Annotated in this window: 40 protein-coding genes (2 of these 40 cut by a window edge); 25 read left to right on the top strand and 15 right to left on the bottom strand. The window is 41.5% G+C overall.

Annotation, left to right across the window (positions count from 1 at the left end):
• The 4 genes from ACR5KR_RS00910 to ACR5KR_RS00895 all read left to right on the top strand — a co-directional run.
• Nucleotides 1-762, top strand: partial view of an NAD(P)H-quinone oxidoreductase subunit 4 gene (locus tag ACR5KR_RS00910; RefSeq protein ID WP_448265109.1) — the 3' end only. 852 nt of this gene lie to the left of the window's left edge; 762 of the gene's 1614 nt are visible here — the last part of the coding sequence; its start codon lies off the left edge, out of view; the stop codon is at nt 760-762.
• A 307-nt stretch (nt 763-1069) separates the two neighbouring features.
• The gene (locus ACR5KR_RS00905) at nt 1070-1675 is read left to right on the top strand and encodes a Uma2 family endonuclease (RefSeq protein WP_448265108.1); all 606 of its coding nucleotides are present in this window, start codon (nt 1070-1072) and stop codon (nt 1673-1675) included.
• 791 nt (nt 1676-2466) lie between these two features.
• Nucleotides 2467-3060, top strand: coding sequence for a DUF4360 domain-containing protein (locus ACR5KR_RS00900; RefSeq protein ID WP_448265107.1), 594 nt, complete (start codon nt 2467-2469; stop codon nt 3058-3060).
• Between the two features lie 159 nt (nt 3061-3219).
• Entirely contained in the window at nt 3220-3735 is a 516-nt protein-coding gene (locus ACR5KR_RS00895; RefSeq protein WP_448265106.1) for a hypothetical protein, read from the top strand.
• Nucleotides 3736-3780: 45 nt separating this feature from the next.
• On the opposite strand, the gene ACR5KR_RS00890 is transcribed toward ACR5KR_RS00895, so the two are convergent.
• From ACR5KR_RS00890 to ACR5KR_RS00875, 4 genes are all read right to left on the bottom strand, one after another.
• On the bottom strand, nt 3781-6651 hold the full coding sequence (locus ACR5KR_RS00890; protein ID WP_448265105.1) for a COR domain-containing protein: 2871 nt from the start codon (nt 6649-6651) through the stop codon (nt 3781-3783).
• A 585-nt stretch (nt 6652-7236) separates the two neighbouring features.
• Entirely contained in the window at nt 7237-7857 is a 621-nt protein-coding gene (locus ACR5KR_RS00885) for a Uma2 family endonuclease (protein ID WP_448265104.1), read from the bottom strand.
• Between the two features lie 81 nt (nt 7858-7938).
• Nucleotides 7939-8754 (bottom strand): type 1 glutamine amidotransferase, encoded by an 816-nt coding sequence (locus ACR5KR_RS00880; protein ID WP_448265103.1) that lies wholly within the window; start codon nt 8752-8754, stop codon nt 7939-7941.
• A gap of 91 nt (nt 8755-8845) precedes the next feature.
• On the bottom strand, nt 8846-10183 hold the full coding sequence (locus tag ACR5KR_RS00875) for a MurT ligase domain-containing protein (protein ID WP_448265102.1): 1338 nt from the start codon (nt 10181-10183) through the stop codon (nt 8846-8848).
• A gap of 355 nt (nt 10184-10538) precedes the next feature.
• On the opposite strand from ACR5KR_RS00875, the gene ACR5KR_RS00870 reads away from it, so the two are divergent.
• The 4 genes from ACR5KR_RS00870 (at nt 10539) to ACR5KR_RS00855 (ending at nt 12463) form a co-directional block, all read left to right on the top strand.
• Nucleotides 10539-11126 (top strand): thylakoid membrane photosystem I accumulation factor, encoded by a 588-nt coding sequence (locus ACR5KR_RS00870; RefSeq protein WP_448265101.1) that lies wholly within the window; start codon nt 10539-10541, stop codon nt 11124-11126.
• A gap of 176 nt (nt 11127-11302) precedes the next feature.
• Nucleotides 11303-11911, top strand: a complete 609-nt coding sequence (locus ACR5KR_RS00865; RefSeq protein WP_448265100.1) for a hypothetical protein — start codon at nt 11303-11305, stop codon at nt 11909-11911.
• Between the two features lie 136 nt (nt 11912-12047).
• A complete protein-coding gene (locus tag ACR5KR_RS00860; RefSeq protein ID WP_448265099.1) occupies nt 12048-12239 on the top strand; it encodes a type II toxin-antitoxin system HicA family toxin in 192 nt (63 codons plus the stop codon).
• Nucleotides 12239-12463 carry a type II toxin-antitoxin system HicB family antitoxin gene (locus ACR5KR_RS00855; RefSeq protein WP_292719064.1) on the top strand — a complete coding sequence of 75 codons (225 nt, stop codon included), beginning with the start codon at nt 12239-12241 and terminating at the stop codon, nt 12461-12463. The genes ACR5KR_RS00860 and ACR5KR_RS00855 overlap by 1 nt, the downstream gene beginning before the upstream one ends.
• A 139-nt stretch (nt 12464-12602) precedes the next feature.
• Here the strand turns inward: ACR5KR_RS00855 and murD are convergent, their stop codons facing one another.
• Nucleotides 12603-14132, bottom strand: a complete 1530-nt coding sequence (murD, locus tag ACR5KR_RS00850) for a UDP-N-acetylmuramoyl-L-alanine--D-glutamate ligase (protein WP_448265098.1) — start codon at nt 14130-14132, stop codon at nt 12603-12605.
• A gap of 84 nt (nt 14133-14216) precedes the next feature.
• Nucleotides 14217-16367, bottom strand: coding sequence for a glycine--tRNA ligase subunit beta (gene glyS / locus ACR5KR_RS00845; RefSeq protein ID WP_448265097.1), 2151 nt, complete (start codon nt 16365-16367; stop codon nt 14217-14219).
• Nucleotides 16368-17104: 737 nt separating this feature from the next.
• On the opposite strand from glyS, the gene ACR5KR_RS00840 reads away from it, so the two are divergent.
• The 5 genes from ACR5KR_RS00840 (at nt 17105) to ACR5KR_RS00820 (ending at nt 27510) form a co-directional block, all read left to right on the top strand.
• On the top strand, nt 17105-17689 hold the full coding sequence (locus tag ACR5KR_RS00840) for a PEP-CTERM sorting domain-containing protein (protein WP_448265096.1): 585 nt from the start codon (nt 17105-17107) through the stop codon (nt 17687-17689).
• 743 nt (nt 17690-18432) lie between these two features.
• Nucleotides 18433-19722, top strand: coding sequence for a glycosyltransferase family 4 protein (locus ACR5KR_RS00835; RefSeq protein WP_445628183.1), 1290 nt, complete (start codon nt 18433-18435; stop codon nt 19720-19722).
• A gap of 991 nt (nt 19723-20713) precedes the next feature.
• Nucleotides 20714-22360, top strand: a complete 1647-nt coding sequence (locus ACR5KR_RS00830; protein WP_448265095.1) for an efflux RND transporter periplasmic adaptor subunit — start codon at nt 20714-20716, stop codon at nt 22358-22360.
• 200 nt (nt 22361-22560) lie between these two features.
• Nucleotides 22561-25752 carry an efflux RND transporter permease subunit gene (locus ACR5KR_RS00825; RefSeq protein WP_448265094.1) on the top strand — a complete coding sequence of 1064 codons (3192 nt, stop codon included), beginning with the start codon at nt 22561-22563 and terminating at the stop codon, nt 25750-25752.
• Nucleotides 25753-26127: 375 nt separating this feature from the next.
• Nucleotides 26128-27510, top strand: coding sequence for a carotenoid oxygenase family protein (locus ACR5KR_RS00820; protein ID WP_448265093.1), 1383 nt, complete (start codon nt 26128-26130; stop codon nt 27508-27510).
• Between the two features lie 347 nt (nt 27511-27857).
• On the opposite strand, the gene ACR5KR_RS00815 is transcribed toward ACR5KR_RS00820, so the two are convergent.
• Together ACR5KR_RS00815 and ACR5KR_RS00810 are read right to left on the bottom strand one after the other, a co-directional pair.
• Nucleotides 27858-28562 (bottom strand): CAP domain-containing protein, encoded by a 705-nt coding sequence (locus tag ACR5KR_RS00815; RefSeq protein ID WP_448265092.1) that lies wholly within the window; start codon nt 28560-28562, stop codon nt 27858-27860.
• A gap of 264 nt (nt 28563-28826) precedes the next feature.
• Nucleotides 28827-29954: an acyltransferase family protein gene (locus ACR5KR_RS00810; protein WP_448265091.1), complete on the bottom strand. Its 1128-nt coding sequence runs from the start codon at nt 29952-29954 to the stop codon at nt 28827-28829.
• Between the two features lie 120 nt (nt 29955-30074).
• Between ACR5KR_RS00810 and ACR5KR_RS00805 the strand changes: the two genes are divergently transcribed.
• The 3 genes from ACR5KR_RS00805 (at nt 30075) to ACR5KR_RS00795 (ending at nt 36688) form a co-directional block, all read left to right on the top strand.
• On the top strand, nt 30075-30245 hold the full coding sequence (locus tag ACR5KR_RS00805; protein WP_448265090.1) for a hypothetical protein: 171 nt from the start codon (nt 30075-30077) through the stop codon (nt 30243-30245).
• A gap of 218 nt (nt 30246-30463) precedes the next feature.
• A complete protein-coding gene (locus tag ACR5KR_RS00800; RefSeq protein WP_448265089.1) occupies nt 30464-35932 on the top strand; it encodes a Calx-beta domain-containing protein in 5469 nt (1822 codons plus the stop codon).
• 294 nt (nt 35933-36226) lie between these two features.
• On the top strand, nt 36227-36688 hold the full coding sequence (locus tag ACR5KR_RS00795) for a helix-turn-helix domain-containing protein (protein ID WP_448265088.1): 462 nt from the start codon (nt 36227-36229) through the stop codon (nt 36686-36688).
• 172 nt (nt 36689-36860) lie between these two features.
• Here the strand turns inward: ACR5KR_RS00795 and gatA are convergent, their stop codons facing one another.
• Nucleotides 36861-38321, bottom strand: coding sequence for an Asp-tRNA(Asn)/Glu-tRNA(Gln) amidotransferase subunit GatA (gatA, locus tag ACR5KR_RS00790; RefSeq protein WP_448265087.1), 1461 nt, complete (start codon nt 38319-38321; stop codon nt 36861-36863).
• A gap of 478 nt (nt 38322-38799) precedes the next feature.
• Here gatA and ACR5KR_RS00785 point away from each other — a divergent pair, with 478 nt between their 5' ends.
• Together ACR5KR_RS00785 and ACR5KR_RS00780 are read left to right on the top strand one after the other, a co-directional pair.
• On the top strand, nt 38800-40152 hold the full coding sequence (locus ACR5KR_RS00785; RefSeq protein ID WP_448265086.1) for a helix-hairpin-helix domain-containing protein: 1353 nt from the start codon (nt 38800-38802) through the stop codon (nt 40150-40152).
• A gap of 202 nt (nt 40153-40354) precedes the next feature.
• Nucleotides 40355-40951 (top strand): hypothetical protein, encoded by a 597-nt coding sequence (locus ACR5KR_RS00780; protein ID WP_445628193.1) that lies wholly within the window; start codon nt 40355-40357, stop codon nt 40949-40951.
• A gap of 115 nt (nt 40952-41066) precedes the next feature.
• Here the strand turns inward: ACR5KR_RS00780 and ACR5KR_RS00775 are convergent, their stop codons facing one another.
• From ACR5KR_RS00775 to ACR5KR_RS00755, 5 genes are all read right to left on the bottom strand, one after another.
• A complete protein-coding gene (locus tag ACR5KR_RS00775) occupies nt 41067-41669 on the bottom strand; it encodes a cytochrome c oxidase subunit 3 (RefSeq protein WP_448265085.1) in 603 nt (200 codons plus the stop codon).
• A 96-nt stretch (nt 41670-41765) separates the two neighbouring features.
• Complete coding sequence (gene ctaD, locus ACR5KR_RS00770; protein WP_448265084.1) at nt 41766-43427, bottom strand: cytochrome c oxidase subunit I; 1662 nt, start codon at nt 43425-43427, stop codon at nt 41766-41768.
• A 13-nt stretch (nt 43428-43440) separates the two neighbouring features.
• Nucleotides 43441-44355: a cytochrome c oxidase subunit II gene (locus tag ACR5KR_RS00765; protein ID WP_448270038.1), complete on the bottom strand. Its 915-nt coding sequence runs from the start codon at nt 44353-44355 to the stop codon at nt 43441-43443.
• A gap of 132 nt (nt 44356-44487) precedes the next feature.
• A complete protein-coding gene (locus ACR5KR_RS00760; RefSeq protein ID WP_445628196.1) occupies nt 44488-45105 on the bottom strand; it encodes a DUF2231 domain-containing protein in 618 nt (205 codons plus the stop codon).
• On the bottom strand, nt 45102-45602 hold the full coding sequence (locus tag ACR5KR_RS00755) for a DUF2231 domain-containing protein (protein ID WP_322681949.1): 501 nt from the start codon (nt 45600-45602) through the stop codon (nt 45102-45104). The genes ACR5KR_RS00760 and ACR5KR_RS00755 overlap by 4 nt, the downstream gene beginning before the upstream one ends.
• An 807-nt stretch (nt 45603-46409) precedes the next feature.
• Here ACR5KR_RS00755 and ACR5KR_RS00750 point away from each other — a divergent pair.
• From ACR5KR_RS00750 to ACR5KR_RS00730, 5 genes are all read left to right on the top strand, one after another.
• Nucleotides 46410-47405: a metal ABC transporter substrate-binding protein gene (locus ACR5KR_RS00750; protein WP_445628197.1), complete on the top strand. Its 996-nt coding sequence runs from the start codon at nt 46410-46412 to the stop codon at nt 47403-47405.
• A gap of 150 nt (nt 47406-47555) precedes the next feature.
• A complete protein-coding gene (locus tag ACR5KR_RS00745; protein ID WP_445628198.1) occupies nt 47556-48335 on the top strand; it encodes a metal ABC transporter ATP-binding protein in 780 nt (259 codons plus the stop codon).
• A gap of 45 nt (nt 48336-48380) precedes the next feature.
• Nucleotides 48381-49244, top strand: coding sequence for a metal ABC transporter permease (locus ACR5KR_RS00740; protein ID WP_448265083.1), 864 nt, complete (start codon nt 48381-48383; stop codon nt 49242-49244).
• Nucleotides 49245-49308: 64 nt separating this feature from the next.
• The gene (locus tag ACR5KR_RS00735) at nt 49309-49881 is read left to right on the top strand and encodes a chemotaxis protein CheB (protein ID WP_445628200.1); all 573 of its coding nucleotides are present in this window, start codon (nt 49309-49311) and stop codon (nt 49879-49881) included.
• A 4-nt stretch (nt 49882-49885) separates the two neighbouring features.
• Entirely contained in the window at nt 49886-52039 is a 2154-nt protein-coding gene (locus tag ACR5KR_RS00730; RefSeq protein WP_445628201.1) for a hybrid sensor histidine kinase/response regulator, read from the top strand.
• A gap of 124 nt (nt 52040-52163) precedes the next feature.
• Here ACR5KR_RS00730 and ACR5KR_RS00725 read toward each other — a convergent pair whose 3' ends face one another.
• Nucleotides 52164-52535 (bottom strand): DUF2237 family protein, encoded by a 372-nt coding sequence (locus ACR5KR_RS00725; RefSeq protein WP_322666773.1) that lies wholly within the window; start codon nt 52533-52535, stop codon nt 52164-52166.
• A 1179-nt stretch (nt 52536-53714) separates the two neighbouring features.
• Here ACR5KR_RS00725 and psbA point away from each other — a divergent pair.
• Nucleotides 53715-54797 carry a photosystem II q(b) protein gene (psbA, locus tag ACR5KR_RS00720; protein ID WP_448265082.1) on the top strand — a complete coding sequence of 361 codons (1083 nt, stop codon included), beginning with the start codon at nt 53715-53717 and terminating at the stop codon, nt 54795-54797.
• Between the two features lie 676 nt (nt 54798-55473).
• A protein-coding gene (locus ACR5KR_RS00715; protein ID WP_448265081.1) for a PAS domain S-box protein crosses the window boundary here: on the top strand, nt 55474-57671 show its 5' portion. 130 nt of this gene lie beyond the right edge of the window; the window shows 2198 of its 2328 coding nt (coding positions 1-2198); its start codon is at nt 55474-55476; the stop codon falls past the right edge of the window.

Below are 57671 nucleotides of genomic sequence, written 5' to 3'. Positions count from 1 at the left end.
GGTGTGGTTAACATTGTCTACGGTGCTTGCTGTGCCTTTGCTCAAACCAATCTCAAACGCCGCTTGGCTTACTCTTCAATTGCCCACATGGGGTTTGTGCTGATTGGGATTGCCTCTTATACAGAACTTGGTATCAGTGGTGCAGTATTACAGATGCTTTCCCACGGCTTGATTGCTGCTAGCTTGTTCTTCCTGTCTGGCGTGACTTACGATCGCACCCACACCTTGATGATGGATAAAATGGGCGGTATCGCTAAGGTAATGCCCAAAACCTTTGCTCTGTTTACCATTGGTTCAATGGCTTCTCTTGCTTTACCCGGAATGAGTGGTTTTGCAGGTGAGTTGATGGTGTTTCTGGGTATTGCCAGCAGTGATGTTTACAGTTCCAGCTTTAAAGTTGTAGTTGTGCTGCTGTCAGCAGTTGGCGTGATTTTGACACCGATTTATTTACTGTCAATGCTGCGTCAAGTGTTCTACGGCGAGCAAAATAAAGAGTTGCACTTGGATGCTGTAATCTCTGATGTTAAACCCCGCGAAATATTTATTACCGCTTGTTTGCTACTGCCAATCATCGGAATCGGGTTTTATCCCAAATTAGCAACGCAGACTTATGATGTCAAAGCAGTAGAATTAGTCGCCCATGCTCGTCAAGTTCTACCAGTTGTTGCTCATCAACAACCATCAAGCCTGTACTCGCGGATTTTCTCTGCACCAACATTGGCTACTTCTCAAGTTGAAAGTTCGATTAACATTTCTGAGTAAATTAACTTCCCATTCAGGGGTCTGCAAGTAAATTCTAAATATTAGGAGAATAAAGGGGTGGTTATGAAACCACCCCTAAAATTTTGGCATTATTGAGTTGAAAAAAATTTTTATACCAATTTGAAAAAAGAATACGACAAATAGATCATTTGTAGAGACGCGATGAATCGCGTCTTTACCCAAGTATGTGTTGCAATCATTAATTAAATTGGTATTAGGTAAGGGCAATTCATGTAGACGTATTAGCAAAGCGCCTAGAGCGTGAAGAGATTATAGTGAAAACAAGTGAAGTAGCCAAACAGCAATTATGACCACCAACTTACCTGTAGTCACAGAAATTATACCAATGGTCTTGCAATTGCAACCTGCGATCGCATTAACCGAAGAGCAATTTTACGAGTTTTGTCAGTTAAACCCCGACTTTCGTATCGAACGTAATCCTGCTGGAGAATTAGTCATTATGCCCCCAACTGGTTCGGAAACTGATGAACGCAATTTTAACTTAGTTGGGCAGTTGTGGGTATGGACAAAGCAAGATGCTACAGGTGTAGGCTTTGGTTCCAGTGGTGGGTTTACTTTGCCTAATGGTGCAGTGCGCTCGCCCGATGCAGCCTGGATAAAACGCGATCGCTGGGAAGCCATACCATTGGAACTGCGAAAAAAATTTGCACCAATTTGTCCTGAGTTTGTGATTGAATTGCGTTCTGAGAGCGACAACTTGCGAATTTTGCAAGACAAGATGCAAGAGTATATTGATAATGGCACACAACTTGGTTGGTTAATTGATAGAAAACAACGCCAAGTTTTTATTTATCGTCCTAATATTGCAGTTGAGAAATTAAATAACCCTAAGACACTTTATGGTGAATCGTTATTACCTGGGTTTGTTTTGGATTTAAATCAGATTTGGTAGGAAGTACAGCTAGTTTTACAGTACTGACAAAAACTGGCACAAGTACAATAACAGTCTTTAGCCGAAGGTTTTGTTAGTCCTTCAAGACGCGATTTATCGCGTCTCTGGATCTCATTGGCAAACTGTGATAGTTAACAACTGATATGGTCAGGATATCCCAGCAGACTCCAGTCTGAATCCTGACAAAATTTAAGTTTTAATAAGCACCATATTTCCTCACAAGTTCCTCACATTCTCTTTCATCAGATATCTAATATAAGGACAAACGATATATACATCTTTGTAGCTTTAATATTATTTTTATTGATATTCCAGTAAATTCCAATCTGAATACTGGCAAAATTTAAGTTTTAATAAGCACCGTATTCCCTCACAAGTTCCTTATATTCTTTTTGTAACTTCAGGATAGAGACACTTAACTATTGCATGAATTAGCTTGAGATACACCTTCTTGTGTTGGGGTATTTCGGCAAAAGCTAGACTGCCTCTTTTCTTAGCGAGGGTATTGAAGCTTAATTCTACTTTTGCATCTATAGGAGAGTTCTCTCATGGATTTTACAGAGAAAGTGCCATTTTTTAATCTCAAGATTTTAGGCTATTACAGGTGAGTCCTACGTAGGTGATCCTATACCTACACTAAGTTAATTCCTGCCACAGTTAAAAACGATTTAGTTTCTAAATAAAGTAAACCTTCTAGAGATTTATCCTGTACTAGTTAAATAGTTGGGGGAGATGCATTTTGACTGCATTTTCCATGAAAAAACAACTTTAACAACATAGGTACAATCAATATGAACTTTAAACAATTTGGTGTATTACTATCTCTATCTACAATTCTTGGAATCAACGCGATCGCGCCCAAGGTTTTGGCTGACGAGCCTAGTATTACTTTTGGAGATGCACTCGGTTCTGGCGGATGTAGTGTTGCCGATCAGCTTCCTGGAGATGATGGTAGAAGCTTATCGATTGTCTTGGATAACTTTAGTGCATTCAATGGTCAGCGTCAAAAGTGTATTTTACGCGTTCAAACTTTTATTCCAAGTGGTTTCATCGTCCAAGATGTACAAGTACTGTACCAAGGAACTACTGATATTAATACCAAGAGTAAAGGTACCAGCTTAAGCAGAACTTATAGCTTTAGTGGTGGTGCTCTGGGTCAAGCTGTAGCTTCCCCTAAAACTAGCAAGTTTACATCTAGTAAAGCATTTGCGGAACAAGATGAGATTACTGTTTTAGCTGCTACAGGTTTATGTAGTGGTGGTGGGCAAGGATTATTAGGTATTAATATGATTGCACAATCCTCAGCAGGAAGTTCTATTTTCGTTGATACAGCCGATCTCAATGCTGGGGATGTAAGGCTTTATTTTGACCTAAAGCGTTGTTAGTCCTCGCTTTTAGCGATTCTGCGCATAGATAGCGATCGCCGCACCAAATTCCAAATTTAGTGGTCTTCAATGAGTGGTGAGTCTAAATCCCCCACTCATTGAATCTACCGAATGTATTCTTCTTTAAGATTACAAATTTCTGTTGATTGAGAGGAAGTTATGTTGAAACTAAGTGATACACGTAATTTTTTCATATTAATGTGCTTGTTTTTTTTCTGTTATAATGCCAATTCATCTAGCACTGCTGTTGCAATAGATAACCAGCCAAACTTTTTGGTTAATCGGAGATGTAATATAACTTTCAATCCGCAAATAAATCAGTTTACACTTGGCTCTCCTATAACTGTAAATGCACAATCGCCAAGGGCTAGATGTATCGTTAGAATTAATACTTCTAATACTCAAAAGCAATTTAGGCTCGTGCCTTTAGCTGTAAAAGGTGTAGTCAAAAACGCACCAGCACAAATATCTATCTCATCATTTTTACTTGGCGATAGACCAACTCCATATCAAATGATGTATGGAAGTGCGATGAATTTTGATTTGACTAATCAAATACCTCCAACTAACTATACAACTACAGGAAAAAGTGTTTTAGGCATTAATTTAGTAGTAATGACGAACGGAGGAGAATTAGAGTTGACAGAGCTAAAGTTTGCACTTCAACAACAATAAAATGTGGTTTTAGCGCTCGCTTATTCAGGAAAAAGGTGAAGAACATTAAGATGTTGGGGTGGCGCGATCGCTATGTTGATTTATGCTGGCGATCGCCGTGATGGTTGTCTTCGCATCTGAAATAGGCTTGGGTTTATCTGAATTTTCGGATGCTGGGACTCCATAAAAGAATAGAAGTAATACAAGGACAAACGCCGCAAATGCCCCTGTAGCTTTAATATTAGTTTTACTCAAAGGTACGTGTGCTTCTAAACCAAGACTACCCGTCAATAAATAACCTGATATTCCAGCAAATGCAGCTGCTAAAAATCTAATTATTGCTAAAGTGCCACCTTCCATTGCTCGTGGGTTGAGTACAAGAACAATAAAGACCACTAAGACCGCCAGAGCCATAGCAAGGGCTATTCCACGTTCAGCAGGTGAAATTTGCGACGATGGTTTATGCACTTCTGGTTGAGAATTATCTTCCTGTTGAGATGGTTTTGTCATAAAATTATTCTCTTGCTTTGATGGCTGAATTACATTATTAATTGTTACAACGACATTTTCCCTTCCTGTCTCTGAAGAATTAAGTAGAAAATCACCACTCTTCTGCTGTTCTGCTTGAAGTAACTCCCTTCTGTTCATCACATCATTAATTAAGCCCAAGACATCAATCATTCGATAACTTTTTTGACATTGAATGCCTTCTTGCTGATCGGCTACAAACTGTCGCAATATCTCAAAGGAGTAAAAGTGTGGCTCTTGGTTATCTTTGCAGATGTGGCAATTACAGGGGATTAACTTGTTGTACTTCAGTCGCTTATACGACTCATGAATTTTATCGAGTTCATGTGTAACTATGGTCATCAAATCTCTTTTGTGACGACCTGAGACTCGAATCTTAATCTCCCGCTTGCCGTAATATTCAATCACCTCTGCTTTCGTCTGGTCTTTGCTGAGAACAACCCCGCTTTTCCAGACACATTTTTGTTCATTTATCAACTCATGGATGGCGACGATGAATTGGCTGATGATCCCCTTGGGCATGAACTCATAAGTGTAACGCAGAATCAGGTTGTTAGTTCCATCCCAGTTATAGGGGGGTTGATTAGCAGATAGCAGTTGTGGGGCAATATATTTTCCTTGGCTTCTAGGAATTTCGTAGCACAGTTTGAAGTTGATCATCAAGCGCAATAGTTCATCATGCATCGTGGCGTATTCGTCTTCACACCAGATGTTTGCCAAGTCAGACCGGGTGAAACTGCCCAGGTTGCGAATCACCTTTTCATTATCCAGCACTTTGTAGACTGCATCAGTTCCCCACTTTGGCTTGAGGATGACGGTCTTGTTCAAAAGTGGGTCTTCTTGGAAGTGCAAGCATACTCCCAAATCGTGCAGATAACCACTCAACTGCAACTTGTCATTTCTTTGGGTGAACCCATTTTGTTGGCAGATGTTCAGGTATTCATCCAAGCTGATGTGATTGTGTGCGTCAGTCTCCAAAGCTTCCCGGACTGTAACCCATGTTTTTGGGAGCGGACTGCCAATATGGGGTAGGTTTTTAACGTAATGCTTGATTTGTTCTAAAACTTGTTCTAAACCTCTGTTGGTGGCAAGGTTTGTTGGTAAAGTTTCCTTCAAATTAGTAAACTGCCCCCGTAACTGAAGTTCATTTATCTCCCGGTGACGGTTTTGCTTCTCATTTTTGATGATTAGCAGCGGACTGTTATTGCTCAACAGTTCTACTACATTCAGCCAGTAATAAAAATCCGTGTCTTCCTTGCGAGTATCTGCTACTAAAACGTAGAGTGAACGCTTGGTGAGGAAAAACTGGTGAGTAGCATGGTAAATCTCTTGCCCCCCAAAGTCCCAAATGTTGACTTGAAATTCTCGCCCATTATCCATTGGGAAACCCCACTGGATAACCTCAATTCCCTTTGTAGAGTCCTCCTCTTGGAGTTGATAATTTTGGTCTTGAATTTTCTTCGCCAGTGTTGTCTTCCCTGCTCCTCCTTCGCCCACAATTAGTAACTTTGCTTCATACAAATAATCTGTGCCTTCTGCTTCCAGTTGCCGGAAATAATTCTTAATCGCCTGAAGACCTTTTGCAACAATTTCTGGCGGTGGCTTTTCAATGGGGTTGCTGCTTAAATTCAGCTTGGTGAGGTTTTGCAGGTTGGTAATCGCTTCTGGCAGCGTCGTTAATTGGTTGTAGCCTAAATTCAGGATGGTGAGATGTTGCAGGCGGGCGATCGCTTCTGGCAGCGTCGTTAATTGGTTGTAGCTTAAATTCAGGGTGGTGAGATGTTGCAGGCGGGCGATCGCTTCTGGCAGCATCGTTAATTGGTTGTCCCTTAAATCCAGGGAGGTGAGTTGTTGCAGGCAAGCGATTGCTTGTGGCAGCGTCGTTAATTGGTTATTCCTTAAACTAAGGGAGGCGAGTTTTTGCAGGCGGGCAATCACTTCTGGCAGCGTCGTTAATTGGTTGCGACTTAAATTCAGGGAGGTAAGTTGTTGTAGGTGAATGACGGCTTCTGGCAGTGTCGTTAATTGGTTGCGGCTTAAATTCAGGGAGGTGAGATGTTGCAAGCGAGTAACGGCTTCTGGCAGTGTCGTTAATTGGTTGTCCCTTAAATCGACGGAAGTGAGATATTGCAAGTGGGTGACAGCTTCTGGCAGCGTTGTTAATTGGTTGCCATTTAAATGCAGGGAGGTAAGTTTTTGCAGGCGGGCGATCGCTTCTGGCAGTGTCGTTAATTGGTTGTAGCTTAAATTCAAAACCTCCAACCATTCCAGTTCAAACACCTGAGCAAAAATTTTTGTTAATTTTTTCTTGTCATTCGTAGCCAAACTATTGCTTAAATCTAATCGTTTAAGCTTTTCCTTTTTCGCTTCTCGGATTTTTTCAAGGAAATGTTGAGGCGTATTTGCCATACTGAGGTTCACCTGTCAACGAAAGTTATATATAATGCCCCTGATTCGCTGGACGATCTCGTAACTACTAATATTTTGTGCTAATCCTAACAACCGCCACAGGTTAGAAACATAGCGCTCATAACAAAAGTCCTCTTAACAGGGCTAAATTCTTTCTATACTTGGGTTTTAGTCCACATTAAGTGGACTTTAGCTATGAGCCTGGAACTTCCAGTTTCAGGCGATCGCAGCTACTAATTGAGAATGCTGCAAGATATCAAAGCAACCTACTATCCTGTGTAACACTACATGAGCGCTAATGATTTTTACGGAATCTAAAAAGAATTTATGATTACCAATGGCTCAGATTTGCTTGTAAACGAGTCTTTAATACTCATTAATGGGGCTATGAACTCCGTTAATGAGTCTTTGATACTCGCGGATGAGTCTTTGATACTCGCGGATGAGTCTTTGATACTCGTGGACGAGTCTTTGATACTCGTGAATGAGTCTTTGATACTCGTGGACGAGTCTTTGATACTCGTGGACGAGTCTTTAATACTCGCGGACGAGTCTTTGATACTCTTTTACTTTTTTAGCCCTTGTTTACGCAACTTCTCCAGCTTGAAAAATCTGTTCAGCAGTTAAATTCAACTCTGGGAACGCTGGCGACTGAATGCGCTCATTTCCTCTAAATTGCCTAACCTGATACTCACCTTCAATCAATTGGTAAATCGAGATAGTTGGTTGTTTAGGATTGCCAATAAACCGCCTACCACCTAAACCTAGATAGTCTACAATCCAATATTCAGGAATACCCAAAGATTCGTAATCTTCTAACTTCAAAGCATAATCATCACTCCAGTTGGTTGAAACAACTTCTACAACCAACTTGACGGAACTACCTCGCGTAATGATAGATTCTTTTTTCCAGCGTGGTTCATCTATAACAGCTTGTCTATCAAGAACGATGACATCTGGTTCATAACCTGAATCAGTGTTAATTGACTTGATGACACATTCTTTAGGGATAAACCAAGGGATGGACAAACGAGTGATTTCAATAAACAAAGAACCATTGATAAACCCGGCTATCTCTGAGTGCTTCCCTCTTGGCTTAGGCATTTCAACAATTACCCCATCATGTAGTTCATAATGCCTGTCTGAATCGGGATACCAGGCGATAAATTCATCAAATGTTACTTGTCTGGCTAAGGCTTGAGTCATGCTTTGCCCTCTTTATGTCAAATTTGACTTCTCTCCAAACCTCTCCCCGACACGGAGAGAGGCTTAATCAGCGAACTGAGGTTATTTCGCCGCAGCAGCACTTGGTAAACTCACTTTCAATCGCTTAAACATCGCTTCTCGTGCTTGTGTAGCGAGGTTATCGTCAAAAGGTTTTAAGGTTATTTCCTGCTGATATTTTAGCCGCAGCGCTGTTTGAATTAACCAATCTGCAACAAAAGGATTTTTTGGTAACAAAGGGCCGTGAGAATAAGTAGCGATCGCATTCTGATAAAATGCTCCTTCTGTCCCATCTTCACCATTATTTCCCAAACCGTACACCACTCGCCCCAAAGCTTCCACTTTTCCCAGTTTGGTGCGTCCGCCGTGATTTTCAAAGCCTACCAAATATGGTGTGCTACCTGTCATCTCTTTTAAATCTCGCGCTAGACGTGAGGCTGTCACTTCAATTACCAAGTTACCAATACAGCGTTTAGTATTTTCACCAGGATGCACAGAAACTAAATCGAGTATTCCCAAACCATCAATTCGTTGTCCCAAGCCTGGTTCATAATAATGTCCCAGTAATTGAGGTGAACCACAAGTAAATACTCCTGGTGTGCCATTTTCGATTTTGTCGCGCATTGCATCAGCTTTTGCACCTTGCAAATCACGCATGACAATTTCTTGCTGACGATCTTGTGCGCCACCACCAACGATGACATCTACTGTTTTAATATCTGCGGCTGTGGAATCTCGATCTAAAGGTAATACTTTCACATCGTATCCCCGCCACTGGGCGCGACGTTCTATAGTAATTACATTACCGCGATCGCCATAAGTACTCATCAGCGTCGGATAAAGCCAACCAATTGTTAATTCTATATTTTGAGAACTCATAAATTTGGGGAATGGGGAATAGGGAATCGGACGATCGCAAATGACAAATGACCAATGACAAATGACAAATGACAAATGACAAATGACAAATTTAAAGAATTTTCCGACCAGTGAGTACTTCTCGCACTTCTAACATGGCTGAGTAGGTGGGCAGAATATGCAGAGTTTCATTCTCTGGTGTATGTTCTAATGCAGTAGCGATCGCTTGTCGCAAATCTTCTTCGACTATTAAATTTAAGTTACTCTCAGGGGACTTTTGGCTGTAACGTAGACGTAGTGCCATATCGTAGACGCGATCGCCACTCACAACTAAAGTTCCGCCGCGTTCGACTAGTTTCTCGGTATCTACGTCCCAAATCCAGGATACATCAGTGCCATCGGGCGTGCGATCGTTCAATACCAGCAGTGTGGTTTTATCTGTGCTTTCAGTAACTACGCGAATGGTTTCATTGGTTCCCACAGGATTTTTTGATAACAATATTCGCACTTGTTTACCGTTAATTACTAAATCTTCAGCCCGACCAAAAGCAGCTTGAAAGTTGTTAATAGTATCTCTGATTGTTGCTTCATCAATTCCTAACTCTATAGCCGCAGTTACAGCCGCCAAAGTATTATATTTGTTGTATAAACCAACCAGGATTTGCGACCATTCACTACTTTCTAAAGTCGGTTTACTTTTACTAAAACCACACTTAGGACAAGTAAAATCTCCTAAATGAGACAAATAAACACCCTTATAATCTAGGGAATGCCCACATTTGGGACAATAAATAGAATCAACAGCGTGAGGAATTGCTTCTAGATAATGTTCTGGTTCATTCAAGCCAAAGAATAACACCCGTTGAGGTAACTGCTGACCGAGGTTAGATAAAGTTGGGTCATCAGCATTGGGAATTACCACCGTTTCTGGTGGTAGGGTAGAAATAACTTTTGTCCAACGCTTACTAATTGTGTCTACTTCGCCGTATCTATCAAGTTGGTCGCGGAACAAGTTTAAACAGAGAATGATTCGTGGCTGGAGTGGCGCTAATACCTTCGGTACAATATTTTCGTCAACTTCTAAAATGGCGTAATCAGAATTTAGCGTACCTAGTAAGTTGGTGCTTTCTAACAGCGCCGTCATCAAGCCATTTTCTAGATTTGCACCTGTAGAATTATGAGTGACACGAAAACCTTTGCGTTCTAGTATTGTGCATAAAAGCAGCGCTGTAGTAGTTTTGCCGTTAGTACCAGCAATTAAAATCACCCCGTTTTTAACTTGCTGACTCAATAATTGTAAAAGTCTGGGTTCAATGCGACGAGCGATCGAGCCTGGTAATACACTAGCAGCACCCAGACGGAGCGATCGCACTATAAAGGTCACACTCTTTGCCACTGACACCGCGAAACCCAATCGCAGTCTATCTATGAATTGTATTTTGTTTCCCACATCTATACCCTAGTTTTCTGGCGGTTGTTAATTAAAGTGCAAATTTAATCTTGTGAGTTTAGCGAATCTTGGCTGAAAAAGCCAGTATTCGCAATTTTGAATTTTAGACTTTTCTGCCGAATGCTACGCGTTGCTTCCCCGGAAGGGTACAGCTACCCTCAGTCGAATGATTTTGGATTGTTGCGCTACTTTACCTCTGTTTTGAATTCTGCGTAGCAATACCAGCCACTTGCGAGAGATAATCTCAGTAGGCGTTATCTTAAAAAATAGTGCGTGGGCGTAATTACATATCCAGCCCAGTTGGCCGAATTCAGCACAAACTCACAACAAGTAGTAGCTTGCAAGGTTCCTTTTGATGAATAGCACAAAGTTTCTTTTTTTACATAAACAAATTACTAGCTGGCAAAGGTGGTTGTCTAAATGCCTGTTGTTGCTTGTAAGTCTTTTCATTATAAGTATGCAACCTGCATCTGCTGGTCTGAATAATGATTTATATGATGGCAACATCTTTGTTGTTTATGCTGGCAATGGTTCATTGGTTCCTCCCAGACAGACACTCGCACAGACTTTAGCGGAACATAAACCCGTATTTTTGGCTTTTTATCTAGATGATAGTAGCGATTCCAAAAGATATGCCATTTCCATTTCACGGGTACAGGAATTCTACGGTCGGGTAGCAGAGATTATGCCGATTAATGTAGATACTATCCCGCCTAAAGAGACCTACGACCCAACTGAACCAGGATATTACTTTACTGGGAGTGTTCCTCAAGTCGTGGTGTTAAATAAATCAGGTGAAGTAGTTTTGAATAAAAAGGGTCAAGTACCTTTTGAAGATATAGACGATCAATTTCGTAAAATCTTTGATTTATTACCACGCACTGAAACAGCACAGCTAAAGCGGCGAGCTTTTAACGAGTTTAGTAGTGAGTTAGCTAAGTAACCTATGGGGTAGACCAAATTGGTCTGCCCTAATTTTTAGTTATATCTGTTACTACATTGCCGCCGATGTCAAAGCATAATGATTAGAAAGTTAATCTATAGTCTATAAGTCCGTAACAACTGACTAATGACTAATGACCAATGACCAATGACCAATGACTAAATAGAGTGTATCTGATGTCAAAGGTTTACACCACCCAGGAACTAATTCAAATTTTGGCAGCCGAACGCCAAGCTTGCCTGAAAGGAAAACGCTTAAAGTTAGAAATAAAAGTCTCTGGCAACCCTGTAATTGACCAGTTTATCAGAACTGATGGGTTGCAACAGTTTACTGCCTATCAAGATTTCAAAACTGCAATTCACGAGTATCAGAGAGAAAATCGAGTTTCTGGTATTATCTGGCGGGAAATGACAGTTAAAGGAAAAAACTTGCACTATCCCGAAATAGATACTGAGTTAATTGCCCTCAATGGTGACTTAGAAATATTAAAAGCTGCTAAAAATTCTATCGTAGAATTTTGGTATGAAGTCACTATAGGAATGGATTTATACTTGAGTTTTAATAATAGTAAACAACACCAACAAATTGTCACATCTGATGTAGAAAGAATTGTTCAAAGAACAGAGTGGGCAAGTTTATGTAAGTGGGAAAATTCTAGCTTTTTGGAAATGATTTTGCAGCTAGGATGGGGTAAACCAGAAGAAGCTTATTATAAACGAGGAAGACCGCGATCGGGTAGTGAATATATTCATGCAGTCAATCCCGGAAATCGCCCCATTGGTTGATTGATGTGTTGGGTAGAAATACTAAAACCCATGACAACATGACGGACAGAATTGCGACATAATTGCATTTACTTTGCTTTCTCAATAAGGCACTCTATCTGTAACAGAAATTTTACCTGTACAGATAAGTAGTAACATGAAAGTACGCGATCTAATCAAGCGACTAGAAGCTGATGATTGGTATCTTGCTAGAACTAAAGGTAGTCATCGACAGTTCAAACATCCTGATAAACCTGGTACTGTTACAGTGGCTGGTAAGCCAAATGTGGATGTACCAATTGGTACTCTGAAAAATATCTGGAGACAAGCTCAATTGGAGGAAGACTGATGCGTTATACAGTTGTGATTGAAAAGGGAGCAACTAGCTACGGCGCTTATGTCCCTGATTTACCAGGTTGTGTCGCTGTGGGTGAAACTTTAGAAGAAGTCAAGCAAATGATTGCAGAAGCTATTGAATTTCATATTGAAGGGATGCTAGAAGATGGTTTACCTATTCCCAAACCTACAAGCATTGCTCATGAGGTTGAAGTTGCAAACTATAGCAAAATCTAATTATAGAAAACTACTAAATTAGTACCAAATAATCCTTCTAATATTTTGTCAAATTAGTTTTGAGAGTTTGTAGTAAGGAGTTTAGTGCTTAGAAAACAAGGACTAAAGTCCTTACTACGAACTTGTAGACAAACGATGCTTATCGACTTTGAACTATGGACTCTTGACTAGAGTTTTCAAGTTCTGGAAATTCTACTTTGGCAGGTTTCCAACCTCCCGCCCAAGCAAGGCATAGATGACGGAAGCGATCGCCCCGCACCTCAAAATTTGTGTACTGGTCAAAACTCGCACAAGCTGGAGATAGCAATACCACAGGCGCTTGATACTGCTTGGCTAATTCTGCCGACTTGGGAATTGCCCTTTCCATAGTTTCCACAATATGGTATGTATGATACCCCACCTCTCGCAGACGTTTGGCAAATGCGGGTGCAGCAGAACCAATCAATAACACAGCAGCAGCTTTGGTTTGAATTTGTGCTAGCCAAGCAGTATCATCACCTGCTTTGGCTTCTCCACCAGCAATTAAAATCGCTGGACTGTTGACAGATGCTAAACCTACTTCAGCCGCATCGTAGTTAGTGGCTTTGCTGTCATTAATGAAATCAATACCTTCCCAAGTGCAGATATGCTCCAAACGATGCGCAACACCAGGAAATTCCCGAACTGCAAGTGCGATCGCATCACGATTAATTCCCGCTAATCTTGCTGTTGCTACTGCCATCAACAGATTTTGCTGGTTATGTTCTCCCACCATTCGCAAACTAGATACTTTCACAATCGGTTCTGGTGCCGAGGTTGCAGTCAATTTTTCTACAACCCAACCATCTTCAATGTAAAAGCCTTTTTCGCTAATCAGAAAATCTTTTCCTCTCACACTTGTCCAATAGGCATTAGGCCAAGCACTTAAACCTAGCTGACTCAAGTAAGCATCATCGCCATTGAACACTTGCAACTCAGACTGACGCAATAGCTTGGCTTTGATATTGTAATAGTTCTCTAAAGTCTTATGGCGACTGAGATGATCCGGTGTAAAAGTCGTCCAAACACCGATCCGGGGTGCAAGAGAGACGGAAGATTCTATTTGATAGCTGCTAATTTCCGCAATCACCCAATCGAGTGAGGAGTTAGGAGAGACGCGATTAATCGCGTCTGTACAGGAGTTATCAAATGCTCCCCCTGCCTCCCCTGCTCCCTGCTCCCTGCTCCCTGCTCCCTGGGATAGGGCAACTTCACAAGCGGCGTAGCCAATATTACCGCAGGCGGGTGCATTTAATTCTGCTGCTTGGAAAATGGCAGCAATTAAAGCTGTGGTAGTAGTTTTGCCATTAGTGCCGGTAATTCCTACCCAAGGTAGCGATTGCAAATTTCGCCAGGCGAGTTCCATTTCGCCAATGGTTTCAATACCTAATTGGCGTGCCTCAACTAATACGGGAATATCCCAAGGCACGCCAGGACTAACGACTATTAATTGCGGTAAATTAGCACCATTCAATTCTAGGGATTGTCCTAGTTTTACGGTTATTTGCTCGGCAGCGAGTTCTTGTTGTTGTTCTAGGAGGGTTTCGGAGGTGTTGCGATCGCTCAGCTCTACCTCCCAACCTTCCCGTTTCAACAATCTCGCCGCAGCAACACCGGACTTTCCCAATCCAACAACATGAGCTTTGGACATAGATTGCAGCAGAGTGTCCCTGGTTAAGCACTCCCTATAGTAGCCTTTCTTGGCAAAAATTACACAAGTTTTTGTTGACTTACGCTACAGATTTTTGACGATCGCACCGAAGTCAGCTAAAACACGGGCATGATTGCGAACTAATCCCAGCAGATGTAACCGATTACGCTTGACTTCTGGATCGGAGTCCATAACTAAAACGCTATCCGGGCCATCAAAGAAGTTACTAACTGCTGGAGCAAGTTTTGCTAGTGCTGCTACTAACAGTTGATAATTTCGTGTCTGCTGTGCTGCTTGAGTTTGTGGTACTGATTCGATTAAGGCTTTATACAAAGCTTCTTCAGAGGGCTTTTGGAATAATTCTTGACGAACTACGGTTGTTGGTTCTAGCTGTTTTGTATCCAAATCGCCTTGAGCGGCTAATCGTGTGGAACGGTTAACGGTCTCGTAGATGTTATCTAAAGTACTGTCGTTACGGATTTGTTGTAAGTACAAAGCGCGATCGCGGACATCCAATAAATTTTTTAACGTCCGTTCTGTGTATTCTGGATCGTTTTCTCCTAAAACTGCATTTACCAAGTCGTAATCAATCTGCTTTTCTTCTTGTAGTAAAGTGCGGATGCGTTGCAAGAAAAACTCTTGTAATGCTGTGGTTAATGATGCCCGATCTTTATGATATTTTGCTGCAAAGTCCGTGGCTATTTGTGCCAATAAATTATCTAAATTTATCGGTAAATTATCAAACCAAACAATTTTAACTACAGCATTAGCCGCCCGACGTAAGGCGAAGGGATCGGATGAACCGGAAGGAATTAAACCTAAACCAAAGATACTCACCAAAGTATCTAATCTATCTGCCAAACCTACGATTTTACCTGTGAGTGTTTCTGGTAACACATCACCGGCTCCCTTTGGCAAATAATGTTGAGAAATTGCTTTTGCTACTTCGGCATCTTCACCGCTGGCTAAGGCATATTTTTCTCCCATAATGCCTTGTAATTCAGGAAATTCATAGACCATTTGTGTCACCAAATCTGCTTTACATAATAAAGCGGCACGTTGGATTCTTTGGCTTTGGTCTTCTCCTAATTCTAATTGACTGCTAATTTGCTCGGCAATTTTAACTATTCTATCTACCTTGGCACGCACCGAACCCAATTCCTCTTGAAAAGTGACCTTTTCTAACTGTGGTAAAAAGCTATCTATTGGCTTAGTTAAATCAGCTTCATAGAAAAATCTGCCATCAGCTAATCTGGCACGAATTACTCTTTCATTGCCGACGGCAACAATATCTGATTTTTTCGGATCGCCGTTAGAAATGGTGATGAAATTGGGCAATAATTCTTGCTCAAAACTTCCTGGTTTGAATACAGGAAAATAACGTTGATGAGTAACCATCACTTCAGTAATTACCTCAGTTGGTAATTCCAAAAATTCTGGTTCAAATTTACCAACAACTGCGGAAGGATATTCTACAAGGTTGGTTACTTCCGCTAACAAATCGGGGTAAATTACTGTATACCCGCTTAAATTCTCTGCGACTGCATTTACTTGCTCTTTAATCAGATTTACCCGTTCTTCTGGATCAACGGTGACAGATGCAGACTTGAGGGCGGTAACATAATCAGTAGCTTGAGCGATTGTCACAGGTTCAGGATGCAAAACCCGATGACCTTGGGAAAGGCGATCGCTCTGAATCGTTTTAGAACCATTCACTAATTCTAAAGGCAATACCGTCTCATCTAACAAAGCTACTAGCCAACGAATTGGTCGAGAAAACCTGGCATCCCCATTCCCCCAACGCATCAACCGCTTACCTTCTAAACCCCAAATCCACTGGGGAACAAGTTCTGTCAAAATTTCTGCTACAGGACGACCGGGAATTCTTTTTTGCACAAAAACAAATTCCCCTTTGTCTGTGGGGCGAACTGACAGCGCATCCAGTTCCACACCTTGCTTTTTGGCAAAACCTGCGGCTGCTGCTGTCGGCTGACCATCTTTAAAGGCGGCTTGGGCGGGGGGCCCTTTAATTTCTTCTTCTCGGTCTGGTTGCTGCGATGGTAGACCTGTAATCAATACCGCCAGCCGCCGGGGAGTACCGTACACCTGGACATCGCCCTTGAGGCTGTTTGCTTCCAGGCTTTGGGGAATGCGTTCCTGCCATTGCACTAAAGCATCACTGAGAAAACTTGCAGGTAGTTCTTCTGTACCAACTTCTAATAGAAACCCAGGCATATAACACTGTTTTCAACTTTGCGTAGCTCAACTTTATCAGTTATTCTCAGGCGATCGCTCGTGATTTTTAGCTGAATCGATCGTCGAAGAGAATAAAGGGAAACCCCATAGTTAACAATTCAAAATTTAAAACTTGTACTGAGTTTCGGCTGCGCGGTAATCGAGCGACTTGTACTGAGCGTAGTCGTTGGCGCAGCCTCTCCGACAGGAGAAGTAAGTCGAGATTCAACTACCGCGTAGCCGAAGTATTCACGCATTCAAACATTTTAGACATTTTCAGACGGTTACTGAGCGTTGGTCATTGAGTTTCGACTGCGCGGTAATCGAGCGACTTGTACTGAGCGTAGTCGTTGGCGCAGCCTCTCCGACAGGAGAAGTAAGTCGAGATTCAACTACCGCGTAGTCGAAAGGAGCCGAAGTACGGGGATTCAAACCCCTACTGTTGCAAGATCCCCCAGAGGAACTGGGCTACGTGAAAATGCAGGGATCTTAAACCCTTTAATTTACGATCGATGAAAATGGAAGTTAAGCCAGGTAGATTGCCTATGCGGCTTCTCGTCAGACATCGCTATAGACTTGACATTTTATGCAAAATTTATAAAACAAGTGCTTCTCTTCATAGATTCATTACATTACATCCTGTATTTTATGCGGTATTTACGGATATATATTTCTATCGTAAGCTTAGTGTTGATTGATGCATTGATATATGCATCATGACAATCAACTTTAGAGTTATGACCATGAAAAATATTTTCGCCAAAATCACCGCGATCGCAGCAACCAGTATTGCGATCGCTACTAGTGCTAACTACCCAGCCCAAGCTATTGAATTAAACTTTAATTGGCAAGGTAATGCTGGTTACTCAGCAACAGGTTCATTTAGCTACGACGAAACTACAGCACCAACAATCATTTCAGAACTTGGTAGTGGAGCCACCAACTTTTTACAATCCTTGAATGTCTCTTTCTTAGACCCATCTAAAAATCTTCTGGGAACCTATAACACCGTTAGTGGTGGAGTATCAGAATCTAATTTCTTTGCTTTCAATTTTAATACTTCCACTCAGACATTATTTGGCCCTTTTGATGTCGCTGGAGGAACGGGTGTAATTGGAGAATATTTCTTCCAGGGAACGGTTGGCGACTCTTTGTTCTTACGTCAGGATGTCGATCAACAGGGAACGTCAACAATACTAGATCAAAATTCTGGCTCTATTCAAGTATCCAAAGTCCCAGAGCCTGCTTCTTTGTTGGGTTTGCTAGCATTTGCTGGTTTGGGTATAGCTTCGACTTTAAAGAAAAAGCAAGCCTTTTACTAGAAATTAGGGCTTTCTAGTCAGAGCTTGCCAAATTTACTGAATCTCTATTCTAGCCCTACTAGTTCAGTTAACTAGTAGGGTTATCATATAACCTCATTAAAAATATGAGTGAAATTAATTTTACTTTTACCTCAGCATTTATTACTCAGCACTCAACACTGTTTTAGTCAGCGCCTTTAAACTACTCAAAAAGTGAGATTCTCCTCAATGAATACAATACTGATGACTTGGTTAAAAATACTCATGTGCCAGTTGAAAAGGCGGAATGAGGGTTATATGCATAACACTGAATATAATGTTACAATTTCCCAAGTGTAAATTTAGGCATTAGTTCGGAAATAAAAAGACCAACTCTTTCATAATCATCAAAAAATAAACTCCATATTTATCAATAATCTCACCTGTTTATACAAAGTCATATTTTTATTTTTAAGTGTTTTATGTTGGAAAAAATTATCTTTTGAAAACTATAAATAAAATTTATAAGCAATGTTTAACACATTTTTTTTAATTAAACAATTTAACCAGTCAAAATACAGCATTTGTAAATAAATGAGGTAATAAAATGCAGAGATACAAATCAGATATAAACAGTTTATACCTCTGCTTCCTGCCTCGAAACCTATAGCTTTATGCTTTATGCAAAACAAAACGCTGTAAGCAATAAAAATAGCAGCCCCTACTGGCTATTAATAAGTAATTCGATCGTCTCATGCTATCTTCACAAAATTCACAAATAATTCATGCATATTCTGATTTATTCCTACAACTATCATCCAGAGCCAATTGGAATTGCTCCGTTAATGACTGAATTGGCAGAAGGGTTAGTAAAGCGAGGTCATAAAGTGCGAGTGATTACGGGAATGCCGAACTATCCTCAGCGCGAAATTTATGATGGGTATGAGAATAAATGGTATCTTACTGAACAAAAAAATGGCGTCACAATTGCGCGAAGTTACGTCCGTATTAAGTCTAAACCTAACCTAGTGGATCGGCTGTTACTGGAGTTGAGCTTTGTTTTCACGAGCTTACCCCAAGCTTTTAAAGGTGGGCGACCAGATGTGATTATCTTAACAGTTCCGCCGCTACTTGGTACGTTGCCAGCAACAACATTAGGCTGGTTATACAACTGCCCAGTAGTTCTAAATGTGCAAGATATTTTACCAGAAGCTGCTGTGCGTATCGGGTTGTTAAAAAACAAGTGGATGATCCGAATTCTTGCTGCTTTAGAGAAATTTGCATATCGGACTGCACACACTATTAGTGTGATCGCTGATGGATTTCGTGAGAATTTAGTAAATAAGGGAGTACCTGTTAATAAAATCGTTTGTATTCCCAATTGGGTAAATGTAAATTTCATTCGCCCGTTACCGAAACAGAGTAACTCTTGGATATCTAACCATCAACTAGATGGAAAATTTGTAGTACTTTATTCAGGCAACATTGCTCTAACGCAAGGTTTAGAGACAGTAATCGAAGCAGCCGTTTGTTTACGTCATATCAAAGATATTGTCTTTGTCATTGTTGGCGAATCAAGAGCATTGCAAAGATTGCAAGAATATTGTTTATCAAATGGAGCAGATAATGTTTTGCTACTACCGTTACAGCCGCGAGAAAAACTACCTGAAATGCTAGCAGCTTCTGATGTTGGGCTGATTGTGCAAAAGCATAATGTGATTTCGTTCAATATGCCTTCAAAAATACCACTTTTGTTGGCGAGTGGTCGCCCAATTGTGGGTTCAGTTCCCGCCACTGGTACTGCTGCTAAAGCCATCGAGCTCAGTGGTGGTGGGATAGTTGTTGAACCAGAATCACCCCAAGCAATGGCTGCTGCGGTGCGTAATTTATATGCTAATCCGGCTCTAGTGACAAAGCTAGGTAACACAGGAAGACAATTTGCCGAAGAAAACTATTCCTTAGAGCAAGCGCTCGATCGGTATGAGTGGCTTTTTTCTCATATTGTTACCAACCGAAAATCAACTGTGGGGATTTTACCAAAATTCGATTCTAAGAAATCAGTTGTGGATGGTTGAAGGGGATTGAGGATTTCTCACTCGTTAGCTACACAAACAAAACCCCGATTGGAATAAATTAAATCACCCATTCGGGTGAGTTAAAGATCAACCGATCGGGTGAACTAACTGTAGGAAGTTGAGACTGCTCAAAAATAAGAATCTAGAGAATACTGATTGATTGCACGTCGTTCTTGCTAAGGATAACTTGATGATTAATAAAGCTGAATTAATCGCCGCTTAACTCGCCGTACCCATACGGGGAAGCAAGCTACGCGTTGGCGGAGCCTCTCGTAGAGAAAGCATTGCTCCAGACTTTTTTCTTCCTTAAGATCAGTATTCAGTACTACTCAAGAGGGATAAACTCATCTGTAAATAATACCAATCTCGTTTGCTATGTGGTTATAATGCAAGCAAGTGCTTGCAAACACTCGTAGAAAACATTACCATCAAGTACGGCACAAACTTATGCACTCTTGATATAATCAGCAACTAATATATTTGCAACATTTGCAACAACAGGTTTAATCACACACAGCGACAACGCGAGAAATTAGTCGTGTTGCTGCGGTCAATGAGGTAACTTTATTTCGTCATTTCCATAACTCAAAAGCAACTACTAACTTGCTCTAATTACCAAAACGATGCCTTCTCTACGAGAGGCTGCGCCAACGGCGGGCTACGCCTACGCTTTACAAACAGAAGCTTTAGCTGCACCAACATGAACCGTGCTTTAGCTTAGAGAGAAAGCACTGTGTTTATACTGGCTAACGAAAAACTATAAATTACACTTTAAGAAATTGAACGGAGTTAAGTAATGTACAAATCAACCATAATGTGCTGAACAAAATTGGTTCATTTTAGGTGCTAGACATCGTGAGCGATCGCCCAAATACCGAAACATATTTTTCACCAACATAGAGAAAAAAGGGCTAAAAAACTATTCCAAATAATGCATTTTTAGCGAAGAGTAGATTGCCCAAGTCTAAATCCACAAGACGAGAAAACGAAGATGTCCCATTCTGAGTTCCCTGACTCTCCCTTACCCATTGAAATAGAACAGCCTGCTGTTACTGATTCTAGTCAAGAGTCACAAGAATTGCCACAGCGATCGCCTAAGCCACCTCAAAAACGGCGTTGGCCTTTGATATTAGGAATCGTTTTATTAATTGCAGGTGTAGGTTTTGGTTGGCGCTGGTGGCAAACTAGTAATGCTAGCAATGCACCTGCGGCTGGAGCAAATGCCGGTCAACCTAGAGCAGTTCCGGTCAAGCTAGCGACAGTAAAAACTGAAACCGTTCAAGAAAGTTCGGAGTTTATTGGCTCCTTAGAGGCTCCACGTTCAGTAATCATCAAGCCACAGGTTGAAGGACGAATTACCGAGATTTTCGTCCAAGAGGGCAACCGCGTTCAACAAGGACAAGTCATTATCAGTCTGCAAAGTGATAATGTCCAAGCTCAATTGTTACAAGCTAGAGGCTCACTGCAACAAGCCCAGGCACGTCTTGCTGAACTTCAAGCGGGTACGCGACAAGAAGAAATTGCTCAAGCTAGAGCGCAGTTAGCCCAAGCCCAAGCTCGCTTTAGAGATGCTCAATCGGGATCGCAACCAGAAGAAATTGCTCAGGCTGAAGCTCAAATTCAGTCAGCTAAATCCGATGTGGAACTAGCACAGTCACGCGCCAAACGATACGCACAATTGAGAAAAGAGGGCGCAGTTTCTCAAGATACCTTAGAAGGATATGTCAAAGAACAGCAAAGTGCTGAAGCTGCTCTGGTTGTAGCCCAGAAACGCCTAGACCAACTCCGCCAAAGCAGAAGATCGAGTATTAATGAGCTAGGTGGTGCTTTGGAACAACAAAAACAAAACTTAAGGCAACTAGAAAATGGTTCCCGCCCAGAAGAAATTGCCCAAGCGCGATCGCAAGTAACTCAAGCAGCTGCCCAAGTCCAAGCGGCCCAAGTTCAATTGCAATACACAAAAGTTCTAGCACCTTTCACTGGCATTGTTGGTGATATTCCAGCAAAAGTGGGAGATTATGTGGAAAAAGCCGATCAGCTCACTACACTAACTAGAAACGACTCTTTAGAACTGAATATTTCCGTTCCCGTAGCCGAAGCCAGAAAGTTGCGCTTGGGCTTACCTGTGCAAATGCTGGATGTCCAAGACAAACCCATAGCAAGGGGTAAGGTGAGTTTTATCTCCCCAAATGCTAGTTCCGATTCGCAGACAGTTTTGGTAAAAGCCAACTTTGGCAATTCGAGAAATCGACTGCTTAATCTTCAATCAGTGCAAACCAAAGTAATCTGGAATGAACGTCCGGGAATCTTAATTCCAGTTACAGCAGTATCTCGCCTGGGTGGGGAGACATTTGTATTTGTAGCTGAAGCGCCAACAGAAAAGAACGCTGAACCAACAGAAAAGAACGCTGAACCAACAGAAAAAAAAGCTGAAGCACCAGCAGAAAAGAAAGCTGGAGCGCCAGCTTTAGTAGCTCAACAAAAACCGGTGAAATTGGGAGTTATTGAGGGGAATAATTATCAAGTTATCGAAGGACTAAAAGCTGGAGACAAAATTGTTGTTTCCGGTATTCTCAATTTAACTAATGGCGCTCCCATTACTCCCGCACCGCCAGAAGTGAGTAGTCAGAAGCCATAGGGAGAGGCAGGGGAAGCAGGGGGAGCAGGGGAGGCAGGGGGAGCAGGGGGAATTATTGAACAAGTCTCTCTCTTGTCTCCCCCCTCTTCCTTGTCTCCCTTGTCTCTTCTTCATGCCCAATGCCCCATTCCTAATGCCCAATGCCTCATTCCCAATGCCCAATACCTAATGCCAAATACCCAAAGCCCAATTTTTAAACTATGTTTGTTGACTTCTTTATTAAGCGGCCAATTTTTGCGTCGGTATGTGCGATCGTCATCCTTTTAATCGGATTAATTAGTATTCCCTCACTACCGATCGCCAGATTCCCAGAAATTAGTCCCACCCAAATCACTGTAACTTCCAACTATAGCGGAGCTAGTGCAGAAGTCGTAGAAAGCGGAGTGACAAATATCTTAGAAAGGCAAATCAACGGGGTTGAGGGACTAAGATATCTCACTTCTAGCAGCAGTAACGATGGTACTAGTACCATTACAGCCACCTTCGATTCATCACGGGATAAAGATATTGCGGCTGTGGATGTGCAAAATCGTGTTTCTGTTGCCCAGCCACAACTACCAGACTCTGTGCAACGCACGGGAGTGCGAGTATCGAAAGAATCTAGTAACATCCTCTTAGCGATTGGTTTATTCGCTGAAAATAAAGAGTACGACAATACATTCTTAAGTAACTATGCCGACCTTTACTTAGCAGATGCCTTAAAAAGAGTCAAAGGTGTGAGCAACGTTCAAATTTTTGGCGAACGCCGCTATGCAATGCGCCTGTGGTTAGATCCAACTCGCCTTGCCAATCGGGGGCTAACAACTCAGGATGTAGCGAATGCTTTATCTGAACAAAACTTGCAAGTTGGTGCAGGGAGAATTGGACAAGAACCAGCTCCTGAAGGACAAAGATATCAACTGGATGTGCGTGCTGCTAGCCGATTAGCAGAACCATCAGAATTTGAAGAAATTGTCCTCAAAACTGGAGATGATAACACATTAGTCAAGCTCAAAGATGTCGGTAGAGCAGAACTGGGTGCAGAAAACTACAGTTCATTTCTGCGATTTCGTGGTAACGATGCTGTCGGTTTAGGGATTTATCAGGTTCCTGGTAGTAATGCCTTGGATGTAGCCAAGGGAGTCAAAGCTGAACTGGCGCGATTGGCTCCGAGTTTTCCCCCAGGGATGAAATATCAAGTAGCTTTTGACACAACATCCTTTGTCGAAGAGTCTTTGGCAGAAGTAGTCAAGACTCTAATTGAAGCGGTGGTGCTGGTTGTAATTGTAATTTTTGTGTTTTTACAAGACTGGCGAACCACTTTAATTCCTGCACTTACCATTCCGCTTTCCTTAATTGGAACATTTGCCTTCGTTAAAGTTTTTAACTTTTCCATCAATAGTTTGACTTTGTTTGGTCTAACTTTAGCATCGGGGATGGTGGTAGACGATGCGATCGTGGTGGTAGAGCAAATTAGCCGTTTTATTCAGGATAAAGGAATTAATCCTCGCCGAGCCGCTAGTGAATCAATGGCGGAGCTGTTTGGCGCAGTTATTGCCACATCACTAGTATTGATGGCGGTGTTTGTGCCAGTGGCATTTTTTCCCGGAACTACAGGCGCACTTTATCGGCAATTTGCGCTGACAATCGCTTTTTCCATTGCGATTTCGACATTTCTAGCTTTGACGCTGACACCTTCTTTATGTGCGCTGCTGCTGCGTCAAGGACAAAAACCTTCAGGCTTACTGGGTTGGATTTTTGACCGGATTAATAGATTCTTGGAATGGGTAAGGTCAAGTTACGAGCGATCGCTTACCTGGATGGTACGATTCAAAAGCATCGTCATTGGGTTGTTTATCGTCTCCTTAGGAATGACTGCTTGGCTGTACACCACAGTACCAACAGCCTTTCTACCCGATGAAGATGAAGGCTACTTCATCACAATTATCCAAGGACCGCAAGGGGTTTCACTGCAATATACTAGCGATGTGATTGCAAAGGTAGAAAAAGAAATTCTGCAAATTCCAGAAGTACTGGGGACTTTTGCGATCGGTGGATTTGGTTTTAGTGGTAGCACCGCCAATAGCGGCGTCATCTTTACAACTTTAAAATCTTGGGACGAGCGCTCAAAACCCGATCGATCGGTACAGGCGATTATTGGCAGCTTGCAAGGAAAGTTATTGGCAATTCCAGAGGCCAGGGTTTTTCCTGTGAATCCGCCACCAATTCAGGGTTTAGGCAACTTTGGCGGCTTCGTCTTTCAACTGCAAGACCGCAGAGGTAACAGTGGCTTAGAAAATTTGGTGCAATCGATGGGTAAGTTGCTAGGTAAAGCTAATCAAACACCAGGATTACAAGCTGTATTTAGTACCTTTGCCGCAGATACACCACAATTGCTTGTGGAAGTAGACCGCAATAAAGCCAAATCATTGCAAGTTTCCATAGATGATGTCTTCAGTACTTTACAAACTGCTTTGGGATCGCAATATGTAAACGATTTCAATCTCCAGCAGCGCAATTATCGGGTGTATCTCCAGGCAGATCAACAGTATCGTTCCAACCCAAAAGATATTGGCAAACTATACGTTCGTTCTCAAAAGAATCAAATGATTCCTTTGAGTAACTTAGTTACAGTTACTCCGACGGTGGGAGCGCAAACGATAAATCACTACAATCTGTTCCGCTCAATTGAAATTAATGGTGCCGCCGCCCCTGGCTCTAGCTCTGGAGACGCAATTAAAGCAATGGAAAAAGTTGCTAAAGAAGTTTTACCAGCAGGTTATGGTTATGAATGGTCAGGGACTGCGTTAGAAGAAATTGATTCTGGTGGTTTAGCACCCCTGATCTTTGGATTAGGATTGGTATTTGTGTTTTTGGTATTAGCTGCTCAATATGAAAACTACGTTGACCCGTTTATCATTCTGTTATCAGTTCCCTTAGCAATCTTTGGAGCGCTGATAGCTCAATCAATACGGGGTTTTGCGAATGATGTTTATTGTCAAATTGGTCTAGTAATGTTGATCGGTTTAGCTAGTAAGAATGCAATTTTAATTGTAGAATTTGCTAACCAATTACGAGACCAAGGGCTTTCGATGACCAAAGCAGTAATTGAGGCTTCACAAGAGCGGTTACGCCCAATTTTGATGACTGCTTTTTCTACACTATTGGGGATTTTCCCCTTAGCTACTGCCACGGGTGCCGGCGCAGGTAGTCGCCAATCTTTGGGAACAGCAGTTTTTGGTGGGATGTTAATCGCTACTTTCTTGAGTTTGTTTGTCGTCCCAATTTTGTATATCGTAATAAAAACGATAACAGAGCGATTTATCAAACCAAATCGGCATCAAGAAATACCAGCAGAAGCAGTGTCGTTGAATGGTAACACTGCTATATATTCAACAAAAGCTGAGGATTGAGTATTTATCGTTATCGATTGAAGCAAATCAATTTAGGGACTTGCAAAAAATAAATGATCCCATCATAAACCTTGCTTTTTATGATGGGATATTTTTTAACTGCAAGTACCTTAAATGCTGCTGGACTCAATGCTCAAGACATCGCCGTTTTATTCCTATCGAGATATAGACTAAATCTTTACTTTGATATCTGCTATAGCACACCTTATTCTGAAGATGAATGAAACCTCCTACAAATCAAACGAATTAAACAGCAAGAGAAAAAAGTTTAATTTGTAGACCGATTGCAAAAATTCCACAACGCCCTCAAAATTTCCATGTGGGCATAATGACAAACCAGAATGTACAGTACAAATGTACGCTTAAATCAAGACAATGGTAACAATAGCAGTCAATCCCTATCTCGATGGCAATTTTGCTCCAGTCCATGAAGAAATCACCACCGACAAATTGGCAGTCATCGGTGAATTACCCCCTGACTTATCAGGGATGTTTGTGCGGAATGGCCCTAACCCTCAATGGACGCCTATCGGTCAATATCATTGGTTTGATGGAGATGGGATGTTGCATGGTGTGCAAATTAGCAACGGCATAGCCACTTATCGTAACCGCTACGTCCAGACTTTCGGATGGAAAAAAGAACGAGAAGCGGGTAAAGCTATCTGGAGTGGATTGTTAGAACCACCACAGATGGATAATCCCCACGGCCGCTACAAAAATACTGCCAATACTGCCTTAGTGTGGCACGCTGGTCAAATGTTGGCGCTGAATGAAGGGGGTAAACCTCACGCCATCAAGCTGCCTGAATTAGAAACCATTGGCGAGTACACCTACAATGGTAAACTGGTTTCTGCCTTCACAGCCCATCCCAAGGTAGACCCCGTTACAGGGGAAATGATCTTCTTTGGCTATTCTCTGTTTGCGCCACCATACCTGCAATATAGTGTGGTCTCAGCAGAAGGCGAACTGTTGCGGACAGTGCCAATTGAACTGCCAATAGGCGTGATGATGCACGATTTTGCCATCACGGAAAACTACACAATTTTCATGGATTTGCCGCTGACTTTTAACCCTGAAAGAGCGCAACGGGGAGAACCTGTAATGATGTTTGAGCGCGATCGCCCCAGTCGTTTTGGCATTTTACCACGTCACGGTGACAACAGTAATATCCGCTGGTTTGAAAGTCCCTCTTGCTACGTCTTCCATACCCTCAACGCTTACGAAGAGGGAGACGAAGTAGTGCTAATCGCCTGTCGCATGAGTTCTACAACTGTTTTGAGTTCTGATGATTCGCAACCCGATCCAAACGCAAATATTCCCCGTTTGCATCGCTGGCGATTTAACCTCAATACTGGTTCAGTACGTGAAGAAATGTTGGATGATGTAGCTTCGGAATTTCCCCGCGTCAACGAAAACCAATTGGGGCGACAAAACCGATATGGCTACACTAACAAAGCGGCAAACAGTCCCGTACCTTTATTTGACGGTATCATCAAATACGACTTCAATAGTGGAAAATCCCAAATACATGAATTTGGGCAGGGGCGCTATAACGGTGAAACTGTGTTTGCACCGCGTCCTGGTGCAACGGCTGAGGATGATGGTTGGCTGATGACTTTCGTCCATGATGAGGGTTCAGATACTTCAGAATTAGTAGTAGTGAATGCCCAAGATATAACGGCTGAACCTGTAGCGCGGGTGATAATTCCTCAGCGAGTGCCTTATGGGTTTCATGGCGCTTGGTTTGCTGCAAAATAGCTAAATTGGCAGTTAGAAAACTTGTTTACACAGACAAAACCCGCTTAGGCGGGTTTCAAATTCATTGAGTCAGCGCAGCGGACTTGGCTTGTGTAAACATGATTTCTAATTGCCAGGTTATCCCCAATACAATACTTCTCACTTTGTGCATTTTTAACTCGGAATCTAGTTTGGGGTAAAGGGTAAGGGTTAAAGGTTTTTTCTTTCCCTTTTCCCCAAAACCCAAGAAGTATTAATTCCCAATACGCTTGGGTTAAGGATTATTAGTGTAAATAATTGGTCTTTCAAGACGTGATAAATTGCGTCTCTACATCAGGATTTTGGGCTTATATGAACTCCCTCGCAAATTATTTTTCCCTATATCCGCCAGCGTAGTCAATCACGCAGATTGTTCTATATAATTTGTGAGTTCCATAAGCAACACCAGAGACTTTAAAAGCACCATTAAAAATATTTTTTCGATGGCCGCGATCGCTCACACCATCATCGATAATTAACTGCATGACGATATCTTGAGCGCTGTTTGGCCCATAACTGATATTTTCACCTGCGGTTGTTTGCCATTTCCCATAGCGGTTAATGCGAGTAAAAGGGTTGCTACCATCGCTACCATCATGACCTAAAGCACCTTTTGGGCCTTGGTCTTTTACGTGATCTTTTGCTCCTAAAGACATACCCTTAGATACACTCAAGGTTCCTACAGGACGTGCTGATTTGAGAAATGCGATCGCTTCATCAACTGCCTTAACTCCTTCTTGAGTTCGTAGATAAGTATTATTAGAAATTTTGACTCGGTTCCCCTCAAAGCGCTTTCTATAGTTTTCCAGAATCGGGAGGTATGCTTTAGGATTTGTTCTTACCTTATTGGTTTCAACAATTACCTGTTGTTCCAACGGTGAAAGGTAACTAGCCTTTGCTAATAAAATTGGACTACTTTGTTTAACTACTGCTGGGTTAGGCTTGGCTACAGACGGGTTAGATTGAAGCAGTTGATTTGAGCAGCCCAATACCAAGGTAATTGGCAAAAATACCCAAAAATTCATGCGACGCATCGATTACCTCACAATTTTTCTATGGATTAATTTAGTGAATTAGAAGAAATATGAATTTTCAACGCACAGATAAGTCTGTATACGCTTCTGCCGTTAGAAACGATATCAGGGCTTAAGTAAGTTTGCTAAAGAAAGCGCAGATTAACGCACCAATAATATTGATAAAGTTGCGATTGCCTTTGTTCCTAGAGTGTTACAATCCATCACTTAACACCTGTTGTAACATTGAAAACACTAAAACGTAAATAATAACAAAAATCTTTTTTACACTTTCAGAAACCAGCGTTGCCGATACATCAGAAAACCAACAGCCCACCACAACAACACGGTGACTAAAGCAAAGAACAGGGAACCATTCAGCACACCCGCCCAAGATGCGAAAAAATTCTGGTAAATCCAATTGTAGGTACTAGGAGCGTCTTTGCCAGTGCCAACAGTGGTTTTGACTAAAATTTTAATTAATAAAACCGATGCAACGAAAAGAGCGATCGCATTTAAGCCCATAATTTCAAAAGGTTTACTCCAGCGACGCATCAGCCGTACTTCGATAAGTTCATAACAAGCTGCTAGTAATAGTAACGCCCAACCTGTTGTAAATACTACATAAGAACTTGTCCACAGCTTTTTGTTAATTGGAAATGTCCACCCCCATATCCAACCGATAATTAAGCAACCGACTCCAAATAATCCTAAACCGATACTTGTGCGTGACTGTACAGGTTGACTGCGTATCCATTGACCTGTGAAGTAGCCAGCAAGGACACTTACTATCGCGGGAATAGTACTGAAAAGTCCTTCTGGATCTCCCATAAAGTTGAAACCATCACCCTTGTATAAATGTCCTTTAGGAATAATCAGGCGATCAACATAAGCACCGAAATTACCTTCTCGCGTCAAAACTCCTGCACCAAATTCTGGCACTGCTACATACATCATCGTTAGCCAGTAGCCAATGAGTAGCACTGCTGCTAGTATCCATTGACCTTTGCGTGGAAGGTTGAGAACAGCTAGGGAAGCCAGCAGATAGGTAAGGCTGATGCGCTGCAATACTCCCATAATGCGGATACTACTGAAATCAAAAGTCCAAATACCTTGATTCCAAAAGCCATTTAGTAGTAATCCCAAGGCAAAGAGAATAGCGGCGCGGCGCAATATCCGCCAGTAAACAGCTGAGGTTGGTTTATTGCCCTCGGTGTATTTTGACAGCGAGAAAGTCATCGCTACACCAACAATGAAGAGAAAGAAAGGAAATACCAAGTCCGTTGGTGTGCAGCCGTGCCAATCGGCGTGAGCTAAGGGAGGATATACATCATCTGCGACACCCGCCATATTAACGAGAATCATTCCAGCGATGGTAATGCCGCGAAAAACATCTAGTGAAGTCAGGCGCATAAGCGGAATTTTATGTTACATGAGTATCTAAAGTACTCCGCTTGATGCAGGTAAGCAAGCAAAATTTATAGGTTTACTTACCAAATATAGTTTTTCATCAAGGTTCCTGCCCATACTATCTTGTATGAAACTAGAAGTACGCGATCGCACCTAGACCACAGTTTTAGTTTAGCTATTCAAAAAGGATTGGTAGTACCAGAACTGTTAATAAAGCTAGATATACTCAAATTTCAATCAATCAATCGTTATTTAAGTGAAAATGCAGTTGTATTGTCACTAGACTTAGTATAAATTGCTATAAACAAAAGCTGTGACGAAAAAACAGCTAACTTTATTCAAGGCGTGCTTATATAACAACTAAAAATATTGCGGTTTTATCTCATTAAATAAAAGTAATTACCGATTTCATTTGGAAATGAAAGCGAATGCAGAGTCATTCACTTTCTATTTTGTTATGCACGCTAAATCTTACTAAGCTAAAGCTAATAAATTATATTTAAGGAATAATTATGATAAAAGTACCAGAAAATCATCTTTCTAAAAGTATAAATAAGTCTACTATCAAATTAATAGATGCAAGCACAAATATTGTTTTTATAGATCCAAACGTTATAGATTATCAAAGCTTGGTGGCTGGTATTATACTTGGCAGTGAAGTTGTTATTCTTGATGCCAATAGAGACGGTTTAGCACAAATCACCGAGTTTCTCGCAAAACGTGAATCCAATTCAGTTCAATCAATTCACATTGTTTCCCACGGAAGTGTGGGGAGTTTGCAGCTAGGATCAATTAACTTCAACCTTAGCAATCTGGATAGCTACAAAAATCAGTTACGAAAGTGGGCAAGTGCTTTAACTGAAAAAGCTGACATCCTAATTTACGGCTGTGATGTAGCTAGTGGTGAAGGCACAAAATTTGTACAGCAGATTAGCCAATTTACTGGAGCAGACGTTGCCGCTTCTACTAACAAAACCGGAAGTGCAGCTTTAGGTGGCGATTGGGATTTAGAGGTGAAGACAGGAAAAATTGAGGCTTCCCTGGCATTTAAACCTGAAGTAATACAGGCTTACCAATCGATTTTGCCAGCTAGTTTTACTGGTACATACTCTCAAAACTTCAACACATTAGCTGCTTCTGGAACATCTATTGCTTGGACTAATGATTCAACTATTTCAGGATGGTATTCCACAAGAACAAATTATAACGCTGGTACTGGCACTAATAATACAGGTGCAATGTACAGTTTTGGTACAACCACAGACCGGGCACTTGGTTCTGTAGCTTCTGGTACTACAGGAACTATTTATTATGGGTTGCGCCTCCAAAACAACACAGGTTCAACAATTACTAACTTGCAAGTAGGTTACACGGGTGAGCAATGGCGTAATGGTGGTAATACATCACCGCAACAGCTGAAATTTAGTTATCAAACTGGGTCAACTCTCACAAGTTTGACAACAGGAACATGGACCCCTGTCACATCGTTAGATTTCACTGGGCCAATTGCAACTGCAACCGCAGGCTCCCTGAATGGTAATCAAATTGCCAATCGGACTGTCATAACGCCTGTAATAATTACTCTAGCTACCCCAATAGCTAACGGTGAAGAGATTATATTGCGTTGGGAAGACATAGATGATACAGGCAACGATCATGGTTTAGCCATTGACGATGTATCTGTCAAAGTAGATGGCACCACCTATATAGTAACTAACACCAATGACAGCGGTGCCGGCTCCTTAAGGCAAGCTATTATCAATGCCAATAACGATCCAGGGATTGAGACAATCCTTTTTGATACGACTGGAATATTCGGTGATGCTACCCCCGACACTATTACCCTCACTTCTGGGGAATTGATTGTTACTGAAGGAGTCATCATTCAAGGAACTGGGGCTAATAAACTTACAATCAGTGGTAACAATACTTCCCGTGTTTTTAATGCCAGTGCCTCTCTCTCAATCGATGGGTTGAAGATAACTGGGGGAAATGGAGCAAATGGTGGCGGGATCTACAGCACCAGTAGTGTCACAGTCAGTAATAGTAATTTTTCTAGCAACACTGCCAGCACTAGCGGCGGCGGCATTTACAGCACCAGTAGTGTCATAGTCAGTAATAGTACTTTTTCTGCCAACACCGCAAACACTAACGGCGGCGGCATTTACAGCAATAGTGCCACACTCACCGATAGCAGTATTTTTGGTAACATAGCAAATCTTGGGGGAGGCATATACAGCACCAATGCCACAGTTAGCAATAGTACTATTTCTGGCAATACTGCCAACAGCAATGGCGGCGGCATCTTCAGTACTGGTAGTAATAGTAGTGTCGCCATAAGCAATAGCACTATTTCTGGCAATACGGCAAAAACTAATGGTGGCGGCATCTACAGCACCAACAATACTACAGTCAGCAATAGCACTATTTTTGGTAACACTGCTGATAGTGATAACAATACCCAAGGTGATGGCGGCGGCATTTATAAATCTGGAGGCACGGCAAGCATCAGCAATAGCATCATTGCTGGCAATATTGACCCAGGTAATGAAGGAGCCGATATCTATGGTAATAACTTCAATAGCAATGGTTACAACCTAATTGGCAAAATTGCTGGTAAATCATCCGGGACTCTCGGTACGGGTACAGATATTATTAACCCCAACCCCGGACTCAAACCGCTAGGAGATTACGGCGGTTCTACACAAACTCATGCTTTATACTTTAACAGCCCTGCCAGGAATGCTGGCGATCCCGCTTACAATGGTGGCTTAACTACGGATCAGCGTGGCACGGATTTTAACCGTATTGAAAGCGGGAGAATTGACATTGGAGCATTTGAATATGTACTTCCAAAAGTCAATTTTGGTGCTGCTACGTACAATACAACAGAAGATAGTACCGCCACTACAGTAACTATTTCTGTTACTTTAGATGCTTCTCCTGAAACCGCTGTCACAGTTCCGATTGTCGTTAAAAACAGTAGCACGGCTACTAGTGGCAACGATTACACTTTTTCCCCCGCTACCATCTCCTTTACTGCTGGGGCAACAGGCGCAAATTTAACACAGCTAATTACTTTTACTATAAACCCAGACGATTTACCTGAGAATGCAGAAACAGTTGTACTCAACTTCGGCACGCTAACAGGAGCTGATTTGGGGACAATAACTGAAACTACTCTAAATATTGCTGCTAATGATGCGATTCAATATGCAATTTCTACTCCCACCTCAACTTTAACTGAAGGTAATAGCGGTACTCAAGCTGTTACCTTCACAGTTACTCGCAGTGGTGGTATTGGCGTAGCTAGTACTGTAAATTATGCTTTTAACGGTGCAGCAACTTTTGGCAGTGACTATAACAATATTCAAGTTACGGGTGGAGGAACTGCTGTATCTGGGACTTTAAGCTTCGCTGTTGGGGAAACCACAAAAACAATTACAGCCGATGTTTTGGGTGATAACATATTTGAACTCAATGAAGACATTACTGTTATTCTGAGTAACCCCAGTCTCATAACTGGAGCGCCAAATTCCACAATTACTAACAGTTCGGCTACAGTAAACATCATCAACGATGATAGCCAACCAACTATCAGCATCTCGGATGTCTCTGTTGCTGAAGGCAATACAGGTGCAACAACTAATGCCAATTTTATTGTCAGTCTTTCTAATCCTAGTTATCAGCAGATTACTGTAAATTATAACACCACTGATGGCACTGCTCAAGTTGGTGACTCTGATTACAACTCTGCTTCTGGAACTATTACTTTCAATCCTGGCGAAACCAGTAAAACTCTTAGCATTGGTGTTGTAGGCGATAACAAATTTGAAACTGACGAAACATTTTCTGTCAATCTTTTAGGTGCAACAAATGCCGCGATCGCAGATAATTTAGCAGTTGCTACCATCATCAATGATGATAACCAACCAACTATCAGCATCTCGGATGTTTCAGTTTCTGAAGGCAATACAGGCACAACAACTAATGCCAACTTTATTGTCACTCTCTCCAATGCCAGTTATCAGCAGATTACTGTAAATTACAACACCACTGATGGCACTGCTCAAGTTGCTGACTCTGATTACAACTCTGCTTCTGGAACTATTACTTTCAATCCTGGGGAAACGAGCAAAGTTATTAGCATTGGTGTCATCGGTGATAACAAAGCTGAAACCAACGAGACATTTTCTGTCAATCTTTCAGGCGCAACAAATGCCGCGATCGCAGATAGTTTAGGAGTGGCTAACATCATTGATGATGACAACCAACCGACTATCAGTATCTCAGATGTCTCAGTTAGTGAAGGCAATACAGGTACAACAACTAATGCTAACTTTACTATCAGTCTTTCTAATCCTAGTTCTCAACAGATTACTGTAAATTACAACACCACTGATGGTACTGCTCAAGTTGCTGACTCTGATTACAACTCTGCTTCTGGAACTATTACTTTCAATCCTGGGGAAACGAGCAAAGTTATTAGTATTGGCGTCATCGGCGATAACCAAACTGAAACTGACGAGACATTCTCTGTTAATCTTTCGGCTGCAACAAATGCCGCGATCGCAGATAGTTTAGGAGTTGGTACTATTATCAACGATGATAACCAACCAACTATCAACATTTCGGATGTTTCAGTTTCTGAAGGCAACACAGGCACAACAAGTAATGCTAACTTTACTATCAGTCTTTCTAATCCTAGTTATCAACAGATTACTGTAAATTACAATACCACTGATGGCACTGCTCAAGTTGGTGACTCTGATTACAACTTTGCTTCTGGAACTATTACTTTCAATCCTGGCGAAACCAGTAAAACCCTTAGCGTTGGTGTTGTAGGCGATAACAAATTTGAAACTGACGAGACATTTTCTGTCAATCTTTTGGGTGCAACAAATGCCGCAATTACTGATAGCTTAGGAGTTGGTACTATTATCAACGATGATAACCAACCAACTATCAGTATCTCGGATATCTCAGTTTCTGAAGGCAATACAGGCACAACAAGTAATGCTAACTTTACTATCAGTCTTTCTAATCCTAGTTATCAGCAGGTTACTGTAAATTACAACACCACTGATGGCACTGCTCAAGTTTCTAACTCTGATTACAATTATGATTCAGGAACAATTATTTTCGCTCCTGCTGAAACTAGCAAAACTCTTAGCATTGGTATTTTAGGCGATAACCAAACTGAAGCCAACGAAACATTTTCTGTCAATCTTTCAGGCGCGACAAATGGCACGATCGCAGATAATTTAGGAGTGGCTACCATCATTGATGATGACAACCCAACAACTGTCAGTATCTCCGATGTCTCAATTGCTGAAGGTAACACAGGCACAACAACTAATGCTAACTTTATCGTCACTCTCTCCGCAGCGAGTTTACAGCAGGTTACTGTAAATTACAACACTAGTGATGGCACTGCTAAAGTTTCTGACTCTGATTACAACCCTGCTTCCGGGACAATCGTTTTCAATCCTGGCGAAACCACCAAAACTATTGCTATTGGTGTCATAGGTGATAACAAAGCTGAAACCAACGAGACATTTTCTGTCAATCTTTTCGGTGCTACAAACACCACGATTACTGATAGCTTGGGAGTGGCTACTATCATAAATGACGATCAACCCCCAGCCATCAGCATTGCAGATGTATCAGTCAAAGAAGGCACAACAGGAATGACAACTAATGCTAATTTTGTCGTCACTCTCTCAAATGAATTCTATCAACCGATAGCCGTAAATTACAGTACGAGTGATGGTACCGCTAAAGAATCTGACTCGGATTATAATTTTGGTTTAGGGACAATTGTTTTCAACCCTGGCGAAACTAGCAAAGTTATTAGTATTGGCGTCAGAGGTGATAATAAAGTTGAATCCAATGAAACATTTTTTGTCAATATCTATGGTGCAGCAAATGCCACATTTAATAATAACCAAGGAGTTGGCACAATCAAGAATGATGACTAATCGTTATTGAACAGAACATTAGCGATCGCTGCAATTATCCCAGCCCAGAGTAGCCGTGGGTAAATACTTGTGCTATAAATTACATTTTTTTGATTTATCCGCCCAAATTTTTATAGATTAAAGTATTAAATATAACTAAAAGTATACGTAGTCAAAGTTCGACTAGCATTTTAAAATCCAGGATTAAGCCATTATCAAAAAAATTTATCCGAAAATCAAATATTCAGTAAAATTACGTATGCGGATCGAAGTCTTCTCAATGAATAGTAGAATTAGCCCATACAGGAGAAGACTGTGACGCTCTTAAATGAAGCTCAAGTAGAGCAACTAAAGGAAATAACCACACGCTTGCGACAAGTAAGACAAGAAAAATCTATCCGCATAGAAGAAATAGCCTCTCAGACAATGCTTCGAGTAGGTATTTTGCAAGCGTTAGAAGAAGATCGATTTGAAGAATTGCCTGAGCCGATTTTTCTCCAAGGATTCATCCGTCGTTATGGAGATGCTTTAGGGCTAGATGGAAATGCTTTATCGTACAGCCTTATAACCAATGTTGTCTGTAAAGATTCTAAAAATGCTCACCACTCAGACAATAAACAAAATACATACATACCTCTTGTTCTGACCTATATTTTATTATTGGTTGGTGCATCTGCTGGTCTTCTTCATATACTAAATCCACAACTGACAGCTGAATCCCTGACTTCAGAAAATAATAATCAACAGTCAATAGTCAGTAATCAGACTAACAAATGACCAAAAACATAGAGGGAGCGGAAAGACGCGATTAATCGCGTCTGTACCGAGTCAAAAAAAAGAATTAATAACCAATGACAAATGACCAATACTTCTCTACGAGAGGCTGCGCCAAAGACTACGCGGTAGTTGAGCGCAGTCGAAACTCAGTACAAGCGACAAATGACAATTTTCAAGATATTTGAGGTTTACGCAGATGCCAAGCGGTAGATTGTTCATAAGCGTAAGCTACCTGAAACAGTTGGTCTTCTCGCAGCACATTGCCAATTAGCTGTAATCCTATCGGTAGCCCTTGGTCGTCAAAACCACATGGCAAACTCAAACTGGGTAAACCAGCAAGATTTACAGGAATAGTCATCAAGTCATTTAAATACATACTCAAGGGGTCAGTAGTTTTTTCCCCTGCTTTAAATGCTGTAGTGGGAGATGTGGGACAAACTAACACATCAACCGCGCCAAAAGCCTTTTCAAAGTCTTGCTTAATCAAAGTACGGACTTTTTGCGCTTTCAGATAGTAAGCGTCATAATAGCCAGCCGAAAGAGCGTAAGTGCCAATCATAATCCGGCGTTTGACTTCTGTACCAAAACCAGCGGCACGGGTACGAGTATACATTGATAACAGATTATCTGCATCAGGAGCGCGATACCCATATTTAACGCCATCGTAACGAGCCAGGTTTGCTGATGCTTCTGATGGGGCGATGATGTAGTAGGTGGGTAAGCCATAGCGAAAGCGGGGACAGGAAATTATATGAATTTCGGCTCCCAAACTTTGTAGTTGATCTACTGCTTTGGTAACAGCTTGTTCCACAACAGAGTCTAAACCTTCACCAAAAGTTTCTTTAATGATACCAATTCTTAGCTGACCTCTGGGTTTGAAGTTTGGTTTTAAGCTCGCAGCATAGTTGGGAATGGGAACTTTCAGGCTGGTAGAGTCTTTGGGATCGTAACCTGCGATCGCACCTAATAATATTGCCGCATCTTCTACCGTATTTCCAAATGGCCCAATTTGATCCAAAGACGAAGCGTAAGCTACCAAGCCATAACGGGAAACCAAACCATAAGTTGGTTTCATCCCCACAACACCGCAGAAAGACGCAGGTTGGCGAATCGAACCGCCAGTATCAGAACCGAGAGCAACTACACATTCTTGAGCCGCCACCGCCGCCGCCGACCCCCCAGAAGAACCACCTGGAACTCGTGACAAATCCCAAGGATTAGCCGTGACTTGATAAGCAGAGTTTTCAGTGGAACTACCCATTGCAAACTCATCCAAGTTGGTTTTACCTACCATTACAGCCCCAGCATCTGCCAATTTTTGCGTCGCTGTTGATTCATAAGGCGGTACAAAATTTTCCAAAATCCGAGAGGCGCAGGTGGTAGGAATCCCCTTGGTACACATATTGTCCTTGATACCCACAGGAATGCCTGCTAGCAGCCCAATTTCTTCTCCTGCGGCAATTTTTGCATCCACAGCACCCGCCTGCTCTAATGCCCGATTTGCCGTGACACATAAAAAGCTGTGCAATTTCGGCTCTAACGCTTGAATGCGCTCTAAAGCTTCTTGGGTAATTTCAACGGCAGAACGTTCTTTTTTAACTAGCTGTTGGTGCAACTCGCGGATGGATGCCATGATTGCTCTCTTTGTGACTCAAGTCATTGATTCTAGTACATATTGGTCAAAATTGGGTATTGGTTATTGGGCATTAGACTTCTTGCAGAAGTTGGGTAAAGGGAAAGGGGTAAAGGGTAAACAGGAAAGGGATAGAATTAACATTTCCCTTTAACCTTTCCCCCTTTCCCTACAAGAGTGCAAAAGGTACAAATGCCAAGAGGTCTATTGCTTATTCTCCTCTGCTTGCCATTCCCCATTCATCTGACTAAGCGGATTAATATGTATTGAAATGGGTTTAATATGTTTTTAAAAACAGCAAATACATGGCTATCAACCATCTCTTGAATAGTTTGCCAAAGTTTTCATATATATTGGCTGCTTTTGTGTAAGAGTATAGCAGTGTTTTCTAATGATATAATTTTGTATTACAACCTTATTAATACTACAAACTTCATAATTTTATTTAACTCCACAAAATTTTTCGAGGTAAGGTAGGATGATAAAAATAGCCACACGTAAATATTTAGGCAAACAAAATGTTTATGACATTGGGGTGGAGCGTGACCATAATTTTACAATAAAAAATGGCTTAATAGCTGCTAATTGTTTCAATAAATCCCATTCGACAGCCTATGGTTATGTAACATATCAAACAGCATATTTAAAAGCTAATTACCCATTGGAATATATGGCGGCGCTGTTAACAGCTAACAGTGGTGATACCGATAAGGTACAGAGATACATTACTAACTGTACAAATATGGGGATATCCATAGATCCACCAGATATTAATCGTTCTGGTGTTGATTTTACGCCAACGGCAGGCAAGATTCTGTTTGGATTTTCGGCAGTGCGTAACGTGGGACAAAATGCGATCGCTTCTATTTTGTCAGCGAGAAATGAGACAGGAGAGTTTAAATCACTTGCAGATTTTTGCGATCGCGTGGATTTGCGTGCTGTTAATCGCCGAACTCTGGAGTCGCTGATTTACTGTGGAGCCTTTGACAAAATTGAATCCAACCGCCAACAGTTAATTAACGACTCAGAATTAGTGTATGATTGGGCACAATCTCGTGCGAAAGATAGAGCTAGTGGTCAAGGGAATCTATTTGATTTATTGGGCGACGGCTTTTCTTCGACTCAGAATCAAAGAGCAAATAATGCCTTTGAAACTGCTCCCAAATCTAAACCTGTGACAGATTTACCCCCACAGAAAAAGTTGCAGATGGAGAAAGAATTATTAGGCTTTTATGTATCAGATCATCCACTGAAATCCTTACGGCAAATAGCACCACTTTTGACACCAATTAACCTTTCGCAACTAGGAGAACAAAGAGAAGATACACGGCTTTGTGCAGTTGTGATGTTAAATAACGTCAAAAAAGTGGTGACTAAAAAAGGCGATCAGATGGCGATCTTGCAAGTAGAAGACCTAACTACACAATTAGAAGCTGTAGTTTTTCCGAAAACTTATGAACGCATAAGTTCCCTACTCCAAGTTGATACTAGATTGATTATTTGGGGAAAAGTAGACCGACGTGACGAGCAAACTCAATTTATTCTTGAAGATGCAGAACCAGTGGAAACAGTACAAATGGTAATGGTGGAATTAAATCCCCAGCAAGCAGGTAATATGGAAGATTTACATCGCTTGAAAACGATTTTACAAGACCATTCAGTAGACAAAGAAAAGGCAAAAATGCCAGTGATTGGAATTATTCAAACTGAAACTTCTCGTAAACTTGTTCGCTTAGGTTGGCAATTTTGCGTACAAGATTCTCGAATAACTGTTCAAGCTTTGCAAAATGCCAGTTTTCCTGCTCATATAAAATCGCTGACTGGTAGCTGAGGCCATCTGTGAAAAATCCACCAATACTAAAAAGCAACTTAAAAATTCGTTTTATTGAACTGTCAACAGTAAATTGCCTTAAGTATCTAGGATTTTCATCGTTTTTTTAGTTACTTATGCGGATGATAATTTCCTTGAGAGAATGGTATCTTTTGATGCTAATACCCTTAAGGCTGCGACCGGGGGAAGGAGTTAAAACTTGATGATTGTCAATGAGCTACATAGATTTGTTTCATACTGTAAAAAAATTCAACCCCAAACTCACGATGACATTCAAAAATTTTTTGAAGGAGTAATCTTGTTTCCTTATGATAAGGAACTTCTATTGCAAGCTTATTTATTTCTAAATATTAAAGAATTGTTTCCCTCGTGCGCTGAATTGCTGTTGTTTGAAAAATCTCCAATTTCAGATTATACAGATTTAGGAAAGTGTGATTTTGTCTTCCTGACCTTTAAAGGTAGTCTGTTTTTAATTGAAACTAAGTTTATTGATACAGAAGCAACTGGAGCAACAGAACGAAAAAGGAGAAATAAGCATAGAAACAAGGTATTTGAGCAAGTCATTACTTTAAAAGGTCGATTTAGCGAATATTGGAATATGAGGCTAGACCAATTAGAGTGCGGGGTTTTCACAACAGATTCAGAAGTTGCTTGGCGAGGAAATGGTGTGAATGTTACATCTAAATCAATATCTATAGATAAGCTCGAACAATGGCGAAGAAGTTATCACAGTAGTCAAAAATTTTTATCTCATCAAGATGGCTCAAAATTTGAGGAGAAGGTTAATTTGAAAGGTTGAACTAAGATCCAAATTATAGTTATTACAGTGAATGGTGTATGGGGCATAAAAGTAATTAACAATGCCACATACACCAACCCAGAGAGTTTATCTGGGTTTTCCTTCCCAGCAATCTTTACTGCCAAACATAGATAAGGACAAACAAAATAATCCAGATAACATCGACGAAATGCCAAAACAATGAAGTTGCATTGACGCCGAAGTGACCTGTATCGTAGTTGCCAGATAGAAAAGAACGTACCAAAATTATCAACTGCAACAGAATACCAGTGAAAACGTGCAAACCGTGGAAGCCTGTAAGTAGATAGAAGGTTCCACCAAATACCCCGGAGGTGAAACCAAAGGCGAGGCCGTTCCATTCAATCGCCTGTCCAACTAAAAAGTAAGTTCCCATTGCCATTGTTGCTAAGAGAAACAGGCGGAATTTTACTAAGTCATGGCGTTGAAGGGCGCGTTCTGCTAAGTAAATTACAAAGCTACTAGCGACAAGAATTACTGTATTAATTGCCGGTTCTTTTACTTCTAGTCCAGAAACACCTGCTGGTAGCCAGTTAGGGGTTGTTGTTTTGTAGATGGCATATCCGGCGAAAAAACTTAAGAAGATGACGCTTTCTGAGAGGAGGAAGACGATGAAGCCAAACATTTTGTTGCCTTCTTCGTCGTGGCTGTGTTCTGCGCTTGTATGGGGCAATTCGTGGGAATTGATATAGCTGTCCATGTTGGTTTTTGAGAGGGGGAGTTTGAAACGCAAAGGTACGCGGAGGGAAGCGCAGAGGTACGCGGAGGGTTTTTGCGTCTTCCCGATAGTTTGCATTTATTCTGGGAGGTTGGTTGTTAAGGGTTCTGATTTGCCGTAGCCGTAGGGTTCGGAGATGATGATGGGAGTTTCTTCAAAGTTTTCTACTGGGGGGGGTGAAGATACTAACCACTCTAGTCCGATCGCTCTCCAAGGGTTAGCGGGTGCTTTCTCGCCTTGCATCCAAGAAATCACCATGTTGAAGATGAAGGGCAAGGTAGACATTCCTAAGAGAAATCCGCCGAGGCTAGCGATGATATTCCAGAATTGATACTCTGGGGCGTAGGAAGCAACTCGGCGTAACATTCCTTGCAATCCTAAAGGGTGCATAGGCAAAAAGTTGAGGTTGGTGCCGATGAAGGCTAACCAGAAGTGGATTTTACCCCAGCTTTCGGAGTACATCCGCCCAGTCATTTTGGGGAACCAGTGATAGATGGCTGCAAATAAGCCCATCGTCACGGTGCCGTAGAGGACGTAGTGGAAGTGTCCGACTACAAAGTAAGTATTGTTAACGTGGACATCAACGGGCACGGAAGAAAGCATGATGCCTGTGATGCCGGCGAACACAAACATGATTAATCCACCCAGAGCAAATAACATGGGGGTATTTAGCCGCAGTTTACCGCCCCAAATAGTTGCTACCCAAGCAAATACTTTAATTCCTGTGGGTACAGACACACACATTGTCGTCAGCATGAAAATCAACCGCATCCAGCCTGATGTACCACTGACGTACATATGGTGTACCCAAACAATGCCGCTTACTCCTGCAATCAAGATGGATGAAATAGCAACTACTTTGTAACCAAATAAAGGTTTACGTGAATAAACTGGGAAGATTTCTGAGAAAATCGCAAAGACGGGCAGAATGATCACGTAAACGGCGGGGTGGGAGTAGAACCAGAAGTAATGCTGGAACATAACTGGATTCCCACCCTTGCTGGGGTCAAAAAAGCTCGTGCCAACTGTGAGGTCGAGTAGCAGCATCACTGCGCCTGCTGTCAGCGCAGGTAGTCCGAATAGTTGGATAATCTGGGCGCTAAATACTCCCCAGACAAACAAGGGCATCCGAAAGAAGCCCATTCCTGGGGCCCGCATCTTCACGATTGTGGTGACAAAGTTGACTGCCCCCATAATTGAGGATACGCCGGATATTGCCACCGCTAAGAGCCAGAGAACTTGACCATTAATCAAGTTACCTGTGGGATTCTGGAGACTAACTGGCGGGTAAGACCACCAGCCGGCTTGGGCTGGGCCACCAGGGACGAAGAAGCTACCCATCATCAAAATCCCAACTACTGGCACCATCCAAAAGGCGACGGCGTTGAGGCGGGGAAATGCCATATCTCGCGCCCCAATCATCAGGGGTACTAGATAGTTGGCAAAACCAACCAGTGAGGGAAATGTCCACAAGAACAGCATCACAGTGCCGTGCATGGTGAACATCCCGTTATAGACGGTGCGATCGACTAAATCTGATTCGGGTGTCATCAGTTCTCCCCGCATCACCATCGCAAAGATACCGCCGACGAGAAAGAAGAAGAATGAGGTAACGAGATACTGGATACCAATCACCTTGTGGTCGGTACTAAAGCTGAAGTATTCTTTCCAGCTACTTGGAGATTCGTGGTTATGCTTCTCATTAGGGAGAAGAATACCTTCAATAGGAACATTAGTCATGATTACTTTCCTTTCAACCAGGTGAATTGACTAGAGGAGGTGCAGCAGGTGGAACTGTAACCCAACCAGTTTGGACTGATTGATTGGATGTTTGGGCATACTCAGAAGCTGCCTGATTATTTGCTAGGGATGGCTTTTGGGTTGCAGCTTGTGCCAGCCAATGCTGATAATCTTCAGGAGATTCGACGACTACATTTGCCTGCATCGTCGCAAAGTATGTGCCGCTATATTGGGAATCGGTTAATCGGTATTGTCCGGGGCGGATGGGAGTAAATTCAAAGTCGATCGCGTGGTTAGGAATAATATCCTGCTTGAGGCGGAACGCAGGAATATAGAAGCCGTGGAGAACGTCTTGTGATTTCAGTGCTAAACGTATCCGGCGATCGTTTGGTAAATGCAATTCTGTACTAGTAACATCTCTCTCTGGGTAATGAAAAACCCACGCCCACTGTTTAGCTAGGACATCGATTTTCTCAACAGGTTCTGCTAAAGCGTTAGCTGATCCTGCATAAGCTGATTCCATTGCCAGGGGATTATGGAGATGAACTAGTTCAGATGGGCCTTGAATCCCCATTTGTTCGTAAACTTGGTAGCTGTAGCCTGCAATCCAAAATACCAAAAGAATTGGAATTGCTGTCCAGACAATTTCTAGGGTGATATTACCTTCAATCGCAGGGCCGTCAGTGAAGTCATCTTTGACTACCCGATGGAAGATTACAGAATACATCAGAGTACTTGTTACTCCCAAGAAGATGAAGGCACCGAGGGTTACTAAGAAGCTAATCAAATCATCAATGAGTAGGGATTCGGCTGCTGCTTGCGGAGGAAGCCAGGAGTAAGCCTGCTTGCCGATCCAGAGACTCGTAACAGTCACTGCGATCGCGCCTGTAAGCAGCGTCAAAATATTTAAAATCTTCTGGATTTTCATCATTGGTTATTGGTCATTGGTTATTGGTCATTAGTTATTGGTCATTGGTCGATCGTTAGTAACTTTAAACAAATGACATAGACGCTTCTGCGGCTTCCCGCAGGGTAGGACAAAGGACAAATGACAAATGACTTACTTGAGTGTTGTGTTGAGGTCTTGGCCTAATCGCAGCAAATTATCTGCTGTATTGTGTACGCCAAACTCGGCGGCTAGTTGCGCTCCTAGTGTGCCGTGGATGTACATAACGAACATGATTGCAATGCCTGCGAACAGATAGATCCATTGCACTTCTCTATCTGTCTGTTTATATTCTTGTTTGCCCCAAACGAAGCGCTGCCATGCTCTCCAGACGGTCATGCTAACAATCAGTGCTAATAAGAACACACCACCCACACCATGCCAAAGCATAGTTTCCATTGCCTGCAATCCCCAGGCACTCTTTATATCTGCTGGTGGTGTTGCCAACAGCATTTCGTAAAAGCCTGCTCCCACTGTGAAAAATGTGATGATGCTGGCAGCTAACATGTTGTACCAGCCAACAGTAAATAAGTTGTCACGTTCGACAGTAATTGCCAAAAATTTGAAGACCCATTTTTCAAAGGGGAACAAAACACCAACAATATCAAAGGTCATCGCAATGATGAACAAACCTATTGTCAGATGGACTAAGTTGGGATGGATGGGAATTGTGTAAGGTAATCCGTTTGCACCTAAAGAGCCGTTCAATTGGTCAATTAATTCTGAGTTCATCGCAACACACCATCCTTTACTGCTTCCACAACTGGCACGGTATGCAATCCATACACCCAAACAAGTTCATCTCCGAGATATACCTGCAAGCCAACTATTAAGGTTAAAATTAGTCCGGCTCCCAAATAATAAATCGATACTTTTTGCGGATTGCGGGCACGAATTACATAGCGCCAAGCTGTAATCGCTGTGATAATTCCTGAAAGCGACCAACCAATTAGCGTATGCAAATTCAGCACCGATTTCGCTAAACTGTAAGGCTGTGCTAATCCCGCTTCAAACTGACCAAAAATGATCGCGACGAAGATGGCGATCGTGGCAACTAACATATTCCACCAACTCACCTCAAAAAGACCGGATTTACCAGTAAAATAGCCGATTACATCGCAGAAGAAGGAAAACAACACCATCGCAATTACGAAGTGGACAACGATGGGATGAATCGTATCTGGATAGGGCAAATTGTGGTCGTTCAAAGATGTCAAATATTCAAGCATCGTCTTCTCCTGGACATATCTACCGCACTTTGGTCAATAAATTTTGGATTTTGGATTTTGGATTTTGGATTGGCGATCGCGCAGTCTTAGCGAGCGTCTTTTAGATTTATTCCGTCCCAGACGAGATATAAACTAGAAGACCCTAATCAAAAATCTCAAATCGCTAGTCAAGCTTCAATAATTGATGGACACTCACTAACTTCACCACAAGTATCCATTCATAATCGATCGGATTCTGTTCAATATCTGCGCGGTACAATACGCTTAATCATGTCTTAGCTTTTTGTAGCCAAATTTGATTAAATTGCCTACATGGAATAATTTTTGTTTTGATTCATTTCCTTATGCCAATAGTCTGCAACAGCAATTTTTGATGTAGCTAAATCAAATCGCTGTCGTTTGTTGATTTGCTTAACCTATCCTTTAGCTTAAGTAAATTTTTATGAATTGTCAAAACAATAAATATTAAACTTTTAAAAGTTAGTGTTTTAACAAAAAAATATTTTTACAATGTATTTATTTTTGCAATTTATAAAATATAAAAACGTGGAAATATTATATTTGTCTGTAAGGTATTTCACAATAGTAAAATATGTGTTTGTGATGTAAATAACAAAAATATTTGAATCACTCAAAAAAACCTTTAAAAAGATAAAAGTAAGGAATCATGGTTAAGCCAGAACTCAGAAATACACTTTATTGCAACAGGTTCGCTTTTTTACTCTAATATTATTTTCATAATTCTTTCATTTTTCTCTTACTTCTGCTAAAGTGAAACAAAAGTGAGAAGATTATGAAATTGCTATAATGAGATTTAATGTCAATAACCAGATGCAACTACCGCAGCACGGGCAAAAATTGGCTTTAGCGTCTGGGCTGCTATTGTGGCTATGTTTGAGTGGGTGTAGTCCGTCAATCTCCAATTCTCAACCACAGTTAAGTCCAAACCCAGGCACAACTAACACCAACCTAGATAAAAAAGGTAAAAAAGTAGTTCTTACCACCTTTACAGTCATTGCAGATATGGCGCAAAACGTCGCAGGAGACAAGGCGATTGTTGAATCTTTGACCAAACCGGGGGCAGAAATTCATGGTTATGAACCAACTCCTAGCGATTTGGTGAGGGCGCAAAAAGCAGACCTAATTTTGAATAATGGTCTGAATTTAGAGCGTTGGGCACAGAAATTGTATAACAGCGTTCCTAATGTCCCTCACGTTACCCTAAGTGAGGGAATTAAGCCTGTCGAAATTGCTGAGGATGCCTACAAAGGGAAACCTAATCCCCATGCTTGGATGTCACCAGAAAACGCCTTGATTTACGTAGAGAATATTCGTAAGGCATTGGTTAATTTGGACTCAGCGAATGCAGAGACTTATAACACCAATGCCAAAGCATACAGCCAAAAGATTAAGGAAGTTGATGAGAAACTGCGAAAAGCCGTGTCAGTAGTTCCAGCAGACAAGCGTTACATGGTAAGCTGTGAAGGCGCTTTCTCATACGTCACCCGCGATTATGGCTTGAAAGAAGCTTATCTCTGGGCGGTTAACTCTGAACAACAAGCTACTCCCAAACAGCTAGAAAAAGTCATTGATATAGTTAAAAAAAATAAAATACCTGTAGTTTTCTGTGAAAGTACAGTTAACGATGGAGCGCAACGTCAGGTAGCGAGAGAATCAGGAGCAAGGTTTGGTGGAGTGTTTTATGTTGATTCTCTATCTCCAGCAAACGGGCCAGCACCAACTTATCTCAAGTTGCTAGAAGGTAATATTAATACTCTAACTCAGGGATTAGAGGAAAAGTGAGCAAGTATGCAAGAATAAATCTAACTATTGAAAATAAGCTGGTATTAAGGGCTTTAGTCTTGCTTTGTTCTCTGGAAAACGTTACGTGTTTGCAAAGAGAGCTAAAGCCGCTCATTACAAACTACTGATTAATTTTAGAGGTTATTTTTTGTGAAATCTATTAGTATTGATGTCGAAAATTTGACAGTTGCTTACCACGGCAAAGTTGCTTTACATGGTGCTTCTTTGCAAATTCAAGCAGGTTCAATTAGTGGTTTAGTAGGGATGAATGGTAGTGGTAAATCAACCCTATTTAAGGCAATTATGGGTTTTTTGAAGCCAGTTACAGGAAGGGTTTTGATTAATGGTTTACCGATAAAAACTGTACAGAAAAAAAGCTTGGTTGCTTATGTACCACAGTCAGAAGAGGTGGACTGGAATTTTCCAGTAAGTGTCCATGATGTGGTAATGATGGGGCGCTACGGATACATGAATATACTGCGAATTCCGTCGGCGAACGATCGAAGAGTGGTGAGGGAGAGTTTGGAAAGGATGCAAATGTGGTCGATGCGCGATCGCCAAATTGGAGAACTCTCTGGCGGACAGAAAAAACGTGCCTTTCTCGCCCGTGCTTTGGCACAACAGGGAACAGTTTTACTATTAGATGAACCTTTCACCGGGGTAGATATCAAAACAGAAAAAGCGATGATTGACTTATTGCTGGAATTGCGAGAAGAAGGTCATACAATTTTGATTTCTACTCATGACTTAGCGTCTATCACTACTTTCTGCGACCAAGTAGTACTCATTAATCGTACTATTTTAGCTTATGGTGATACATCCGAAGTTTTCACAGAAGAGAATCTCTCACGGACTTTTGGTGGTTCTCTTGGAGATTTATCTCTCAACAAAAGTCAGATAATCCGTGGAAATCAAGGTGAATCTGATTGATTGAGAATTTTTAGTTAATATTGCTTGGATTAAAGTTATACAAATATGAATACTCTTGCATTCTTAGACTGGTTCACTACACCCCTACAGCATGAATTCATGGTGAAGGCAATTTGTGTAAGTGCCTTAGTTGGGGTGGTTTGTTCTGTTTTATCTTGTTTTATGACCCTCAAAGGTTGGGCATTAATGGGAGATGCTGTCTCCCATGCAGTAATGCCTGGGGTTGTAATTGCTTACGTTTTAAATATCCCTTTTGCTGTAGGCGCTTTCGTCTTTGGAGTGGGTTCAGTTATTGCGATCGGTTATATCAAAGCGAAAACGAGAATTAAAGAAGATACTGTCATTGGACTTGTATTTACAGGATTTTTTGCTCTGGGTTTGGTACTAGTTTCCAAAACTCCCAGCAGCGTGGACTTGACGCACATTTTGTTTGGGAATGTCTTGGGTATTTCTAATGAAGACATTATCCAAACAGTGATTATTAGCGTAATTACTTTAGTAACAATAGCTGTTTTACGCAAAGACTTACTATTATTTTGTTTTGACCCCACTCATGCACGTTCTATCGGTTTAAATACAGCAGCGCTACACTATATTTTACTATCATTACTCTCGCTAACTGCTGTCGCCGGACTCCAGACAGTGGGAATTATTCTGGTTGTAGCGATGTTGGTTACTCCGGGAGCAACAGCTTATTTATTAACAGACCGTTTCGACCACATGATACTAATTGCAATGGCATCGGGCGTATTTTCTAGTGTCATGGGGACTTACATCAGCTATCATATCGATGGTGCAACGGGGGGTTGCATAGTTGTGTTGCAAACCTTGTTGTTTATCGTAGCAATGATTTTTGCACCTAAGCATGGGTTACTGGGAAGAGCAAAGAAGCAAGAAAACACTGACTGATTCAGTATGAAATACTCTTTGCTATTTACCTAATTCGCATTCTGTAGGTGTGAGGGCGAAATAAGTGTCGTTTAAAATTGTGGTAATTGGTACTTCTTTAGGCGGATTATCAGCACTGAAAATCGTCTTGGGTAATTTACCAGCGGACTTCCCTGTACCGATCGCGATCGTACAACACCGTCATAAAGAATCTAGCAACACACTCCAGAATTTATTACAAGAATCCACTTTGTTGAAAATTCGCGAAGTGGAAGACAAGGACGAAATACTACCGGGATATATCTACATCGCCCCAGCAGATTATCATTTACTGGTTGAACCAGGTCACTTTGCTCTTTCGACTGATGAGCCTGTTTCTTATGCAAGACCATCTATTGATGTGCTGTTTGAGTCGGCAGCTGATGTCTACACAGAAGAAGTTATTGGTGTAATATTGACAGGAGCAAACCAAGATGGTATGCAAGGTCTTAAGAAAATAAAAGCGCGGGGAGGAATTACTATTGTACAAGAACCTGCCACAGCTGAAAGCGACATTATGCCAGAGGCAGCAATTTCTGCTATTGAAGTAGACTGGATTTTGACACTCTCAAACATTGCTTCCCAGATGGTCAAGCTTTGTCAATCATCACCGAAATAAACCGATGCAGATGGAATCCAAAGTCAACATCCTCCTAGTAGATGATAAACTAGAAAATTTGCTGGCACTAGAAGCAATCCTAGAAAAACTAGGGGAGAATCTCGTGAGAGCTACTTCCGGGGAAGAAGCTTTGAGGTGTCTGCTGCATCAAGACTTTGCAGTGATTTTGCTGGATGTGCAAATGCCAGGGATGGACGGTTTTGAAACTGCTACCTTAATTCGCAATCGAGGGCGATCGCGTCACACTCCAATTATCTTTCTTACCGCCTTTAGCACCAGCGACCAAATGCTGTTTAAAGGCTATGCCTTGGGTGCTGTTGATTATCTGCTCAAACCACTAGACCCCAATATTTTGACCTCTAAAGTCACAGTATTCGTAGAACTGTTTAAGAAAACAGAAGCCATCAAGCAACAAACAGCGCAACTGGTAGCTGTGAATACCGAACTCAGGCAAAGTGAAGAACGATTCCGATCGCTAAGTACCTGCTCACCCGTTGGCATTTTTGAAACTGATACTGAAGGTAACTGTAAATATACTAATCCCCGATATCAGATAATTTGTGGTCTGAAAGCGGCAGAGAGTTTAGAGAAGAGATGGCTGGAATCTGTTCATCCAGAAGATAGAGAACGAGCGATCGCTAGTTGGTCTGCTTACATTTGTGAAGGTCGGGAATACTCAGAAGAATTTCGCTTTCAAGCTGCTCACGGTAATATTCGTTGGGTTCAAGTCCGCTCATCACCGATGCTTTCCAGTCAAGGAGACTTGTTGGGTTATGTAGGCACTCTTGAAGACATTACCGAACGCAAGCAAGCAGAAGAAGTCCGCGCTCAAGTGATTCGCGAACAAACGGCAAGACACGAAGCAGAAGCTGCGAATCGGATGAAAGATGAGTTTCTAGCAGTTCTCTCCCACGAACTGCGCACGCCTCTAACCTCAATGCTAGGCTGGTCAAAAATCCTCCGCACCAAGAAACTTGACGAAAAAGCCACTTCTCGCGCCTTGGAAGCGATCGAACGCAACGCCATATCTCAGATGCAACTAATTGAGGATATTTTGGATGTATCCCGGATTATCCGCGGTCAGTTGCGGTTAAACGTATCGGCAGTCAATCTAATCTCGGTGATGGAGGCAGCTTTAGAGGCAGTGCGTCCTCTAGCAGAACCAAAAGAGATTCAATTAAATACTCTGCTGGATACTTCCATAGGATCGGTCTATGGCGATCCAGCCCGTTTACAGCAAATTGTCTGGAACCTACTAACTAATGCAATAAAATTTACCCCTAAAGGTGGCAGGGTAGAGGTTAGGCTATCAAAGCATTTTGGATTTTCGATTTCAGACTTCAGCGTGAGCGCTCAGTCGAAGGATTTTGGATTGGGATCTGATGGGAATTTAGCCTCTTCAAACACTGATGAAAGCAGTAATATACAATCCAAAATTCAAAATTTAGAATCTCAGTACGCCCAAATTGAAGTTATCGATACAGGCGTTGGTATCAGTTCCGAGTTTTTACCCAAAGTATTTGAGCGTTTTCGCCAAGCAGACAGTACCACAACGCGATCGCACAATGGATTAGGACTAGGATTAGCGATCGTCCGTCATCTAGTGGAACTGCACAAAGGTGCAATCTTTGCCGAAAGTTTAGGTACTGGACAAGGAGCAACCTTTACTGTAAGACTACCACTTCTACAAGACAATAAGGGTAGTAGGGTGAGTAGAGAAGCTACAGGAGAAATTTCTTCCCCTGTGGCATCGACACCCCTTGCTGGATTAAGAGTTTTAGTTGTAGATGATGAAGCAGATACCCGTAACTTTCTCAGTTTTATGTTTGAGGAGTATGGGGCTTTTGCCAGTGCGGTAGCATCAGTTGATGAAGCGCTAGTAGTAGTTGAACAAGCAAAACCAGATATCCTGATTAGCGACATCGGTATGTCAGAGCAAGATGGTTATACACTGATTAGGAAACTGCGCTCTTTAGAACCAGAAAAAGGTGGACGCATCCCCGCGATCGCTTTAACAGCATACACGCGAGAGGAAGACCGCTTAAAAGCCCTAAAAGCTGGGTTTCAGCAGCATTTATCTAAGCCAATTGACCCCAATAAGTTGATTTCTGCGGTTGCCAATATCTTAGAACTGCCTATTGAAGTTCGAGTGAGTTGATTTGGAATTGGGAAGAGGGGAGCAGGGGAGCAGGGGAGCAGGGGAGCAGGGGAGCAACAAAGAAGTTGCAGTAAGTCTTTCCCCTCTGCCCCTCTGCCCCTCTGCCCCTCTGCCCAATGCCCAATCAAGACGAACTTAGAGCATGTTTTTTCAGTTCGTCTAGAGAAACCACTTCTAAAGCTCTAGCATGGGTTGCTGAAAGTATTACGGGTGGAGCAACGCCAGCTTCTAGAGCTTCTTGCCAGCGAGAAGCACACAAACACCAGCGATCGCCAGGTTTCAATCCAGGAAAATTAAAGTCAGGAACAGGTGTGCTGAGATCGTTCCCTTGTGATTTGGTAAACTCTAGGAATTCTGATGTCACTTGGGCACATACAACGTGCGATCCGAAATCTTGACCACCTGTACGACAAAAGCCGTCGCGGTAAAACCCAGTCACGGGAGAAGTACAGCAAACCTCTAGGTTTCCATCGATTACATTTTTAGCGTCTGTCATCGTTAATTCGTTGTACTTGATTTTTCCACTTAATATAAGCTTATATTTATTGTCAATTTCCTGGTTCAAGAAAAATCGCGATCGCTAATTAATTCCCAAAAGCCAGGGAATGCTAAAATTATTTACTCAAAATCGTTAAAAATAAATTTTTCAGCAGAATATCTAAGAGCGATCGCTCTCATTTTAAATAGAAATAAAAACCCCTGGCTAATTAACCAGGGGTAATGCAAGTCAGTACTTTTCGCATGGAATGTATCCTACTCAAATACCATAGCAACCCTCTAGTTTACAGATATGCCATTTTGCCAAACAAAAAAAGCCCTCAGTGGTAAGCTGAGGGTTAATTTTTTAGAATAGCGGTAATATACAAACTTATTATTCCCAAAGAAGTAAGCAAATAATACTTGTAGTCATTTTTCATTGGGAAACTCCAAATAAAAAAATACTCAACTACTTTTTGTGGGGTGAGCGTCTCGCCATTGGTGTCAACTTAAGCTGAAACTTCTTTAGAACCTCGTTTCCAGCCTCTGGCTGGAAATGCACTTCAATTGGGCTGCTGCCGCCAGCAAGAGAGGCAAAGCCTCCTTGACAGCACTCCCAGTCGGAGCAGAAAAACGAGACAATATCTCAAAGCTTGCTCTAGGCTGGCTCTCACGTTAAGTTGACACCAATGGCGACACGAGCGCTCTAAGCCTTGGGCGGACAAGATGTCCACCCTACAAGATTGGATAATTTATTTGTTAGAAGTCTCTTAGTGTAATAGAGGAGCCAGTCTTTACAAATCAAAGTGCTTCTGACCATCAGAATTTTTTGTTCCCTTTTCTACGAAAGGCTATGCGAACAGAGGGTTACTTCCGTTGAGCAATCGTAAACATAGAGCCATATAACCAGATATGTAATGTCATATAGCGGTTATTGATTGAATGAGAACACCAAAGTTCTTACTGTCAAATCATTTCAGCAAAGTTTTTGTATCTCACTCAACTGCGCACTGCTATATATAAAGATGACTTTGGCGTATTCTTGCCTCGTTGTTTGGTTTTAAATAAGCAAACCTGATAACTCATATCAGATTTACTGTAGTAATAAAACTTGATTAAATTTTGTAAAGCAGTGTAAAGTAATTTCACAGGCAAAGACAAAGTTGCCTGATTCATAAACAACCGCAATCATAAAACCATGACAGCAACCTTACAACAGCGCTCAAGCGCCAATGTATGGGATCGATTCTGCGAATGGATCACCAGCACCAACAATCGGATCTACATCGGTTGGTTCGGCGTAGTCATGATACCCACCTTACTAGCCGCCACCGCTTGCTTCGTAATCGCCTTCATCGCTGCTCCTCCAGTAGACATCGATGGAATCCGCGAACCAGTAGCAGGTTCCTTGATTTACGGAAACAACATCATCTCCGGTGCAGTAGTACCTTCCTCCAACGCCATCGGTTTGCACTTCTACCCAATTTGGGAAGCAGCATCTCTTGATGAGTGGTTGTACAACGGCGGTCCTTACCAGTTGGTAATCTTCCACTTCCTGATTGGCGTATTCTGCTACATGGGTCGTGAATGGGAACTATCCTACCGCTTAGGAATGCGCCCTTGGATTGCGATCGCCTACTCAGCACCAGTTGCAGCAGCAAGTGCAGTATTCTTGGTATACCCCATCGGACAAGGTTCTTTCTCTGATGGTATGCCTTTGGGAATCAGCGGAACCTTCAACTTCATGATCGTCTTCCAAGCAGAACACAACATCTTGATGCACCCCTTCCACCAGTTAGGTGTAGCAGGTGTATTCGGCGGCAGCTTGTTTAGTGCGATGCACGGTTCTCTTGTAACTTCTTCCTTGGTTCGTGAAACAACCGAAACCGAATCTCAAAACTACGGTTACAAGTTCGGTCAAGAAGAAGAAACCTACAACATCGTTGCGGCTCACGGCTACTTCGGTCGGTTAATCTTCCAATACGCTTCCTTCAACAACAGCCGTTCCCTGCACTTCTTCCTCGCAGCATGGCCTGTAATCGGAATCTGGTTCACCGCCTTGGGTGTAAGCACAATGGCGTTCAACTTGAACGGTTTCAACTTCAACCAATCAATCATTGACTCTGAAGGTCGTGTGATTTCAACTTGGGCAGATGTAATCAACCGCGCTAACCTGGGTATGGAAGTAATGCACGAGCGTAATGCTCACAACTTCCCTCTGGATTTGGCTGCTGGTGATTCCGCTCCTGTTGCTCTGACTGCTCCTGCGATCAACGGTTAATTCTGAAGTTTAGCTAAATCAAAAAGCGCTCTCCTTTTACGGAGGGCGCTTTTTGTTTTAATGTATATGAATTACAAATTGCTTTAACCCACTTTTCCTAACAATTTATAAATATATGGGAATAGACATCACTTATCAATAATAAATTGACGCATCCCTAATTAGTTCTTTTATAGATTGTAATAAATTACTCAGGATTTTTAGTATTAAATATTCGGCAAGTCCAAGTTCCTGTTTTAGGCGTTTTTCGTAGAATTCAGGCAACTTTATCATTAAATCATGCTTATTGAGAATAAATGCTATTTGTTGTTTTATCATAAATTGCCACATTCTTTAGTATGTAGGCATTTCAGGCTATTTTATCTTCCTCCTAGCTGGGCAAGTGATATTTTCTTATGTGCAAGTGATATTTTCTTAGTGTAAACTATCAGACATATTTCACACTGCAAGATTTGCATAAATATTGAACCGACATATACTTCTGTAGGAAGTCTTTTTGAGTACAGACCAATTTTTTATCCCTAAATATTAAAGAGCTTATACATCAAATTCTGAATCAGTAAAAGATTGGATCGGAAAAAAACAAATTTTGCAAAAAAAATTAATAATCATTTTAGATTCAAAATAAATAATTAAATTTTAGTACATAATAAAAACTTTTATCACAAAACCACTAATGCTATTTTCTGAAAATGAAAGCCAAAGGAGTTTTAATTTCCTTTTCTCTAAAAATCCCAATCCTATGTGGGTATATAACCAGAATAATCTGCAATTCTTAGATGTAAATGAAGCTGCTGTTGTTCACTACGGCTACTCACGAGAAGAGTTCTTGCAAATGCGAATAACTGACGTTCGCCCTTCAGAAGATGTGCCTCTTTTACTTGAATATTTACGACAAAAGCATTCTAGCTTGGACTTTACTGGACGATGGCGACATCAGCGAAAAGACGGACAGATTATTGATGTTGAAATTTTCACACAGACAATAGACTATGGCAATTATAAGGCTCGCTTAGTTCATATACGAGACATCACAGAACACAAACAAATAGAAAAAACTCTTCAACAAAGTGAAGCTAGATTTCGAGTTATTTCTGAAGCTATTCCTGTTCCATTCATTATTTCGCGTGTGTCTGATGGGTTGGTTTTATACGCTAATACAGAATTGCTTCAAACATTTCAGTTTTCTCCAGAGTATTTAGTTAATCGCAAAACAATTGTAGATTTATATCATAATTTAACAGATTTAGAGGAGTTGTTAGCAAATCTTAATCAACAAGGGTTTATTCATAATTATGAACTGCAATTACAAAAAGCAGATGGAACTCGTTTTTGGGCGATCGCTTCTTTACAATATTTAGTTTTTAATAATGAATTAGCCATTTTAACAGTATTTAATGATATTAATGACCGCAAAAATGCCGAAACCAAACTTCAAGAACAAAATGAGTTTTTGCGGATAATTTTTGAAAGCATACCATTAATGATTGCCCTGATCGATACCAATGGTGAACTCCAGTGGGTGAACCAAGAATGGGAAAATATTCTCGGTTGGAAATTTCAAGATTTCCAAACTCGTGATGTCTTGGAAGTGCTATATCCTAATCCTGAATATCGACAGGATGTAATTAATTTTATTCAGTCTGCACAACGCATTTGGGGTGACTTTAAAACTCAGGTGCGCGATGGTCGTTTACTGGATACCTCTTGGACTAATGTTTACCTTTCAAATGGTCAAATTATTGGTATTGGGCAAGATATCACAGAACGTAAGCAAACTGAACTAGCTCTAAAAGCTCAAGCCGAGCGGGAGCAATTGATGCGAACTGTTGCTCAACGGATTCGTCAATCTTTAAATCTTCAAGATATTCTAAATGCAACAGTTCAAGAAGTGCGAGATTTACTTGGGGTCGATCGAGTAATAGTCTATCAGTTTGACTCAGAAATGATCGGCACAATTATGGCAGAATCAGTGGAACCTGGATGGACGGTTTCTTTGGGTGTAGAAATTCATGATACGTGTTTTCAAACAGGCTCAGGAGTAGAATATTATCAGGGACGCAAACGAGCGATCGCTAATATTTACGAAGCGGGACTAACTGATTGCCATATTCGCCTGTTAGAACAGTTTGAGGTGAAGGCAAATTTAGTTGTGCCGATTTTACTAGAAGTAAGCTCTCAAAACCCTGGCTCTCACATTTGGGGTTTACTGATTGCTCACCAATGCTCTAGTTTTCGAGAGTGGGAAGAAAATCAATTAGATTTGCTCGATCAAGTGACAGTCCAATTAGCGATCGCAATTCAACAATCCAGCATCTTAGCGCAAGCTCAAATGGAACTTGTTCAAAGACAAAAAGCGCAAATAAAGTTAAAAACAGCCTTAGCTGAAAAAGAAGTTCTTTTAAAAGAAGTTCATCATCGCGTTAAAAACAATTTGCAAATTGTCTCCAGTTTATTACAACTTCAGTCTCAAACACTCAAAGATCCAGAAATAATCAAAGTTCTTCGAGAAAGTCAAAATCGAATTGAGTCAATATCTCTAATTCACAAAAATTTATATACTTCCGCTAATATCGGACAAATTGATGTTGCTGACTATATCAATAATTTAGCAGCTAGCTTACTAATTTCCTATCAAATATCCCCTGGTAAAATTTCTCTAGAAACTGATATAGATTCAGTAAGCTTGAATGTCGATCAAGCTATTGCCTGTGGATTGGTGATTAACGAATTAATCTCCAATGCCCTCAAACACGCTTTTCCCAATCAACAAGTAGGCACAATCAGTATTGCTTTACACAATATTGACAACAGTATCGAGATGATTATCCGAGATAATGGGATTGGTTTACCAGATAATTTAGATTGGAGAAA

This window comes from Nostoc sp. DSM 114159, from assembly GCF_053470285.1.
This window is presented reverse-complemented; position numbering and strand designations above follow the sequence as displayed.

What these genes read in the sequence shown, in the direction of transcription:
- ACR5KR_RS00905 (WP_448265108.1), top strand. Translation starts at nt 1,070, where the DNA reads ATGACCACCAACTTACCTGTAGTCACAGAAATTATACCAATGGTCTTG.
- ACR5KR_RS00900 (WP_448265107.1), top strand. Translation starts at nt 2,467, where the DNA reads ATGAACTTTAAACAATTTGGTGTATTACTATCTCTATCTACAATTCTT.
- ACR5KR_RS00895 (WP_448265106.1), top strand. Translation starts at nt 3,220, where the DNA reads ATGTTGAAACTAAGTGATACACGTAATTTTTTCATATTAATGTGCTTG.
- ACR5KR_RS00890 (WP_448265105.1), bottom strand. Translation starts at nt 6,651, where the DNA reads ATGGCAAATACGCCTCAACATTTCCTTGAAAAAATCCGAGAAGCGAAA.
- ACR5KR_RS00885 (WP_448265104.1), bottom strand. Translation starts at nt 7,857, where the DNA reads ATGACTCAAGCCTTAGCCAGACAAGTAACATTTGATGAATTTATCGCC.
- ACR5KR_RS00880 (WP_448265103.1), bottom strand. Translation starts at nt 8,754, where the DNA reads ATGAGTTCTCAAAATATAGAATTAACAATTGGTTGGCTTTATCCGACG.
- ACR5KR_RS00870 (WP_448265101.1), top strand. Translation starts at nt 10,539, where the DNA reads ATGAATAGCACAAAGTTTCTTTTTTTACATAAACAAATTACTAGCTGG.
- ACR5KR_RS00865 (WP_448265100.1), top strand. Translation starts at nt 11,303, where the DNA reads ATGTCAAAGGTTTACACCACCCAGGAACTAATTCAAATTTTGGCAGCC.
- ACR5KR_RS00860 (WP_448265099.1), top strand. Translation starts at nt 12,048, where the DNA reads ATGAAAGTACGCGATCTAATCAAGCGACTAGAAGCTGATGATTGGTAT.
- ACR5KR_RS00855 (WP_292719064.1), top strand. Translation starts at nt 12,239, where the DNA reads ATGCGTTATACAGTTGTGATTGAAAAGGGAGCAACTAGCTACGGCGCT.
- murD (WP_448265098.1), bottom strand. Translation starts at nt 14,132, where the DNA reads ATGTCCAAAGCTCATGTTGTTGGATTGGGAAAGTCCGGTGTTGCTGCG.
- glyS (WP_448265097.1), bottom strand. Translation starts at nt 16,367, where the DNA reads ATGCCTGGGTTTCTATTAGAAGTTGGTACAGAAGAACTACCTGCAAGT.
- ACR5KR_RS00840 (WP_448265096.1), top strand. Translation starts at nt 17,105, where the DNA reads ATGACCATGAAAAATATTTTCGCCAAAATCACCGCGATCGCAGCAACC.
- ACR5KR_RS00835 (WP_445628183.1), top strand. Translation starts at nt 18,433, where the DNA reads ATGCATATTCTGATTTATTCCTACAACTATCATCCAGAGCCAATTGGA.
- ACR5KR_RS00830 (WP_448265095.1), top strand. Translation starts at nt 20,714, where the DNA reads ATGTCCCATTCTGAGTTCCCTGACTCTCCCTTACCCATTGAAATAGAA.
- ACR5KR_RS00825 (WP_448265094.1), top strand. Translation starts at nt 22,561, where the DNA reads ATGTTTGTTGACTTCTTTATTAAGCGGCCAATTTTTGCGTCGGTATGT.
- ACR5KR_RS00820 (WP_448265093.1), top strand. Translation starts at nt 26,128, where the DNA reads ATGGTAACAATAGCAGTCAATCCCTATCTCGATGGCAATTTTGCTCCA.
- ACR5KR_RS00815 (WP_448265092.1), bottom strand. Translation starts at nt 28,562, where the DNA reads ATGCGTCGCATGAATTTTTGGGTATTTTTGCCAATTACCTTGGTATTG.
- ACR5KR_RS00810 (WP_448265091.1), bottom strand. Translation starts at nt 29,954, where the DNA reads ATGCGCCTGACTTCACTAGATGTTTTTCGCGGCATTACCATCGCTGGA.
- ACR5KR_RS00800 (WP_448265089.1), top strand. Translation starts at nt 30,464, where the DNA reads ATGATAAAAGTACCAGAAAATCATCTTTCTAAAAGTATAAATAAGTCT.
- gatA (WP_448265087.1), bottom strand. Translation starts at nt 38,321, where the DNA reads ATGGCATCCATCCGCGAGTTGCACCAACAGCTAGTTAAAAAAGAACGT.
- ACR5KR_RS00785 (WP_448265086.1), top strand. Translation starts at nt 38,800, where the DNA reads ATGATAAAAATAGCCACACGTAAATATTTAGGCAAACAAAATGTTTAT.
- ACR5KR_RS00780 (WP_445628193.1), top strand. Translation starts at nt 40,355, where the DNA reads ATGATTGTCAATGAGCTACATAGATTTGTTTCATACTGTAAAAAAATT.
- ACR5KR_RS00775 (WP_448265085.1), bottom strand. Translation starts at nt 41,669, where the DNA reads ATGGACAGCTATATCAATTCCCACGAATTGCCCCATACAAGCGCAGAA.
- ctaD (WP_448265084.1), bottom strand. Translation starts at nt 43,427, where the DNA reads ATGACTAATGTTCCTATTGAAGGTATTCTTCTCCCTAATGAGAAGCAT.
- ACR5KR_RS00765 (WP_448270038.1), bottom strand. Translation starts at nt 44,355, where the DNA reads ATGAAAATCCAGAAGATTTTAAATATTTTGACGCTGCTTACAGGCGCG.
- ACR5KR_RS00760 (WP_445628196.1), bottom strand. Translation starts at nt 45,105, where the DNA reads ATGAACTCAGAATTAATTGACCAATTGAACGGCTCTTTAGGTGCAAAC.
- ACR5KR_RS00755 (WP_322681949.1), bottom strand. Translation starts at nt 45,602, where the DNA reads ATGCTTGAATATTTGACATCTTTGAACGACCACAATTTGCCCTATCCA.
- ACR5KR_RS00750 (WP_445628197.1), top strand. Translation starts at nt 46,410, where the DNA reads ATGAGATTTAATGTCAATAACCAGATGCAACTACCGCAGCACGGGCAA.
- ACR5KR_RS00740 (WP_448265083.1), top strand. Translation starts at nt 48,381, where the DNA reads ATGAATACTCTTGCATTCTTAGACTGGTTCACTACACCCCTACAGCAT.
- ACR5KR_RS00730 (WP_445628201.1), top strand. Translation starts at nt 49,886, where the DNA reads ATGCAGATGGAATCCAAAGTCAACATCCTCCTAGTAGATGATAAACTA.
- ACR5KR_RS00725 (WP_322666773.1), bottom strand. Translation starts at nt 52,535, where the DNA reads ATGACAGACGCTAAAAATGTAATCGATGGAAACCTAGAGGTTTGCTGT.
- psbA (WP_448265082.1), top strand. Translation starts at nt 53,715, where the DNA reads ATGACAGCAACCTTACAACAGCGCTCAAGCGCCAATGTATGGGATCGA.